This window comes from Vibrio amylolyticus (assembly GCF_023145695.1).
Taxonomy (GTDB): Bacteria; Pseudomonadota; Gammaproteobacteria; order Enterobacterales; family Vibrionaceae; genus Vibrio; species Vibrio amylolyticus.
Genome location: NZ_JAJHVV010000012.1, coordinates 57,672 through 115,342, shown reverse-complemented (window position 1 = coordinate 115,342; position 57,671 = coordinate 57,672). Strand labels below are relative to the sequence as shown.

General features: G+C 41.7%; 46 protein-coding genes (1 of these 46 only partly in view). 27 read left to right on the top strand and 19 right to left on the bottom strand.

The genetic code is table 11. The features are described 5' to 3' along the window. From tssF to KP803_RS17860, 16 genes are all read left to right on the top strand, one after another. Window positions 1–262, top strand: partial view of a type VI secretion system baseplate subunit TssF gene (tssF, locus tag KP803_RS17935; protein ID WP_248010236.1) — the end only. 1,490 nt of this gene lie to the left of the window's left edge; 262 of the gene's 1,752 nt are visible here — the last part of the coding sequence; its start codon lies off the left edge, out of view; it ends in the stop codon at window positions 260–262. After that, on the top strand, window positions 253–1,185 hold the full coding sequence (locus tag KP803_RS17930) for a type VI secretion system baseplate subunit TssG (protein ID WP_248010235.1): 933 nt from the start codon (window positions 253–255) through the stop codon (window positions 1,183–1,185). Before tssF ends, KP803_RS17930 begins: the two co-directional genes overlap by 10 nt. Window positions 1,186–1,219: 34 nt before the next feature. Then, window positions 1,220–3,835 (top strand): type VI secretion system ATPase TssH, encoded by a 2,616-nt coding sequence (gene tssH / locus KP803_RS17925; RefSeq protein WP_248010234.1) that lies wholly within the window; start codon window positions 1,220–1,222, stop codon window positions 3,833–3,835. 30 nt (window positions 3,836–3,865) lie between these two features. Beyond that, window positions 3,866–6,484, top strand: a complete 2,619-nt coding sequence (locus KP803_RS17920; RefSeq protein WP_427916967.1) for an MFS transporter — start codon at window positions 3,866–3,868, stop codon at window positions 6,482–6,484. After that, window positions 6,481–7,500 (top strand): ABC transporter substrate binding protein, encoded by a 1,020-nt coding sequence (locus KP803_RS17915; RefSeq protein ID WP_248010232.1) that lies wholly within the window; start codon window positions 6,481–6,483, stop codon window positions 7,498–7,500. The genes KP803_RS17920 and KP803_RS17915 overlap by 4 nt, the downstream gene beginning before the upstream one ends. After that, complete coding sequence (locus KP803_RS17910; protein WP_248010231.1) at window positions 7,490–8,236, top strand: type 2 periplasmic-binding domain-containing protein; 747 nt, start codon at window positions 7,490–7,492, stop codon at window positions 8,234–8,236. The genes KP803_RS17915 and KP803_RS17910 overlap by 11 nt, the downstream gene beginning before the upstream one ends. A gap of 134 nt (window positions 8,237–8,370) precedes the next feature. Continuing rightward, a complete protein-coding gene (locus KP803_RS17905) occupies window positions 8,371–9,336 on the top strand; it encodes an FHA domain-containing protein (RefSeq protein ID WP_248010230.1) in 966 nt (321 codons plus the stop codon). Further along, window positions 9,333–9,809 (top strand): type VI secretion system lipoprotein TssJ, encoded by a 477-nt coding sequence (tssJ, locus tag KP803_RS17900; protein ID WP_427916966.1) that lies wholly within the window; start codon window positions 9,333–9,335, stop codon window positions 9,807–9,809. Before KP803_RS17905 ends, tssJ begins: the two co-directional genes overlap by 4 nt. 114 nt (window positions 9,810–9,923) lie before the next feature. Beyond that, entirely contained in the window at window positions 9,924–11,255 is a 1,332-nt protein-coding gene (tssK, locus tag KP803_RS17895) for a type VI secretion system baseplate subunit TssK (protein WP_248010229.1), read from the top strand. Window positions 11,256–11,259: 4 nt separating this feature from the next. Then, complete coding sequence (gene icmH / locus KP803_RS17890; RefSeq protein ID WP_248010228.1) at window positions 11,260–12,471, top strand: type IVB secretion system protein IcmH/DotU; 1,212 nt, start codon at window positions 11,260–11,262, stop codon at window positions 12,469–12,471. Between the two features lie 25 nt (window positions 12,472–12,496). Then, a complete protein-coding gene (tssM, locus tag KP803_RS17885) occupies window positions 12,497–15,880 on the top strand; it encodes a type VI secretion system membrane subunit TssM (protein WP_248010227.1) in 3,384 nt (1,127 codons plus the stop codon). An 82-nt stretch (window positions 15,881–15,962) separates the two neighbouring features. Further along, window positions 15,963–16,676 (top strand): protein kinase domain-containing protein, encoded by a 714-nt coding sequence (locus KP803_RS17880; RefSeq protein WP_248010226.1) that lies wholly within the window; start codon window positions 15,963–15,965, stop codon window positions 16,674–16,676. Window positions 16,677–16,967: 291 nt separating this feature from the next. Beyond that, window positions 16,968–17,939, top strand: coding sequence for a tripartite tricarboxylate transporter substrate binding protein (locus KP803_RS17875; RefSeq protein ID WP_248010225.1), 972 nt, complete (start codon window positions 16,968–16,970; stop codon window positions 17,937–17,939). Between the two features lie 267 nt (window positions 17,940–18,206). Next, complete coding sequence (locus KP803_RS17870; RefSeq protein ID WP_248010224.1) at window positions 18,207–18,704, top strand: tripartite tricarboxylate transporter TctB family protein; 498 nt, start codon at window positions 18,207–18,209, stop codon at window positions 18,702–18,704. A 14-nt stretch (window positions 18,705–18,718) separates the two neighbouring features. Further along, entirely contained in the window at window positions 18,719–20,245 is a 1,527-nt protein-coding gene (locus tag KP803_RS17865) for a tripartite tricarboxylate transporter permease (RefSeq protein WP_248010223.1), read from the top strand. Window positions 20,246–20,511: 266 nt separating this feature from the next. Continuing rightward, complete coding sequence (locus KP803_RS17860) at window positions 20,512–22,029, top strand: EAL domain-containing protein (RefSeq protein ID WP_248010222.1); 1,518 nt, start codon at window positions 20,512–20,514, stop codon at window positions 22,027–22,029. A gap of 27 nt (window positions 22,030–22,056) precedes the next feature. Here the strand turns inward: KP803_RS17860 and KP803_RS17855 are convergent, their stop codons facing one another. Together KP803_RS17855 and KP803_RS17850 are read right to left on the bottom strand one after the other, a co-directional pair. Further along, on the bottom strand, window positions 22,057–22,479 hold the full coding sequence (locus KP803_RS17855; protein ID WP_248010221.1) for a DUF3859 domain-containing protein: 423 nt from the start codon (window positions 22,477–22,479) through the stop codon (window positions 22,057–22,059). Then, complete coding sequence (locus KP803_RS17850; RefSeq protein WP_248010220.1) at window positions 22,458–22,850, bottom strand: ATP-binding protein; 393 nt, start codon at window positions 22,848–22,850, stop codon at window positions 22,458–22,460. Before KP803_RS17850 ends, KP803_RS17855 begins: the two co-directional genes overlap by 22 nt. Window positions 22,851–22,980: 130 nt before the next feature. Between KP803_RS17850 and metA the strand changes: the two genes are divergently transcribed. Beyond that, on the top strand, window positions 22,981–23,922 hold the full coding sequence (gene metA / locus KP803_RS17845) for a homoserine O-acetyltransferase MetA (RefSeq protein WP_248010219.1): 942 nt from the start codon (window positions 22,981–22,983) through the stop codon (window positions 23,920–23,922). Between the two features lie 198 nt (window positions 23,923–24,120). Beyond that, complete coding sequence (gene pilW / locus KP803_RS17840) at window positions 24,121–24,834, top strand: type IV pilus biogenesis/stability protein PilW (RefSeq protein WP_248010265.1); 714 nt, start codon at window positions 24,121–24,123, stop codon at window positions 24,832–24,834. Between the two features lie 239 nt (window positions 24,835–25,073). On the opposite strand, the gene rlmF is transcribed toward pilW, so the two are convergent. Both rlmF and KP803_RS17830 read right to left on the bottom strand, forming a co-directional pair. Beyond that, window positions 25,074–26,186 carry a 23S rRNA (adenine(1618)-N(6))-methyltransferase RlmF gene (rlmF, locus tag KP803_RS17835; RefSeq protein ID WP_248010264.1) on the bottom strand — a complete coding sequence of 371 codons (1,113 nt, stop codon included), beginning with the start codon at window positions 26,184–26,186 and terminating at the stop codon, window positions 25,074–25,076. Between the two features lie 6 nt (window positions 26,187–26,192). Further along, window positions 26,193–26,693, bottom strand: a complete 501-nt coding sequence (locus tag KP803_RS17830) for a YgjP-like metallopeptidase domain-containing protein (protein ID WP_248010218.1) — start codon at window positions 26,691–26,693, stop codon at window positions 26,193–26,195. 181 nt (window positions 26,694–26,874) lie between these two features. Between KP803_RS17830 and KP803_RS17825 the strand changes: the two genes are divergently transcribed. Then, window positions 26,875–27,102 (top strand): glutaredoxin family protein, encoded by a 228-nt coding sequence (locus KP803_RS17825; protein ID WP_248010217.1) that lies wholly within the window; start codon window positions 26,875–26,877, stop codon window positions 27,100–27,102. 18 nt (window positions 27,103–27,120) lie between these two features. Here KP803_RS17825 and KP803_RS17820 read toward each other — a convergent pair whose 3' ends face one another. After that, window positions 27,121–27,990 (bottom strand): LysR family transcriptional regulator, encoded by an 870-nt coding sequence (locus KP803_RS17820; protein WP_248010216.1) that lies wholly within the window; start codon window positions 27,988–27,990, stop codon window positions 27,121–27,123. A 129-nt stretch (window positions 27,991–28,119) separates the two neighbouring features. Here KP803_RS17820 and KP803_RS17815 point away from each other — a divergent pair, with 129 nt between their 5' ends. Both KP803_RS17815 and KP803_RS17810 read left to right on the top strand, forming a co-directional pair. Further along, on the top strand, window positions 28,120–29,319 hold the full coding sequence (locus KP803_RS17815; RefSeq protein ID WP_248010215.1) for an MFS transporter: 1,200 nt from the start codon (window positions 28,120–28,122) through the stop codon (window positions 29,317–29,319). Between the two features lie 87 nt (window positions 29,320–29,406). After that, the gene (locus KP803_RS17810; protein WP_248010214.1) at window positions 29,407–29,958 is read left to right on the top strand and encodes a DUF1415 domain-containing protein; all 552 of its coding nucleotides are present in this window, start codon (window positions 29,407–29,409) and stop codon (window positions 29,956–29,958) included. 94 nt (window positions 29,959–30,052) lie between these two features. Here the strand turns inward: KP803_RS17810 and KP803_RS17805 are convergent, their stop codons facing one another. The 5 genes from KP803_RS17805 to KP803_RS17785 all read right to left on the bottom strand — a co-directional run bounded on the left by KP803_RS17805 (window position 30,053) and on the right by KP803_RS17785 (window position 34,945). Further along, a complete protein-coding gene (locus KP803_RS17805; RefSeq protein ID WP_248010213.1) occupies window positions 30,053–30,859 on the bottom strand; it encodes an MBL fold metallo-hydrolase in 807 nt (268 codons plus the stop codon). Window positions 30,860–31,037: 178 nt separating this feature from the next. Then, window positions 31,038–32,360, bottom strand: coding sequence for a CoA-disulfide reductase (locus tag KP803_RS17800; RefSeq protein ID WP_248010212.1), 1,323 nt, complete (start codon window positions 32,358–32,360; stop codon window positions 31,038–31,040). Window positions 32,361–32,427: 67 nt separating this feature from the next. Next, window positions 32,428–33,837: a cation:dicarboxylate symporter family transporter gene (locus KP803_RS17795; protein WP_248010211.1), complete on the bottom strand. Its 1,410-nt coding sequence runs from the start codon at window positions 33,835–33,837 to the stop codon at window positions 32,428–32,430. Window positions 33,838–33,861: 24 nt separating this feature from the next. After that, complete coding sequence (locus KP803_RS17790) at window positions 33,862–34,245, bottom strand: RidA family protein (RefSeq protein ID WP_248010210.1); 384 nt, start codon at window positions 34,243–34,245, stop codon at window positions 33,862–33,864. Between the two features lie 25 nt (window positions 34,246–34,270). Beyond that, window positions 34,271–34,945 carry a helix-turn-helix transcriptional regulator gene (locus tag KP803_RS17785; protein ID WP_248010209.1) on the bottom strand — a complete coding sequence of 225 codons (675 nt, stop codon included), beginning with the start codon at window positions 34,943–34,945 and terminating at the stop codon, window positions 34,271–34,273. 799 nt (window positions 34,946–35,744) lie between these two features. Between KP803_RS17785 and KP803_RS17780 the strand changes: the two genes are divergently transcribed. Together KP803_RS17780 and KP803_RS17775 are read left to right on the top strand one after the other, a co-directional pair. Then, the gene (locus KP803_RS17780; RefSeq protein WP_248010208.1) at window positions 35,745–37,364 is read left to right on the top strand and encodes an MFS transporter; all 1,620 of its coding nucleotides are present in this window, start codon (window positions 35,745–35,747) and stop codon (window positions 37,362–37,364) included. An 886-nt stretch (window positions 37,365–38,250) separates the two neighbouring features. Then, entirely contained in the window at window positions 38,251–39,840 is a 1,590-nt protein-coding gene (locus KP803_RS17775; RefSeq protein WP_248010207.1) for an amidohydrolase, read from the top strand. Between the two features lie 375 nt (window positions 39,841–40,215). Here KP803_RS17775 and KP803_RS17770 read toward each other — a convergent pair whose 3' ends face one another. Together KP803_RS17770 and KP803_RS17765 are read right to left on the bottom strand one after the other, a co-directional pair. Further along, on the bottom strand, window positions 40,216–40,710 hold the full coding sequence (locus KP803_RS17770; protein WP_248010206.1) for a hypothetical protein: 495 nt from the start codon (window positions 40,708–40,710) through the stop codon (window positions 40,216–40,218). Beyond that, the gene (locus KP803_RS17765; RefSeq protein ID WP_248010205.1) at window positions 40,701–41,441 is read right to left on the bottom strand and encodes a winged helix-turn-helix domain-containing protein; all 741 of its coding nucleotides are present in this window, start codon (window positions 41,439–41,441) and stop codon (window positions 40,701–40,703) included. Before KP803_RS17765 ends, KP803_RS17770 begins: the two co-directional genes overlap by 10 nt. 355 nt (window positions 41,442–41,796) lie before the next feature. On the opposite strand from KP803_RS17765, the gene KP803_RS17760 reads away from it, so the two are divergent. The 3 genes from KP803_RS17760 (at window position 41,797) to KP803_RS17750 (ending at window position 46,654) form a co-directional block, all read left to right on the top strand. Next, window positions 41,797–43,464 (top strand): M28 family metallopeptidase, encoded by a 1,668-nt coding sequence (locus tag KP803_RS17760; protein ID WP_248010204.1) that lies wholly within the window; start codon window positions 41,797–41,799, stop codon window positions 43,462–43,464. 640 nt (window positions 43,465–44,104) lie between these two features. Further along, window positions 44,105–44,899, top strand: a complete 795-nt coding sequence (locus tag KP803_RS17755; protein ID WP_427916969.1) for a hypothetical protein — start codon at window positions 44,105–44,107, stop codon at window positions 44,897–44,899. A 132-nt stretch (window positions 44,900–45,031) separates the two neighbouring features. Further along, window positions 45,032–46,654, top strand: a complete 1,623-nt coding sequence (locus tag KP803_RS17750) for an MFS transporter (protein WP_248010202.1) — start codon at window positions 45,032–45,034, stop codon at window positions 46,652–46,654. 138 nt (window positions 46,655–46,792) lie between these two features. On the opposite strand, the gene ihfA is transcribed toward KP803_RS17750, so the two are convergent. From ihfA to pheS, 3 genes are all read right to left on the bottom strand, one after another. Beyond that, window positions 46,793–47,089, bottom strand: a complete 297-nt coding sequence (gene ihfA / locus KP803_RS17745; RefSeq protein ID WP_102405695.1) for an integration host factor subunit alpha — start codon at window positions 47,087–47,089, stop codon at window positions 46,793–46,795. A 445-nt stretch (window positions 47,090–47,534) separates the two neighbouring features. Beyond that, window positions 47,535–49,940, bottom strand: a complete 2,406-nt coding sequence (gene pheT / locus KP803_RS17740) for a phenylalanine--tRNA ligase subunit beta (protein WP_248010201.1) — start codon at window positions 49,938–49,940, stop codon at window positions 47,535–47,537. Window positions 49,941–49,958: 18 nt separating this feature from the next. Then, window positions 49,959–50,942, bottom strand: a complete 984-nt coding sequence (pheS, locus tag KP803_RS17735; protein WP_248010200.1) for a phenylalanine--tRNA ligase subunit alpha — start codon at window positions 50,940–50,942, stop codon at window positions 49,959–49,961. A gap of 245 nt (window positions 50,943–51,187) precedes the next feature. Here pheS and KP803_RS17730 point away from each other — a divergent pair, with 245 nt between their 5' ends. Next, window positions 51,188–51,667: a GNAT family N-acetyltransferase gene (locus KP803_RS17730; protein ID WP_248010199.1), complete on the top strand. Its 480-nt coding sequence runs from the start codon at window positions 51,188–51,190 to the stop codon at window positions 51,665–51,667. A gap of 148 nt (window positions 51,668–51,815) precedes the next feature. On the opposite strand, the gene KP803_RS17725 is transcribed toward KP803_RS17730, so the two are convergent. From KP803_RS17725 to KP803_RS17710, 4 genes are all read right to left on the bottom strand, one after another. Next, a complete protein-coding gene (locus KP803_RS17725; RefSeq protein WP_248010198.1) occupies window positions 51,816–53,042 on the bottom strand; it encodes a hypothetical protein in 1,227 nt (408 codons plus the stop codon). A 6-nt stretch (window positions 53,043–53,048) separates the two neighbouring features. Further along, window positions 53,049–53,801: an outer membrane lipoprotein-sorting protein gene (locus KP803_RS17720; RefSeq protein ID WP_427916968.1), complete on the bottom strand. Its 753-nt coding sequence runs from the start codon at window positions 53,799–53,801 to the stop codon at window positions 53,049–53,051. 173 nt (window positions 53,802–53,974) lie between these two features. Beyond that, window positions 53,975–56,353, bottom strand: a complete 2,379-nt coding sequence (locus KP803_RS17715) for an efflux RND transporter permease subunit (protein ID WP_248010197.1) — start codon at window positions 56,351–56,353, stop codon at window positions 53,975–53,977. A 182-nt stretch (window positions 56,354–56,535) separates the two neighbouring features. Beyond that, window positions 56,536–57,324, bottom strand: a complete 789-nt coding sequence (locus tag KP803_RS17710; RefSeq protein ID WP_248010196.1) for a TetR/AcrR family transcriptional regulator — start codon at window positions 57,322–57,324, stop codon at window positions 56,536–56,538. Window positions 57,325–57,671 lie beyond the last annotated feature (347 nt).

The following is a 57,671-nucleotide window of genomic DNA, read 5'->3' as shown; positions in this document are numbered from 1 at the left end:
TCAAACCATCAGGAGTGTCACGTTCAACTCACAAGTTTCTGCTATTCGTATACTCGGTAAGAACACGTTTTCACCAGGGACAGAGATCGATATTGAACTCGACACTAACGCTCCTTTTCATGCATTCAGTGATGTTCTTAATCGATTTTTTCAACAGTTTTGTAGCTTTGACCGTTACATTCAGCTCAATATTCGTATTTTTGGTAGAGATGGAATAATCAAACGGTATGCCAAGGTTCATGGGAGTCAGTTATGTCTCTAATTCGTGATCTTAGCCAGCAGCCCCAAGAATGGGAATTTGCACAAGCAATGCGTCAATTATCGCAATTTGTGTTAAATCAACCCAACAAAATTCGATTAGAACTCAAAGCAGAAGTAATGCCAGCAGGCGATTCCAGTGATATTCAATACTTTTCGCTAAAAAACAACGTAGCCAAGCTTAGGTTAACCAAATCTGCGCTAGCGGGTGTTCAAGGTGTCATACCTAACTATCTGTACGAAGAGTTGTTAGCCGCGCTTCATAGAGAAGATCATGCACTAAAAGACTTTTTGGATGTTATGAATCAGCGTCACTACGAAATTCTCTACCGAGTGACGATGAAACAATCACTACTACTTGATCAAGAGATATCAGTTAAACGTTCTGAACTTTTATATCAACTCGCGAATCTTAGTAAAAAGCATCATCACTATTTCCAGTACTGTACACTATTGAACCAAAACAGCCGTCATTTACCAACATTGGCTAAAATGCTCACTGATTTTTTCCCCTATCGATTTCAAGTAAAAACGAGGCCAAGTGTTAGGCAAAAGCTACCTATTGATTCTTTAACTCGATTGGGTACTGAACAGCATTTCAATAGTCGACTTGGACAAGGATTTTTATTGGGTAAGACTTGCCATGCCCAATTTAGTCGAATCGATATTTTTATATTAATGGATAATGAAAATGAATATCGCCAAACCGTCAATGATTCGAATTTGGCACTAAAAGTGCGAGAACTGTCTCAGCACTACCTTCGTGACAGCACACCAATTTCAATTTATTTAAGTGTACAACGGGCGTTTTTAGCTCAACCAATGTTAACAAGCAATTTTGCAAATTCAGCTCGACTTGGAGAAGCAACTTGCCTTGCTCCAGAACGCTACCCTGCTGAGACCGTGAATATTTTACTGAATAGTTAATCGGACAAACTGCATTCGATACAAGGAATAAAGTATGACACAAGTGACCTTAACCAATCTTGTTGGAAAGCTATCAACACCGCTTAAACAGGCATTAGAAACGTCTGCCGGTGCTGCAATGAATCAGGGGGTGCCAGCTATTGAAGTCGAACACTGGTTACTTCAATTATTATCTCAAAAAGATAGTAACTTGAATAATCTGTTTGATTCACAAAAATTGCCTCAAGAAGAGCTGGTCAAAGAGCTCACGATGAAGATTACGCTACTAACTAAAGGAAGTGAGGGGCAGCCAACACTAAGTCATGCCCTTACGGAACTGGTTAAAGACGCATGGATGATCGCATCGGTAAACTATGGGCACGGTGAAATCATCAGCTTGCACTTAATACAAGCGCTTCTTCAACAGAATGTTATGGGCGTTAAAACCCTCGAGCTTAAATCTTTAGACGCACTTTCCATTGAATCGCTTCAAGGGCTCATCAGTAAAACGGCGATTGCAAGATCCTCTTCTTCAGCTTCGGCTGCGTCAGGTGGCGTTGACACTACCCCGTCAGGCAATGATGCGCTCAGCAAATACACCATCAACCTTACTCAACAAGCGATTGACGGAAAAATCGACCCTATTTCTGGGCGTAATTCAGAAGTTCGAAAAGCGATCGATATCCTTTGTCGAAAACGCCAAAACAACCCGATAATGGTCGGAGAGCCAGGTGTAGGTAAAACAGCGGTGGTTGAAGGTCTCGCGTTAAGAATTGCCGCAGATGAAGTACCAATGGCTCTTCAAGGTGTGCAGATTCACTCCCTTGATCTAGGGCTACTTCAAGCAGGGGCAAGCGTTAAAGGTGAGTTCGAAAACCGCCTTAAAGATGTGATCAATGAGGTGAAGAACTCTGATGTTCCAATTATTGTTTTCATCGATGAAGCGCATACGCTCATAGGCGCTGGTGGCGCTGCCGGTCAAAATGATGCCGCTAACCTATTAAAACCAGCACTTGCTCGTGGTGAATTTAAAACCATCGCCGCCACGACATGGGCTGAATATAAAAAGTATTTCGAGAAAGATCCTGCATTAACTCGACGTTTCCAAGTGGTTACTATTGAAGAGCCTAACGCTGAAGATGCCATGCAGATGTTACGTGGTGTAGCTGCATCCTTACAAAGTCACCATGGGGCATTTATCGCTGAGTCTGCGATCGAAGCTTCGGTTCATTTATCTATACGCTACCTACCAAGTCGCCAACTTCCAGATAAAGCAATCAGCCTTCTTGATACCGCAAGTGCGCGTATTGCATTGACGCAAGGTGCTAAACCAGAGGTAATTGAAAGCCTCGAACAGACAATTAAATATCAGTCGAATGAAAAAGCCGCCTTAGAGAAAGAGCAAGCGCTGTTTGGTAACAGTGCAGAAGAGATTATTGAAATTGAGAAGCTGATTGAAGAGAACAAGACTCACTTAGCCGCATATCAAGAGCGCTGGGAGAAAGAAGTTGTTCTCGTTGATCAAGTTAAACTGGTTCAGCAAGAGATCACGGAACAACAGATTGAGGATAATGTTGACCCAGATAAACAAGTTGAGCTAACAAAACTACTTGATGAGCTTCATGAGTTACAAGGTGAAGAGCCTCTAGTTAATGCCATGGTTGATGATAATACGATTGCTCAGATTATCGCTAACTGGACTGGTATCCCTGTTGGCAACATGATGAGTGATGAAATCGCCAAACTACTGACCCTCGAAAGCGAACTTGATAAGCGTGTTATTGGGCAAAATGTGGCGAAACAGGAGTTGGCAAAAGCAATTCGTATTTCACGCGCAGGACTGACAGACAACAGAAAACCCATAGGCGTTTTCTTAATGTGTGGTCCAAGTGGTGTCGGTAAAACTGAAACCGCAATGGCATTAGCTGAGCAACTTTATGGTGGTAGCAACGATCTTACCGTTATCAATATGACCGAGTTTAAAGAGGAGCATAAAATTTCTATGCTGCTTGGGTCACCAGCTGGTTATGTTGGTTTTGGTGAAGGTGGCGTACTAACGGAGGCGATTCGACGAAACCCATACTCTGTTCTTCTTTTGGATGAGATGGAGAAGGCGCACCCTGGCGTTCATGACATGTTCTACCAAATCTTTGACAAAGGAAGCATCAAAGACAGTGAAGGTCGTTCAATAGACTTTAAGAACACAATTATCATCATGACCTCAAACGCTGCAGATCAGGCAATATGCGATGTTGTTGCAGAGTCAGAAGAGCGCATCGATAACACAGAGTTACTTGAATCGATACGACCTGATCTTCAGCAATACTTCAAGCCAGCTTTCCTTGGCCGTACAACCATCGTTCCTTACTACCCACTGAACGATGACGAGCTGTCTAAAATTACAGAAATCTCCTTAAATCGAATTAAGAAGAAACTAGCCGAACAGTATCAAGCAACCTTCAATTGGGACGAAAGCTTCATTGAATTTGTCGTGAATCGAAACAGCGATCCAACGACGGGCGGTCGTGCTGTAGAGCAGATCATTAACCGTTCACTGATGCCGAAGTTAGCCGAAGAGTGTATTTCTCGTTTAAGTAAAAATGAGCCAATTTCTGCGGTCGCCGTCGTAGGCAGCACCTCTAGTGATGGTTTTACACTCACTATTAACTAAAACCCAAACTAAGTGAATATCTGGTAATCAATGACGATGGAAAAGAGCGACTCTCAAACGGTTAAAGTAACACTCAAAGTGAAGCTATTATTTGCGATCACTTCTGTGTTGCTCTTTTCTATTGCCTTGAACACCACGTTAAACTATTTGAACTTTGAAAAACGTTTAAACGAAACGTCAGATTCAACCTATCAGATTGTTCTTGAAGAAACACATAATGATATCAATCAAGCAATTAGCCTAGGTCTCCCTCTCGCTTCTATCACCAATATACAAAGCCTTTTGGAGCGAAGAGAGCTACTTGTCGATGGCATTACCCATATATCAGTTCTCTCTGATTCAGGTAAAACGCTTTTTACCTCTGGAGATGTGGAAATTGCAACGGCCAACTCTAATTCAGGAGAAAGAGCATTAAGTGTTGATATCTTAAACACGTTCAACGTAAAAGAGGGTGAACTGACACTCCACTACTCAACTACACCGCTCAATAAGTTAAAGAAAGCCCTCCTAAGTAAGCAGGTATACATTGCTGTATTTTGGCTAGTGATCACGGCTGGCCTAGGTTTTATCGCCGTTAAAAACTTACTAGATGGCTTTTTATTAAAGATCAGCAAAGCTCATCAGGCACTCACACCAACACCTATTGAGAAATTAGGTGAAAAACAGCCGAATGAAAAACTGATCAGTAAAGAAGAATCAAAAAGCACTTTGAGCCAAATTACTAAAGCTCATCAAATAGTGAATGCAAGCTCATCTCGTTCCAAATGGGAAAAATGGACCAATAAACACTTTCCCATTGTAATAATAAGTATCACGGTGGGACTCACAGTAATTGCCAATGCTGGGCTTTCATATCAATCGATGAGCTCATTTTCGACAGTCTATGAAGCCAAGCTTGAACAAAAATCAAATCTCATTGGAGAGACTCTTTCAACGGTCATTGACCGTTTAGTCAGCAGTGGTATTCCGATCAATAAGCTTAATGGACTTGAAGATGAGTTCTCTATCTATACTCATAAACACAATGAAATTCTTTCGATCTCACTTATTCGTGGTACAGAGGCTATTTATCAATATCCTAACGAATTTGATGAAGAAGGCAGTGAGCACCTTTCATCCTTAGTAAGCGATGAAGATACGTTTATTAAAGTCGTTACCGACGACAATTTAATTATCAATTTACTAAAAGAGAGCTTCATGGATATGATGACGGTATTGATTGCGTCATGTCTGGTTGTCATTGAAATCATTCTCTTTACTTGCCACTTTTTAATTCTGGCTCCTTGGCAACAACTGAAACAAGTCTTTATGGCCGTAAATAGAGACATAGTGAATCATTTAGCGACCATCATTTCAAAAGATGAAATTGGTCAGTTATTGAAAAAATTGAATAACAGTGTCGTCAAACTCAACCCAACTCAACCCAATAAGCAGTTATTTGCTTTAGATTATCGTTTCATCAGGCTGCCACTGTTCCTATTGGTGTTTGCAGAGGCATCGTCACTCGCGTTTTTTCCAAACTTTGTTTCAAGCTTACCTAATAACCAAGCTTGGATACCTGAAAGCCTTCAAACTAGCATCCCAATATCACTCTTCATGCTTTGTTGGGCGCTTTCTTTACCTTTTGCAGGATACTGGTCAGATAAAGTGGGTAGACGCTACTCTCTGATCGCCGGGGCGTCATTGACCGCTATCGGGCTCGCCCTGACCGCTTTTGTACCTAACATGTTAACCCTACTCATCGCTCGCTCTATTACCGCGGTAGGTTATGGCATAGTCTTTATTTCCGCTCAAGGATACGTCACAGATACCACACACGATGGTAACCGAACTAAAGGTATGGCAACCTTTTTATCCGCGTTCTTTTCTGGATCACTCTGTGGCGCCGCAATCGGTGGGATTCTTGCTGACAAGCTAGGCTACTCGACGACATTTTTATGCGCCGCATTATTAGCATTATTGAGTGCCCTACTTGTGATGCTTTTCTTCACCAAAAGCGACTCTCAAAATACAAGTAAACCTGTTCGTTTGTCTGATTTTAAGGTGTTGCTGAGTAACAAATATTTCGCCTTAATATGCCTATTTAGTGCCATCCCTGCAAAAATAGTGCTGACTGGATTTCTCTACTATATTTGCCCTGTTTACCTTCAATACTTAGGAGAAAGCAGTTCTGTATCAGGCAGAATAATGATGACCTATGGTCTTTCGCTTATTGTAATATCTCCAATAAGTGCGGCTTTGGTTGATAAGTACCGCAATAAAATGGTGTTTATTGTGTGTGGCGGGCTACTTTCTGCCATCGCCTTAATTAACATACTCGTGCTACCAGGAACATATGGGCTATTAATGATCGTAATCTTCATTGGTGTTGCTCATGGCATCTGTGTGTCACCACAAATCCCTCTAGTCATTGAGCTCCTTCGTGAACAAGGAATCGATAAAGGAAAAACCATTGGTATATTCCGGCTTCTTGAACGTATTGGTAATGTAGCAGGGCCAATACTAGCAGGCTTTATATTAAGCCTCTTTGGTTTTGAAACCACCATACTTATTTTTGGTTTGACCTTATTGGCTAGCTCTATTGTTTTGTTGAGTCTCTTTACGCTATTTACTAAAACAGACAAACAGCAGCTGGGAGCCACGCGATGAAAATAAATGTATTGATTGTTGCGCTCACGTCACTTTTGATTTTCATTTCAATTGGGTCACCAGTGTTTGCGTCCACAGAGAAGAATCATGTCGTCATGCTTTTATGGCGAGGTGTTACCGACGCTGAAAAAGGGTTTATGGAGTATTTGTCCAGTAAGGTGGATGTCCACTTCACTATTTTGGATGCTAACCGAGACAAAAACGCGCTATCTCGCCACATAAAGTCTCTTGAACATCGTAAGATCGATCTTGTATACACGTTCGGTACCACGGTGACATTGGCCTTACTTGGCAGTGCCGATAACCCTACTCCATTTCGTTCTGGTAATGTACCTGCTGTATTTAGTATTGTTAGCGATCCTATCGGTTCAAACATTATTTCTCGTGATAGTACGTCGCGTAACTTTACTGGTGTCAGCCATATCGTCCCCCATGACGTTCAGTTTAAATCCATTAGCATGCTTGAAGGTGTCGACTCTATTGGGATTGTGTATAACCCACTAGAGAACAATTCCGTCGTCACTGCGGAAAAAATGCAGGCGTTATCTGAACAATATAATATACAGGTGACGCTATACCCATTATCTATTATAGAAAATAAACCTAGCCTTAAATCCGTAGAAAGTATTACCAAAAAGATGGCTAACGACGGTATCGATCTCGCTTACCTTCCCCCTGATTCATTCGTTATTTCATCAGCAAAAACTATCGTAAAGAGCATGCACAATCAGAATATTATGACTTTTTCCTCTACCGAAACGCCGATACGAAAGTCACAAGCGCTCATCGGTATTGTTAGTCGGTATTATAATGTTGGTCAATTTGCCGCCTACAAAGCCGAACAAGTTCTCAATTCACACATTAATATTAGTAATATCAGTGATATTCCTATTGAGCCATTAAGCCAGTACTCATATATTGTTAACATAGATGCAGCAAAACACTTAGACTATTACCCTCCGGTATCGGTGTTAAAAATATCTGAACTCATAGGGAATAACAGTGATGATAAATAAGTTTCATTGGCTAGTGCAGTTTATATGGGCAATATCCTTGTTTATTTTAGGGGCAAATAGCGCTGTAGCGAATACAACGACCAATAACACGATTCAGAACAAATACGGCCCAACCCGCCTATTATTGACAACTCAAGATTGGGCACCCTATCAAGAGTATAAAAATGGTGAGATGGAAGGGGTAGCTCTGGATAAAGTCAAATGTGCGTTAAGCAAGATGAGTCAGCCATACAAAATTACCATGACTTCGTGGTCAGAGGCTCAGTTAAAAGTTCATAGTGGCACTCAGCATGGTTTTTTTGTCGCGACGAACACGCAGGAGCGTAATGAATACGCGACACTCTCTGACCCCATTGCACAGCAACAACTGTATTGGTATTTCGGGCCTGGCGTAACTGCGAAAATAGATGAGCTATCAAAAGTTAATTTGAAGTTTTCCGCTAAATTTGGCTCAAATAAATGGTTTTGGTTAAAACGTAACGGATATAACGTCGTGAAGAAGCCGCGTGATGCTAAAGTATTATTAAGGCTACTAAAAGATCGTGAAATAGACATTGCTCTAGAAGATCAACTGGTATTCAAGTCTGAGATTGAGAGAGCACTGCTTCCTTCTGATTATTTTCAATCTGAGCTTTTGGAAACTAAACCTATGGGCGTCTATTTCTCAAATCGTTTTCTGAGTAAATACAGTGGTTTTCTCGATAACTTTAACCGTGCCATCACCGTTTGTAATTAACAGTATTGATGCACAATTTTCAACGCTTTAGCTAAATGAAAGTAACAAGTAATTATTGGCGGACTGTAAAAGCCATTCAAATCAGTAAGAGATATTTGTATATGAAGAGCAGTGATTAATGAGAGACAGTACTAATGACTATTAGTGTTCACTTAATTTCAATACCAGACGAAGAAGTCGTCACATCTCGCGTTATCTACTTACCTGAAAGTGGAGGCGAATTTGGACGCTCTCCTTCTTGTGATATTGCGTTACCGGATCAAAGCAAACGCATATCTCGTGTTCATGGTCGTATTACCCTTAGCAACAAAGGCTATATCGTCTCTAATCAAGGAAAGAACCAAGCCTCGCTCAATGATAAACCGCTTATTTCCGGTAAAGATTACCTCCTAAACGATGGAGATATCCTTGTCGTTGAAAAATATACGATGCTCGTTAGTACCTTAATGAGCAGTAATAGCACCTCTTCAATTGATGATAAGGACGATACGTTTAACGAGCCTGCATTTTCACTCAACCTAAAAGATGATGATGTGGATTTTCTCGACCAAGTTAGTGAACCACCCGCAGCTAAAAATAACGCGAGCTTTTCACAAACTAACGTCCTAGTGGATGACCCATTCTCTTCCGATCCATTTGAAGATTTTTCTCCAGAGGAAATTGAGCCTCATATTGACGTTGCGTCTCAAGTCGAAATTGATGAAGTGAGCCATGATGAGATCGACGCTTCAACATCAGATCTTGAGTACTTGCCGATTGCTAACAATTCTGGGTCCCCTCAATTAGAAGAAACCCTGAATAAACTGGTATCACTGACAGAGAAAAACCAACAATATTTACGCAACCCTCCTCTTCAACATGACGCTCTGTTCGAAGCGCTAGAAAAGACAGTCGATCAGTTTCTTAATGAGTTTTGCCCTGAGCAATTAGAGCATCAATTTAGTAGCTACCTATCTAACGGTCTGTTCACTAGCAAAGAGAAGAAGTACTGGCGAATCTATACTAAACACTTTGAACATAGAAAAGATAACGGGGAATTTCGTCGTCAATTCAAAGCGTTGTTTATGGAAAACATGCAAAAACAAGGAGAGGAAAATTGAAGGCGTGGTGGTTAGGACTTATCGCGATGTTTATGCTCGGTTGCTCTTCTGATCCCGTGCCCACGTATACAACGCATAATTTTGCTGTCAAGGCTGACGATACCATTAATCCATCAGCAACAAGTAAAGCCAACCCTGTCGTGGTTAGACTTTATCAATTGAATGAGAAACAAGTATTTTTGCAAGCTCCCTTTATTGAGCTTTATACCCAAGACGAGCAAGTTCTTTCAAGCAGTCTTATCTCAAAACAAGTGCTATCGATTGTCATGCCGAACAGCAGCAACATCATCGATATCGACATTAATAAAAACACACTCTTTTTGGCCGTACTTGTCGAGTATGCCAATTATCAGCAAAGCGAACCTAAAGTTGTGAGTGTATTACCCAGTGAAGAAGAACAATATTTACAACTTAACTTAACCGGAAATAAAGCAGAATTTGAAGTCATCACCCCGGATACTGGCTGGTGGTAATCAGAAAATAAATCATGAGAATTCGTGTTTTCAACGTGGCTCTTAAATTAAAAACTTCTGCGAAAATAAGAACAAAAACTAGAGCGTTAGGACATTCGAACATAGGGAAATATCGTGGACGCATTTAAAAAAGTAGTATGGCAAGAAGGTATGTTTATTGCTCCTCAGCACTTTCAACAGCAGGATCGATACGTACAAAATTATATTCGCCAAAATGTTGAAACCCTAGCAGGCATCGCACCATTTTACGGTGTCACCGAGTTAGTTATTAATCATGACTTATTAAAAATAGGTAAGCTATCCGTCGCGCACTGCTGCGGACTGTTCCCAGACGGAACCCATTTTGATCTTCTACATGAAGTTGTCATCGATATCCCTCAGGGGAGTATTGAAACAGTTGTCTATTTGGCTTTGCCAATATCTCTTCAAGGCAACAATGATTATGGCCAAAAAAATAGCGATCAAAGCCGTTATCTGACTCATGCGATTAATGTGTTTGATACATCAACGTCTGAAAATGCCAACGTAGAAATCGATGTTGCTTCACTCAATATAAGCTTGAAGCTCAATACCGATGATGTATCAGGGTTTACGCTAATCCCTGTAGCAAAGGTATTGGAATGCAGTGAGGCTGGTGATGTCATTCTTGACCGTTCGTTTATTCCAGCAAGCCTTCATTATGGCGCTTCTCAACTGCTTATCGAACGAATTAAAGAGATCCACGCGTTAATCAATAATCGTGCAACCAATTTGATTAAGCGTATACAGGCAGGACAAGGTCAAAAAAGTACTCAGTCAATGATGCAAGATTACCTTTGGCTTCAGGTACTCAATACCTGGCTGCCGTGGTTTGATCTCACTATCGCTAATCCAAAGCTTCAAACACATGAACTATATAGCCAATTAAAACAGTTTGAAGCTCAAATATTGGCACTGACGCCTGCATTACCAGACAGCTGTAAACCGTTAAGCCAGCACGACCTTTATGAATGCTTTAATCCATTATTTTCAAATCTAAGGAATATGCTCACACTGGTACAACAAGACTCTGTTTTAGAATACCACTGGGATATGTCGCTATTTGAGAAACGTCGATTACTAAGAACCATCATTAAAGATACCTCTGCGGTGGCAAACAGACGCTTAGTGCTTAGCGTTAAATCCAATATTAATAGCAGTGATCTTAATGAGCTATTCCCCGTTTCAGCAAAACTCAGCAGCAATACTCGCATTGTTGATATCGTTAGAAATTCCCTATCAGGTATCACGATCAAACCTCTCCCGATTGCACCGAGTGAACTTAAGCCTATTCAAGGGGTTTCCTATTTTGAGATTGATACACTCGATAAGAGTTGGACTGAGATGTTGGATAATCGTGATGCGTTGGCGATGCATGTTGACGCTCGCATCACCGAGCTTGAAGCTGTGCTATACGCGTTAAGGTAACGATATGGAATTTGTTGACGAAGATACGCTTGTTTGGGACAAATCGAATCAGACTTTTTCAAAGCCTGAGGATGTTGATACTCCAGTAAAGCACATCCCTATTCACTCCGACTCAAATCAAGCTGCCTTTTTGCAACATTTCGATAAGGCGGAAAACCAGCTATTGAACATCAGTAGCCCTCTTTTGGCGACCGTCCTTAAAATATCAACCATGCCTGAACCTTACGATCTCACCTCATTAAGAGAAGAGATCATTCAAGAGATTAATAACGTCAAAGAGAGCGCCAATCAACTCACCTACCCTGTTGCTGTTATCGATAAACTTTGCTTTCTCTATGCGGTCGTTATTGATGAATTGATTATCTATACCGATTGGGGAGAAAAGAAAGGTTGGGAAAACAAAACACTACTCAGTGAGCTATTTGGGATGAGAAATGGTGGTGAGCTGTTTTTCAATGTGACTGAAAAAGCTATCCGTCAACCACACAAAATGATCGATCTTATTGAGATTATTTATATCTTTGTAAGCATCGGGTTTAAAGGTCAATATCGTGAGCATGGAAGCGATCAGCTTAAAGCGTCTATCCACCAACTGGAGCAGCTGATCAGTCAATATCGACAATCTAGTCATATCTATTGTCACACCAAAGTATCATTGCCAAAAGTACGGAAGCCGGCCCGAAAAAGCCGTTACGTCATATCTACTCTTTTCTACCTCATACTCATTATCACTAGCGTTGGGCTAACACAGTATTGGTATAATGAAACTCACCCCCAACGGGCTAGAGATTTTGCCTATTTAGACGACTTTAGTCAGCGATACATACTCTCAAGTCAAGCTAGCGATATTATTTACATCAGCACTGACGATGATCTGGAACAACCAACGGGGGGGTTAATACCCGCTAAGGTAGAGCAACGTCCAGTTAACGCTAGCACAGCAAACCTTAACAATTCTTCGAGCACTGTTTTGGATCAAAGCACGAGCAGTGAAATCCCTTGGTTAGTCCAACTGGCTACGTTTTCATCTAAAGAGAACGCGGCGGCTTTTATTAAACAGTTATCGCCCTCGAGCTTTGAGCCGCTTATTGATGAATATAAAAGCTATTTTCGAGTAATTGTCCGTACCACATCGTCCACACAAGCGAAATCAATTAAGCAGTGGTATCAAAGTAATGACAGTATCAACGCCATCATTGTCAAAAATGAACAATAACTTTTAAGGATGAAGTATTTCTATTATGCCTGATACGAAATCATCACCAAAATACAGTAAATCTCAGCGTATCGTTATCTCGCTCTGCTTTTCATTGCTCATATTCTGTCTCTGTGGAGCAACAGCCTGGGGGCTGGATTTGATGGCACATATGGTTGCCGTCATTTCTATCAGCATGCTGCTGTCTCTTATTACTGGCTTAATTAGCTATTGGTTACTCTCTCGCTCGAAAAAGAAAGCCCCAACTAACAACCAAGATAAGATCTTGTTGAAGAAGCGCCAAAAGCTGTTGGTTACTCACTTTTATCGCATGATGAAATTGCAAAACCGCAAAAAGATGCGCTTAAGTCGTTATGATCTTCCAATATATTTCTTTCTTAGCCAAGACCCTAAAGAAGATAAACGAATCATCAGTCAGATGGGTTACGAAGCTTATAAGCTCGATGACTTTGGTAATGATATAGAATTCCCAATTCTATTTTGGCAAAGTGAGCATTCAATACTCATGTCGATCAGTTTGGGGGAAGATCAGCACCCTGAATATATCAAGACACTGTGTAAATGTTTAAATAAGTGGCGTCCCCGTCAAGCGATTAATGGCCTGCTACTTGCAACTGATATTTCAACGGTCTTAACCAATGAAGAACAAGTAACGCAAAAAGCCGATGAACTAAAGTCAACGTTACAGACCTTCAACTACACTTTTGGCTTGAATCTACCCATTTATAATGTCATTACGAACATGGGGAGTATCAGTGATTTTTGTCAGTTTTTCTCGTCGTTTGATGAGTCTAAGCGTAATGATGTTCTTGGTGCTACCTCGCCATATCAACAACATGGTGGCATCGATGCACAGTGGTTTTACGATGAGTTTGATCACCTAACAAGCCAACTCATTAGCAACGTAAATACGGCATTGGGAAATCAACTCAACCAAGAATTTAGAAATTCGATTGTCTCAGCACCTTTTCAATTTGGCTTGTTAAAACAGCATTTATGGCTGTTTCTGCAGCGATTATATCGGGGTGAGCAGCTAAGTGATGGACTTCAATTTCGAGGCTTCTATTTTACCCATAACGGTACTGAGCAGAACCAAAAAGACATTTTGGCCAGTGTTGTTAACCATTCACTAGGAAATGATGAGTACTTTTATCATCCTCAAATCCCAGTGAATCAAACCCTTTTCTCGCAACACTTAATGACGCATGTCGTACTTAACGAGCAAGAACTTGTTGGGGTTAACAAGCGCCGTGAAAATACCCTATTGCTCGCTCAAACATTTTATAGCCTTTTTTGGGCCGGTATATTAGTCGCGACTCTCACACTCATTAAGTTCAATTTCGATGACCAAAGCCAACGTGAACTAAGAGCTGACCAACTTTTAGAACGTTATAAAGAGGCAATATCCGCCTCTCCTTATGATATTGAAAACATGGCAGATAACGTGCCTAATTTGTATTCCCTATATCGTATTTACGCTCTATATACTGAACCAAAGCCATGGTATAGCTTACCTTTTTTACCTAACCCCTCAATAAAAGAAGAGGTAGAAAGCGCGTATTTTAATGAGTTGAAACAGGTTCTTATTCCTTCTATGGAGAATACCCTAGAAAAAGACTTATTTGTTTACGTCAACCTAGAAGACCAATCAAAAACACTCACATTACTCAATAATTATCGCCTTTTATTCAATCCAAATCGAACCAACGTTGATGAGCTAAAAAGCTATTTCATTCATACCCTCCAAGAGCAAGGAGAGGCCGACAATGTAAATACAGCCCAATTATCTCGATTACTTAACGACGTTTTTGATCAGAATTTGATTCCAGTAAAACCTAATGTTGGTCTGGAATCACTGGCAAAAAAGGTCATTAACCAAACTGGGGTCGAAATGCTCCTTTATGAGCATATTGTCAACCTTGATAAGTTCTCAAAAAGAGTCGATATTAGTAGCGAACTCGGCAGTAATTTCGATCAAGTTTTCAGCTTCTCCCCTCAATTCGTTGGTTATTTGGTACCGTACATTTACACACCTTCTGGTTTTAATGAAATTGATCTTTCTGTTGAGTCAGCACTAGTAAAAGAAGCTATTGATGCCTATCAAGGCATTGCTGGCTCTGCGCCAAGTGCCCTAGAGATGTATCGTATCAGCCGCGACTTAAAACAGATGTATCAACAAGATTACATCAACTACTGGCGCTCAGTAGTGCAAAATATACAAGCTAACTCAATTACTGAGCCTAGTGAATTGCATCGAGTAGTGACTTTATTGGCAACCCCTAGTGAAAACCCACTCTCTCAGCTCTACACAACACTTGCCAAATACACATCAGTTGAAATTGAGTCTCCTCCTGTGACTGATGATCAAGACGTTATTCCTGAACAAGACTCAGATAAAACAGAGTCTGCGCGTCAGATATCACTCGCCTTTGCGTCAATTCACACGTTAGTGACACCTGACAAAGCAAATAATAAACCGATTGATTCTGTACTCACTGCAATCGAAAATAGCTATGCTTGGCTTGATAAATTCTATAAAAGCAATGAGCCTCAAACGCTTGCTTTTCAGACTTTGTCTGCGTCATTGAAGGCCGACAACCCAATATCTACCATGGCCAATATTGCTTCTGAGCAACCAGATTTAATGAAAAAGGTGCTAAATGAGATAAGCAATCAAAGTAATGAAATGTTGCTATCACTGACCCATGAGTACCTAAACAGTTCATGGACTTCTGAGGTCTATCAGCCATACCAAAATACCCTGGCTGCGTTCTATCCGTTTAACAAAAAGTCGACAAATGATGCGAGTGTTGCCGACGTATTCGCCTTCTTCTCAAATAACGGTATCTTCGATACCTTTTATGCAACCAAATTAAAAATGTTCACTACTTCGGACAACGCAAGTCCATTCTTAGCGGGGTTATTACCAAGCTCAGGTTTAGCGCTAGATCCTGATTTATGGCAAATGGTCAGTAAGGCAAAAGACATTCAACAAGCTCTATTTTTGGCAGACCCTAGCAAAATTTCAGTTCAGTTCCAGATAAAAGCAGTAGATATGACCCCTGATCTTACAGAATTTGCCATTACGAACCAGAAAACAATTTTCACCTATCGACACGGACCTACGTTCTGGAGCCAGCACACCTGGGCTGGTGCCGAACAACTTGAAGATGCTCTGGGCGTTAAATTGAGCGCTCAGGCCCAATCGGTCGCTCAAGAAGAGTTCTCGGGTAACTGGAATTGGTTTAGGTTAATCGAACCAAGAGTGAAATCTGCAACCTCTCAGAAAACTCAAATTCAGTTTAATTATGATGATAGTAAAGTCACCATTGCAATCCGAACACAAGGGCAAGTTAATCCATTTGTCCCCGGTTTTTTTGCCGGATTTTCTCTACCGAGTGCAATATAGATTTAAGACGCAAGCTTCAACTTTAGTTTTAGCCTTGGGCTGATGATTATTGATCATCACTTACGATACTCAGGAGACCCCTTTGGCGAGTTTAGTTAACGAGCGATATAGAAAAACAGCAGAGCGGCTTATTTCGTCAGGTTATCGATTTAAACGTGCTTATCGCGAGCACGTATACCTCGCCTCCTCTCTTGAGCATGGCGACGTTATCATCAAATTTGGTGCTTCGCTTCCTAGTCGATATGGGCTGAAGCAAAGCGCTGAATTCCTCACTCGAGTTGCTTCTGACTTTTGGTCTCCTGTCATTGAATATGGCAGCGACAAGCAAATAGATTGGTTAATACTGCCTTATATCTGTGGTCAAACAGTCTCAGAATATATCATCAATGTAGGCCACGATTTACGTGGAAATCTAGTGGCAAACAAGTGGCTAGAATCACTTGAACTTGCCATTAGCACCCTTCATAAATTTGGTTTTGTTCATGGCGATATTAAGCCGAGTAATATTTTAATTACTTCATCCCAAAAGGTCCTACTCCTTGATTTTTCGACCATTACACCAATTGGAACTGAAATGCATTCATTACCGTTTCAGTTCCTTAGTCAGCGTTATGCTAAAACCAACGAAAGCCTAGCTACACCTAATATCGGTCAGGTTAGCTCAATCGACAATGATTGGTATTCTATTGCTCAGACGCTCTTAGTACTATCTGAGGCACTCCAACGTTCACATCCTCCGCAAGGCATCCCCTCCTTTCTTGTACCGAGTCGTTATCAAGTCATGATTACTAATTAGATTCATCCGCGATCTGCTAATAGCTCGCTTTTAACTTAATACCTAATACCTAATACCTAAATACTTATGCAAAGACGCCTCCTGAAGCAGAGCCTTCCAACGCGTGAACTTTATGAACAAAACCCTCTAAATGACCAATATTCTTTTTATCCCCACATTACAGACAAAAAATTAACATACACGTAACCTCAATGACATCTTCATTGTTATTCCTCCTAACGATGTAGAAGAAAACATAACGATAAGCACTTATCTATTTCGATTTGTGCGCCTACATAAGGAACGTGAAACATGTTTAAAGTATTAAAACCAACACTAGCAGCATCGATCATTGCAGCTTCATTCTCTTTTGGCGCGATGGCCGCTGATCTGGAAAAAATTCACTTCATCATCCCTGGTGGTGCTGGTGGAGGCTGGGATATGACGGCTCGTGGTACTGGTGATGTACTGGTTAAATCCGACATTGTTGAAAATGTATCATTCCAAAACCTGTCTGGTGGCGGCGGTGGTAAAGCAATTGCACACCTTATTGAAACAGCCGAGCGTCAAGAAGACACGTTGATGGTGAACTCTACCCCTATCGTTGTTCGTTCTTTAACGGGTATTTTCCCACAATCTTTCCGAGACCTAACACCTGTTGCTGCCACTATCGCTGACTACGGTGCTATCGTTGCTTCAGTAGATTCTCCATACAACACGTGGGAAGACGTGGTTAAAGAGTTCGAGTCTAACCCTCGTAAAGTTAAGATCGCTGGTGGCTCTGCTCGCGGTAGTATGGATCACCTCGTTGTCGCTGCCGCATTTAAAGGCGAAGGTTTTGACGCTAAGAAAGTTCGTTACATTGCCTATGATGCAGGCGGAAAAGCGATGGCGGCACTGCTTTCTGGTGAAACACAGCTTCTATCAACCGGTTTAGGCGAAGTACTAGAAATGTCTAAAACGGGCCAAGTTAAGATCATTGCAGTCACCGCACCTGAACGTCTTTCTGCAGCGCCAGATATCCCAACGTTAGTCGAGTATGGTAATGAAACTGTCTTCGCTAACTGGCGTGGTTTCTTCGCTGCACCTGGCGCTAGCCAAGAGAAAATCGACGAATGGAACAAAGCGCTAACTAAGATGTATAAAACAGAGCAATGGGAAGTGGTTCGTGACCGAAATGGTTGGATTGACAACTATAAAGCGGACAAAGACTTCTACACATTCCTAGAAGATCAAGAAAAGCAAATGGGCGACCTAATGCGCGAGCTTGGTTTCCTTAAGTAAGACACTTAGCAACACTCTAATAAGGGCTACACACGCTTCAGCAATAGCAGTAGCCCTTCGTAATACCCAGTTTTGCCGTATACGAGTTTAACCCCAAAACTCCTTTGTTTAATGCATTTTTGTTTATGTAGCTAAACATGTAAGCCAATTGACTAGCAGCAAGCAGCTTACTTTTTGGTTAATGCTTAGGTTCTCAGTTTCGCTGACAGCAACTCATTAACTCGCTCGTATACGGCCTTTTATTTCCTCACGCAAATGGAGTTGGATATGTCGGATTCGCCAACTAATTTTTTCAGTAAAGAAAACCTATTATGTCGCGATAGAGTCGGGGCGATTATTTTCCTTTTGGTCTGTCTTGTTTACGGCTACCAAAGTACGCTCATCCCCCTTTTCCCCGGGGACGAATACGAACCTTTCACGGCTAGAACATTACCTACTCTACTCACATTTGCTGGTATTGGACTTTCGTTACTCCTCCTAGTTACAGGACAAACAGACAAAGACAGTGGTGCTGTTTCTGATTTTGATTGGAAGCTGCTCATCGGATTTTTGTGCCTAATGGCTCTATACGGTGTTGGACTTACCTACTTAGGGTTTGTTCTGGCAACCAGTTTCTTTTTACTTGCCGGGTTTTACTTGCTCGGAGAACGTCGGAAGTCCGTGTTATTTGGCGCCTCTTTCCCTTTTGTTATCGCCTTTTATCTACTTCTTACACAAGCTCTTGATGTTTATCTTGAGCCCGGTCTTCTCTTCATCATCTGGTAATTAGGATACGCATTATGTTAGACGGAATTTTACAAGGACTCTCTACCGCGGTTATGCCAATGAACATCATGATGGTGGTTGTTGGTTGTTTCGTAGGTACATTTATAGGAATGCTACCAGGTCTTGGACCAATTTCAGCCATTGCTCTGATGATCCCAATTACCTACGGTTTAGACCCTTCTTCAGGCCTTATTCTAATGGCGGGTGTTTACTACGGCGCTGTTTTTGGTGGCTCTACATCATCAATATTAATCAATGCACCTGGCTGTTCATCAACAGTTGTTACAGCGTTTGATGGCTACCCGATGGCACAAAAAGGTCAAGCAGGTAAAGCGTTAGCATTAGCTGCATACTCTTCGTTTACTGGCGGAACATTGTCTGCAATTATGCTGTTGATCGCAGCGCCTGCCCTTGCCAGTGTGTCACTGAGCTTCCAATCATCTGATTACTTTGCACTCATGATTCTTGGTTTGTCAGCTGTGGCTGCATTCGCAGGGCCGGGTCAAGTCGTTAAAGCATGGATGATGACTATCCTAGGTTTAATGCTATCAACAGTAGGTATTGATAAAGGGGTTGGTGTTGAGCGATTTACTTTTGGCCTAACTGATCTAATGGATGGCTTCAGCTTCCTACTTCTTGCAATGGCGACCTTCGCTCTTGGTGAAACTTTAATGGGTATCTTGAAACCCCAGAAAGACACCAGTAAGGAAGAAAACCAAGTCATGGCCGATATCGGTAGCATGAAGATTACAAAAGAAGAAGTTAAGGAAGTCGCTCCTGTTTCAATTCGATCTTCTATTCTAGGCTTCTTCACCGGTGTTCTACCTGGTGCAGGTGCAACAATTGCAGCCTTCCTAAGCTACGGTATGGAGCGCAGCTTAGCACCTAAAGACAAGAAAGAAGAGTTTGGTAAAGGAAGCATTCGAGGCTTAGTAGCCCCTGAATCAGCGAACAATGCGGCATCAAGCGGTTCATTTGTTCCACTTCTAACGTTAGGTATTCCAGGCTCTGGTACAACGGCGATTATGCTAGGCGCACTGATTTCTTACGGTATTCAACCAGGTCCACGCTTGTTTGTTGATCACCCAGATGTCTTTTGGTCGGTCATTATTTCCATGTACTTTGGTAACATCGTATTGGTGATTCTAAACCTTCCACTGATTCCTTATATTTCAAAGTTATTGGCAGTACCAAGGACGGTTCTTCTTCCAATGATTTTGTTCTTCTCAATCACAGGGGTGTATTTGGTTTCGTTTAATACGATGGATGTGTTCATTATGCTTATCATCGCAATGGCGGCAATTGCGTTACGATTGGCTAACTTCCCCTTAGCACCGTTATTACTTGGTTTCATATTAGGTGGATTAATGGAAGAGAACTTACGCCGAGCATTAATGATCAGTGATGGTGAGTTGAGCTTCCTATGGGAACGACCAATTACTCTTAGTTTTTCTGTACTGGCCGCTCTTGTTTTACTTAGCCCACTTTTATTAAAAATGGTCAAAAAATTAAGAGTTCAGCCAAAGAAAGCCGAACAATAATTTACTAGCAAAGCCAAAGAGTATTTAACCTCTTTGGCTTCTTTCTTTAATATAATCAATTGGTTTTATATTGATTACTTTCAAGGGCGATAATTAAACGACCAAAAATGCCTCATATTTAATACACCCATCAAATAGTGTGATCCTAGTTCAGAGTGAAGGTTAGAATCATGTCAGGATAATTCGCAATTACTATTATTTTCTGTCAATTTTCTTACTATACTCTAACCCAAGCTATTCCCTCTTATATCGAGACAGTCGGCGCTATGACCCAACATCACTCTTCACTCGCCATACCGAATCCCTTTAAGTCTCTACCACTCATAATTTTATTACCATTTGTTCTTATTTCATCGACCTTTACCATAGTAACGATGAATTCAATTCAAAATGAGATGCACGAAAACGCGGCAGCTTATCTCGAGCTAATAGAACAGACCGTTAGTAACCTTGAGGCAGATAATCTCGCCGCGATAACGACCCCAATTGATTGCGTCAAAATGCAAGAGAATTTGATGTTTGAGAATACATCAAGGGAGTTAATTGTCGTAAAAGATGACATCGCTATTTGTTCATCTAAGCGGGGGATTATTAAGATTGACCTTAGCTCTTTTATTCCTCCTGAAGGAAGTAATGATGGTGCCTATCTCTTCGATATAAATAACGACCCTTCTCAGCGCACTCTATTTGTTGTAAATAGCGTAACTGGAGACAAACACTCTGGTATTTTTTCTATAACGAATACAGCACACTTGCTGGAACAATATACAACTGTTGCAAACAGCCAATCGAGCACAGTTACTCTAAAATTTGGAAATAAAATATACCCATATGACAGTGATTTTATTTCAAATAGAACACACGCCTTCAGTCATTCAAATAACTATAACTTTAGCGTTTTAGTTGAAACTCAACCGGCTTATGTGACAAACAACATTATCGTTTCGTTTTTGCGCTCCTTAGCAATATCGATCTTGAGTTCCTACATTATATTTTTGTCCGTTAGACGCTTCCAAAGGCGCTCTACCCTCGTAGACGACCTAAGAAGGGGACTTACCCGACAGGAGTTTTTTCTTTGTTATCAACCATTAATAAATTCAGAAGACGAAACAATAGGTGGTATTGAAGCGCTTATTCGGTGGAACCATCCAAAACTTGGACTTATTCGCCCAGATCTCTTTATTCCATTGGCTGAACAGCAAAACTTAATCAACCAACTCACGGATTATGTTATTAACGCGGCACTCAATGATCTGTCGCAAATACCAAGCAGCACTCATATTCATTTGGGTATTAATGTTCCCCCGAACTACCTGCATCAACAAAACTGTATAGATGTGCTCGATACGTACCGTGAAGGCTTTCTTGCGGTCGGGTATATCTTAACGATAGAAGTGACGGAGAGGCAGATGCTTGATGAAACTGGAAGAGAAACAATTAAGCGTTTAAGAACAAAGGGTGTCAAAATCTCCATCGATGATTTTGGAACCGGCCATACCTCGCTATCGGTTCTACAAACGATCAATTTTGATTATTTAAAAATAGATAAGTGCTTTATTGATAATATTGGTGTGGAGTCGGTTAGCGCGCCAGTTCTTAATACAATCATCGATTTAGGTCATCGTTTAGGCGTCACCATCGTCGCTGAAGGTGTAGAAACAGAGCATCAGGTCAATTATTTGGTCGACAAAAATGTCTCTGTTTTACAAGGATATTACTACTATAAGCCTCTGCCACTCGCTAAACTAAAGCGCTTAATGCTGAGTAATCAAAACCTAGTATAAATTGGCACTAGGTTTAGACTCATTACGCTAGAAACCTCGATGCTTCCAAAATTGCTGCTCATCTTTAGCGACTAAATTGAACGTTTTATCAGCAATAACTCGGCCATTTAGTTCGATAGTCATACGCCACTTACCCAGTTTATCTTCAATTGGGTCCCAGATGGTATCACCTAAATAAAAGTCATAGTCATTGCTGCTGATGTACTCTTCTCCAGTAAATGGTTCGAGAGGCTCACCTTTTTTACTCAGAATCCCAGGGTGATCAATACAGAATGTAAACTTCTCTCCCTTGGCTTTCTTGATATTAACGATAAAGCCAAACTCCACATCAATCTCTGCCGACACATTGGTTGTAAAGTCTTGTATCTTGGGAAGGTGTTTAGAACGCGAGTCCCATTGGGTATAGATACCGTATGAAGACATTTCAATTACTGGCGATCGTTTTGCCATTGTTGCCACCGTTTTTTCATAATATTAATGGTTTTATTGTCAACACCATGGATGTTTTGGAATGTCCCACAACACTCTTTAACATCAAAAGTAATGTGATACTTTTTTGCTAACTGACTATAAGGCTTAATTTCCCAGCGACGTACAAACGTATTGGATACGACAACATCTTCGCCTCTCAAAATCGCATTTTCAACTTCGCTAAAGCACCACTCGTGCGCTTTTGAGATTAAAGCAGCGTCATATCGATAGTCACCGTTTTCATTAATAAAGAACATATCGGCTTCAAAATGAGTCGCTTCCATGGAGCGAGCGAGCGTTGACTTCCCCGAGCCAGGGAGCCCTCGGATGAGCGTAAGTGTTTGTGTCATAGTTAGGGCCTAATACTATTGAGGATGAATAGTAACGCAATTAAGATTCATTTTGCTATCGACATCTCATTCCGATTGCGCTAAGTTTGGATGTATAGACGTCTAAAATAATAGCTAAGGGAGAAAAGCTGTGCCAATTAAGATCCCCGATCAACTACCAGCATCTGATGTATTGCGTGAAGAGAATATTTTCATCATGCCGGAATCTCGCGCCTCAACCCAAGAGATCCGTCCCCTCAAGGTATTGATCCTAAATCTTATGCCTAAAAAAATTGAGACGGAAACTCAGTTTTTACGTTTGCTATCAAATAGCCCCCTTCAAGTGGATGTAGAGCTACTGCGTATTGATGATCGCCCTAGCAAGAATACACCTACTGAGCACCTCGATAACTTTTACCGCCAATTTGAGATGGTAAAGAACCGCAACTTCGATGGCCTCATCATCACAGGTGCGCCTTTAGGTCTGGTTCAATTTGAAGATGTCATCTATTGGGATCATCTAAAAACTATCATGAACTGGGCAAAGAGCCACGTTACATCAACACTCTATGTGTGCTGGGCCGCTCAAGCAGGTTTAAAACTGCTTTATGATTTACCAAAGAGAACGCGTAAAGAAAAGCTGTCGGGTGTTTATCATCATGAGATTCATCATCCATTCCACCCTATTCTTCGTGGCTTTGATGATACATTCTTAGCGCCCCACTCTCGCTTTGCTGACTTCTCTTCCGAGTTTTTAGAAGAGCATACTGATCTCGATATTCTCGCAACATCAGACATCGCGGGCGTGTATTTAGCCTCAACCAAAGATAAGCGAAATGTCTTCGTAACGGGTCACCCTGAATACGATGCTCATACTCTTCACAATGAGTACATTCGAGATCTCGGAGAAGGCATGGAGCCAGCGATACCAATTAATTACTACCCAAATAACAATGCAGATAATAAGCCTTGTGCCAGCTGGCGTAGTCATGGGCACCTTCTCTTTTCAAACTGGCTAAACTACTGCGTTTACCAACAAACTCCGTATGATCTTGACCACTTTAGTGAAGATCATTTCACTAAAGATGATTAGTAAGCCTGTCATATACCTTAGTTAATAACAGCTAGTTATTAATAACTTAGTTAGTAATACATACAAAAAACGGTCACCTCTTGTGGCCGTTATTTTATGATTGTTAGGTAGGTCGCATTGTTTTTTAAATTCAACTAATTACATATGCAATCAGAATATCATGAGCTTGCTGATTAAGGAGCACTCATGAATTTGATAATGAAAACCATACTTCCTAGTATTTCACTTCTGTCTCTTATTGGTTGTATAACAGTGACCGAGGGAGGACCACCAGCCGCTACTGCAACATCTGTCGAAATGGCAGAAACAAGAGTGACATTAGGTCTTGGCTACCTTGAACAAGGTAATATGATGAAAGCGCGTGAAAACTTTGAAAAGGCACTAAAGCATGCGCCCAATTACTACCGTTCTCAGCTTAGCATGGCGCATTACTATGATACCGTTGGGGAAGTAAAGTCAGCAGATAACCTCTACAAGAAAGCACTCCGCCAGCAACCCAACAATGGAAATGTTCTTAATAACTATGGGACTTTCCTATGCAAACAAGGAGAGTTCAAACATGCTGATGAACTCTTCAACCGCGCTATCAAACAACCCTACTATTACCTTATTTCCGGAAGTTATGAAAATGCCGCTCTGTGTGCACTCAAGTCTGGTGATACGGTCAAAGCTAAAGGCTACTTTAAGAGAACACTTGATCATGATCCTAATCGTGTTCGCTCAACACTTCAGCTAGCGAAAATTGAAATTGAGGATCATGAGTTTACCGAAGCGAGAATTCGATTGATGAGATTTCATCAAAGCTATGGGCTACAGCAAGCTTCTCTTTCACTACTTGTCGAACTCGAAACTAAGGCTGGAAATCCAGCTATAAGAGACAAATACCAACATCAGCTGGAGAAATTGTTGTAGCTAAGTCTCATTACAACAATCAAATTGATTCGCTTGCTAAAGCTACTCTTTTTTGTTCCGTCTATTTCGTTTATTGGGCGCATTCATCTTCTGATGCTCCCGATACAAAACGCCCACAAAAATGAGTAAACCTAGTACGGCGACGACGCCAAACGAAGCCATCAAACCGTCACAAAACCAATCGGGGTTACACGGCATATAAATTTCAATATCCATAACTCCTCTCATTTACATTGTGATTAGCTTTTTAATTTCAGCCACTGTTTACGTTGAGCTTCACTCTTGAATGTCCAAGCAACAAAGCGGCTGATCTTTTGCCCCTGGCTCATCTCAACGGTTTTCATCTCAAGAGCGCCAATCTTTTCTAACGTCTTTTGTATCCACTGTACGTTCTCTTTCTTAGAAATTAACGTCGTAAACCATAAGACCTGCTCAGCGTACTGTTTACTTTCAATCGCCATGTTTTTAATAAATTCAGCTTCACCACCAGGGCACCAAAGTTCCGCTTTTTGACCACCAAAATTCAGTGTCGACTTCGTCGGTTTACTACTGAGATCTTCTGACTTAAATGTCCCTTTCTTTACCTTATTCGCATTCAAGTTCTTGATTTTTCTTTGTGTGCCTTGCTCTGCTTCTTGTTGTGACTTGTGAAAAGGCGGGTTACACGTTGTGAGATCGTAGAACTCTCCTGGCTGAATGATATTGTCAAAGAAGGAGTGACTATTCGTCTGTAGTCGGCACTCAACTTTAAGGCTCAAGTGGCGATTCTTTCTCGCAATATTATTGGCATTATCAACCGATACTGAGTCAACATCACTACCCACGTACTGCCAGCCATAATCCGTTGCGCCAATAATTGGGTAAATACAGTTCGCGCCAACGCCAATATCTAGCGTGCGGACCAGTGAGTGCTTAACTGTTTTACTCTCGTTGCTCAACAATTCTGCAGCTCGGTGGATATAATCTGCACGTCCCGGAATGGGTGGACAAAGGTAGCCTTCAGGGATATCCCACTCAATCACGTTGTAGTGGTGCGCCAATAACGCTTTATTGAGCCTTTTAACGGAAATTGGATTTGAAAAATCAATGCTCTTCTCACCACGTGGGTTCAAGATTACGCTTGGCTCAAGTGAAGGTAATGCAGAGATTAGAGAATCAAAATCATAACGGCCATGATGCTTATTACGTTTATGTAGACCCGATGTTGTCGCGATAGCGTGTACTTTTATGTCAGATGAAGCGTCACTCTTCAACGATTTGTTAGTTTTTGAAGGCTTACTACTTTTAGTTGGTTTCGCTTTAAATTTACTGGCCTTTTTACTGGCTTTCTTATTAGGATCAGTTGGTTTCATATTCAATTAGTTATCTTTTAGTTCTTGATAAATCATAAACATCCGCGCATCCAACTCCAGTTGGTGATAATCAGGCTCCATATGGCAGCAGAGCTGATAAAACGCTTTATCATGATTCTTTTCTTTTATATGCGCGAGTTCATGTACCACCAACATTCTAAGAAGGGGCTCCGGTGCATTTTTAAAAAGACTGGCGATACGTATTTCATTTTTCGATTTAATTTTACTGCCATGAACCTTACGTACGTACGTATGTAAACCAAGCGCATTATTAATGATGTGGATTTTATTATCGTAGACGACTTTACTTAATGGCGCGGTCTTTTTCATATAACGATTTTTTATTGCCATCGTATAATCAAATAACGCTTTTTCACTTTTGATGACATGATTCTCACGGTAACGAGATTCAAACCAAGGGATCAGCTTATTTGATGAGACCAGTTGTTCAATCTGAGAGACTATATGCTCTGGGTAGCCCTGAACATAACGAAGTGAAGAGTTCATAAGTAAAATAACGATGATGTTTAATGGCGCTCAGTTTAACGGAATTGCCTTTGTGGATCATTGATTTTGTCAGTGTGCTTTTCTCTGTCGGCAATTTCCGCTAAAATCCGCGCTCAAAGTGAACGCTGCAAGAAAATTACTTGTATCAGAAACCTAATTACCAAGATAAGTGAAGTCTATTATGAAACGTTTAGTTCTTTATGTTGCCGACAAATGCCCTCATTGCAAAGACGCACAACGCTATCTTGACTCTAAGGGGTTAAAGTACCGCTTAACCAACGCCAAAATGCAGCGTGGCAGAAAAGAATTACAAGCGATGGGTGCACGTTCAATCCCTGTACTTAAAATCGGCGATCAAATAATGGTAGGTTGGAATCAAAAGAACTTCGATAAGATGTACAACGCCTAAATCGACTTTTCATTTCCTCTAGACATACTGCTTAACAAAGTCGATAAACGTCTTATCGGCTTTCGATTGATACCCCTCTTTTCTCCATGCCAATACCAGATCCATTTTTACTGGCTCTTCAAATGGTATGCCGACAACGCCTGGCTCATGATTTGTCACCAAATTTAGCAAGGCAGAAATAGCAAACTCTCGTTTAACGATATTGAGTATCATAGGTATTAAGTTCGTTTCAAAGGAGAACTTAAGGTCATAGTCTCCATCTCGTGACACCTTATCAATAAAGTCTCGATGAAAGTATCCGGGCTTGAACATCACCAGCTCATGTTCAAAAAATTCAGGGTAAGATATAGATTGATTTTGGGCTAATGAATGATCTTCAGAAACAACCGCCACCATCTCCCCCATCATCAAATGGTCTACATCCAATTCACTTGGAATGTCTTTGTTTACGATCACACCAATATCAAGCTCTCCAGCTAGCAACATATCTCTAATCGATTGAGTTCCAGCATCGACTAGCGTGAGCTTTAATTTGGGGTAACGTGATTTAAATGCCATTAAGATCTCAGGGAAAAAGTAAGATCCCATCATACTCGGCGCCCCCAATCGTACTTCTCCCTTATCCAGCCCAATCAATTCATCCATAGCGAGCTTGGCATCATCAAGCTGCTGTAAAATACGCTTTGCATGCTCGAGTAATACCTTCCCTTCGTGGGTGAGCTCTACTTTTCGGTCTTGACGCTTAAATAGCACCACCCCTAGTTGCTGCTCAAATTTTTTGATAGAAATGCTCAGAGCGGGTTGAGCGATATTTAACGCCTTTGCCGCCATGGTAAAGTGCCCGTGTTGGGCAACCATTGCGAAATGCCTAAGTTGTCTCGAGTCCAATTTCGATATCTTTTATATATTAACTAGATATTTTTAATATATTTTATTAATCACAAGTTCACTGCTAATTTGATCACATAGTCATCAACTCATCTCTATTACCAAGATGTTTAGTCTGTAGGAACTCTCATGGTTGAATTTGGCAGCGTAAAGTACCGAAAAATCACACTCAGCTTGGCGCTAGGTTCATTCTTAGTCTTTTGTAACTTATATATTTTTCAGCCAATTCTTCCATTATTGGCGGAGCACTTTTCAGTTTCCGAGACTCAGGTTAACGGGGTGTTTGCTGCCTCCACTTTCGCTTTGTCTGTGTTTCTTGTGCCTTGGGCAATATGTTCTGAGTCTTTAGGCAGGCGAAAAGTGATGCTAATCGGGCTTTATTCCATGCCTATTATTGGCGTACTCATGCTCATCAGCGACAGCTACTGGTTACTTCTAATGGCAAGGGGCTTAATGGGCGTCGCACTCGCCGCATTTGCATCAGTAGCCGTTGCCTATATGGTCGAAGAACTTGACCCTGCCGCCTTCGGGCGAGCAATAGGTGGCTACATTGCAGCTAATTCATTAGGCGGGATATTTGGTCGTGTTCTTGGGGGCACATTAACCGATTTTTTCAGCTGGCAATACGCCGTTGCTATTTTAGCTATTCTGACCTTAATTGGCGCGATGATTGTCAGTGCAATTTTACCCAAGCAAGAGAATTTCACCCCACAACGGGGGCTCTTTTTCCATCACAACCGCGCTCTTATTAAACATATAAAGAACCGAACTATCTGGTTTGCCATGCTTATCGGTGGTGTTAATTTCGCATTATTTGTTAACTTATATTCGGTAATGGGGTTTCGTTTGGTCAGCGAGCCGCACAATCTGCCCGTTGGCTTGTCTTCGCTTATTTTTCTCTGCTATTTAGCAGGAACATTAAGCTCGAAACTAACCGGAAAGTGGACGCAAACGAAACAGCCTATCTCAGGAATGGTTACTGGTTCTATCATTAGTATGATTGGGATGTGGATTGCGTTAATAGACACCGTCCCTATGATGTTAGTCGGGCTGATTTTGATCAGTTTCGGCGCTTTCTTTACTCATACTCTGGCCTACTCCTGGGTTAGCCAAAAAGCGCTTCATGCCAAAGCAACGGCAACAGCGTTATATCTTGTTCATTACTATATTGGAGGAAGCCTCGGCGGGTTTTTCCTCATTTACTGCTGGCAACATGGTGGATGGGCAAGTGTTGTCACAGGTGGAATGTCACTCTATCTATTACTCTTTGCGCTCTGTTTTGTTCTATTTCAACGAACACAAAAACAACTTGCCGCTCAACCAGCATAGACGGCATACATCTAGAGTAGTCTTCGTTTCATTTTCTGCTATTCTGTTGCGAAAATGAAGCAAGAAGCAATTAAGAAAGTAATGCCCATGAACAAATATGAATTAGCTGAAAAGCAAACTCAGCAATGGTTAGAAGATGCCATTATTGGCCTAAACCTTTGCCCTTTTGCACATAAACCCAATAAAAATAAGCAGATCAAAATTGCAGTGACGCCAGCAACAACGGAAGAACAACTCCTAGAGTTTATTCTTGAAGAGTTTCAAATCCTCGACAGCAAAGATCCTAAAGAGCTTGAAACAACCTTGGTCGTTTTCCCTGATGTCCTTCAAGACTTCATGGATTACAACTTCTTCCTAGACTGGGTTGATGGACTAATAAAGCAGCAAGACTATGAAGGCATTTATCAAGTCGCGACTTTCCACCCAGAATATTATTTCCATGGTACACAGCCAGAAGACGCCGAGAACTTAACTAATCGCTCTCCATATCCAACGATTCACTTAATTCGTGAAGAGAGCATGGAGAAGGTGCTGAAACACTACCCTAACCCTGAAGCGATCCCTGACACTAATATCGCAAGAGTTGAATCATTAACTCAGGAAGAAAAAAACAAACTGTTCCCTTATTTATTTAGCTAATTACTTAATAGTATAAGCATCGAAATCGCGCTAATTAGATAAATCAACCCGAACGTTTCGTGCGTTCGGGTTTTTTATAAGTCCTTGGCAAACGCTACTGCATCTGTTGTGGTTGAGGTAACTGGCAGGTTAAGTTGTACACCAACGCTGGGTTAATTAATTTCGGTTCCGCCAGTTGTTCATCTCTCTCTTCTCGATGACAAACAAACTCCTCTTCCGTCGTCTCTTCCGTTATAAAACTGTTCTCATGTTTCTCTTCACCAATCGTTGTCATATGAATCAATTCATCGGCCGTTTTAGGGTAGTTATGACATAGATAGACCTTGGTATCATCATCCATGTCATAGAGCTTAGTGAGCGAGTGAAACATTTGTTTTGCGCTGCCTCCTGGGAAGTCGGCTCGACCTGTACCGTGATGAAACAAAGAATCACCGACAAACACGGCATCCCCTACTTTATAGGTCAAATCGGCAGGCGTATGCCCCGGTGTATTAATGACTTCTAAGTCGGATTCTCCAAAGCCAAGGTGCTCGTGATCTAATAAATAATTTTCAAACTCATACATCTCACTCAGTGCCAAATCGTCTTTCCACGTGGCGTACACTTCTTTCACAGCATCTGACACATGAATAGGTGCGTTAAGCTTTTCATGTAAGAAGAAGGAACCTGTAAGATGATCCGCATGAATGTGTGTTTCTAAAATTGCCGTAACGTGTAATTGATGCTTTTCGACGTAATGGAGAATCATCTGAGAAGACTCAAACGTCACCTCTCCCGTGGCTTCATTATAGTCTGCGACAGGATCAATGATGATCGCTTCATTGGTTGCAATGTCGGATACTACGTAGCTGATTGTGCCTGAAATGGGATGAAAGAAATGCTGTACTTTCTGCTTGGCCATGTCGCCCCCTAACGCTAATCGTTAACACTTATAATGGATTAAACTGATACAGAGATCGTATTAATCAGTGTAGTTTGCAAAGCGAAAATCGTCAGTAATTGATAAAGCTATCAATCAAAAAAGCCAGTCATTGTTGATGACTGGCATGTTTAATTTCATATCTAAGGTGATAACGTCTTTATTTCGCTACGTTACCTGCAACATTCAGTGCGTCCCACGTTCGAGCAAAAGGAGGCGCGTAAGCAAAATCTAAGTAACCTAGTTGTTGAGTCGTCATCTTAGCGGTAATCGCAACGGCTAGTGCATTAATACGACTAACAGCGCCTTTCTTACCGATAATTTCACCACCTAAAAGTACTTTTGTTTCAGGGTGATAGAGCACTTTAATCTTTATGTCTTCTTGACCAGGGCAGTAATCGGTTTGGTTCTTATCTTTGATGATTGACGTCTTATATGCGATCCCATGCTCTTTCGCAACCACTTCAGAAATACCCGTACACGCCAACTCCAGATCCAGTACTTTCAGACACGACGAACCTAAGAAACCATCAAGGTACGTGTCTTTCCCTGCAAGGTGATCCGCCATCATACGGGCTTGCTTATTGGCTGTTGTCGCGAGTGGTAAATACACCATTTTATCCATGGCGATGTGATAGCTTGTTGCACAATCACCAACCGCATAAATGTATTCGTCTTCAGTTTGACCAAATTCATTTGTTAATAGCGCGCCATTGTCATATTTCGGCAAATCAAACGCTTCTGTATTTGGCTTGAAACCAAGTGACATGATAACAACGTCAGCTTTTACAACGCCATCATCCGTTTGAATCTCATAGCCACCGTCTTTAGCATCAGAGATGCTTTTTACACTACAGCCTAATTTCAGGTCAGCGCCACTTTCGCGGATATCCGCTTCAACCGTATCAATCATTTCTGGGCTAAATTGACGGCTCATTACCGTTGCTTCACGCTCAATGATCGTTACGTTTTTATTTAGGTGTTCTGCTGCATCAAACACTTCTAGGCCGATAAAGCCTGCACCAATAATACAAACATTATTCAGTTCTTTATTTTTGAATGCTTCTTTAACGGCAAGGCCATCTTCCATGCTTGTCAGTGTATAAACGTGCTCAGAGTTGTATTCACCAAAGTTAGGTAAGATAGGACGAGCACCAGTACATACGATCAGTTTGTCGTACGCGAGTTGATATTCTTCTTGGCTGGTTTTAATCGAAACAGACTTGTTGGCTTTATCTAAACCGATAACTTGAGAGTCCAAACGCAAATCCAAACCCGACGCAATAGCCTGCTCTGGAGTACGTGAAATAAGGCGCTCTGTATCATCAAACATGCCTGCTGTGAAATAAGGCAAACCACAGCCACCAAACGAAACGTAGTCACGTTTTTCGATAACGATGATCTCTTCACTTGGTTGATTCCGTTTGTATTTTGCTGCGAAACTCATACCAGCGGCATTGCCACCTACGATTACTGTTGTCATCTTTTCTTACCTATAAATAGTAAACAAAAATAGCTCCCGAAGGAGCTAGATTAAATAGTTCGAGTGATTAAGCCACGACTTCGCTGTCTGAAGATGGGTTTGCATGTTCAGCATTGTATGCTTCTTCATCCATAGTGCCATTCTTCTTAGCCGTTAGAACACCCGATAGCATAGAGCCAGAGATGTTAAGCGCTGTACGAGCCATGTCAATCAGTGCTTCAATCGATACTAGGATTGCAACAACGGTAATATCCAAGCCCATGATAGTCAGTACTGCAACTGCTGCGAACGTAGCACCGCCACCAACACCTGCGATACCGAAAGAGGCGATAGCGATAACCGCAACCAGTTGAGCGATGAAAGCGAAGTCTACCGGAATACCCATAACTTGAGCAGACATGATAGCAAGCATTGCTGGGTAGATACCCGCACAACCGTTTTGGCCGATACTTGTACCAAACGTCGCCGACATGTTAGCTGTTTCTTCATCGATACCCATACGTTGAGTTTGAGTTTCAACGTTTAGCGGGATAGCCGCCATGCTTGAACGAGAACCGAAACCGAACACCAGTACAGGCCATGTCTTCTTAACAAACTGCATTGGAGAAAGACCAGTGAATGCAACCATACCGATGTGGATAGCGTACATCACAAAGATTGCAGCGTAGCTTGCAACAAGGAAGCGGCCCATTTCAGCAAGAGCAAACAGGTCATTTGTCATCATGAACGTCGTCATCAGAGCGAATACACCGTATGGAGTAAGCTTCAAGATTTCACGAACCATAGACAGTACAACTTCTTTTGCCGCATTGATGAAATCAACAAAGCTTTGTACTTTTTCAGGGCGACGAGTTCTGACTTGCAGGATACAGTAGCCAAGGAACATACCGAACAGAACAGTAGATAGCGTAGACGTTCTTTCAGAACCCGTCAGCATGTCAAAGATGTTCGATGGAATGATTGATAGCGCTAAGCTAGCAAGGCCATTGTTCGCCATCGACTCTTGTGTAGAAGCAAGGTTTGCACCACGAGCGTCCATAGCAGCGCTTGAACCAACCGTGCTAACCAATGCGTTTGCATCGATGCCGAAGATGTAGATTGCCGCAACACCAATTAATGCAGAAATACCACACGTTACGATTAGAACGCCGATAACTTTAGGCGCGATACGAGACAGTGCACCACCGCCTTCTACGTTCATGATTGAAGATATCATCGCCACAAAGACCAGCGGGATAACAATCATTTGTAGAAGTTTGATGTAGCCTTTACCGAATACTGAGATGAGCTCAGCAAACCCATTTACAGCTTCATTGCCAAAACCGAGTGTAATCTGAATAACACCACCGAATAATAAGCCTCCAACTAATGCAGATAACACTCGGAAGTTAAACGTTTTTTTCTGTTTCTTGAACTTAGATAGCACGGCATAAAAGCCAAAGAACATAATACTAAGTGCAATAAATGTAATACTCATAAGATACTCCAACCAACCCTGTGATTACTTACGATAAGCAATGGCTTCAACTTCAACCAACGCGTCTTTTGGTAAACGAGCAGCTTCTACACATGAGCGAGCTGGTGCGTTTTCCGTTCCAAATACATCTGAATACACTGCGTTAAATGCAGCGAAGTTTTCCATGTCTGATAAGAAGCAAGTAGTCTTGATGACAGTATCAATGCCTGCACCACCCTCTTCTAATACTGCTTTTAAATTTTCTAACGACTGACGAGACTGTTCAGTGATTCCACCTTCAACAAATTCCATCGTTTCTGGAACCAGTGGCAGTTGACCAGAGCTAAATACCAAGTCAGCAAATGTCGCGCCTTGTGAGTACGGCCCGATAGCTGCTGGCGCTTCGTTGGTATTAATGATTTTCTTCATTATTGATACACCTATATTTTGATTATTAATTTACTAAAAATTCTGATTTAAATTCACGAAGATATTTGTAGACCGCTTGGCGTGTAATACCCAAACGTTCTGAAACCTGAGTTGTGGTTTCCTTTAACTCAAAAACACCGTTATCAAATAGACGCTTGGTGATCGCTTTATTGCGGCCCTTACTAGAAACTGAGTCATCATTGTCAACTTCTTCAATCACACTGCTTAACGCTTGGTCAATGACATCTGTTGCATTGGTGCTGAAGTTTTCATTAACCATTGTCGTTGCAACAGAAACATCAGGCATTAACGTCTTAATGATTTCAGGGAATGGAAAAGAGAGGTTCATGTTGATACACAACATACCGATGGCTTTATTATCTGCACCGGCCAATATACAAGTTGTCGACTTTAGCAATGAGCCATCACAGCTATTTGTAAAATAGCTTTTTGGAGATACGACGCCTGAGTTTTCATAGTCACGCCACATCTTCAAACCAAGATCGGTAATTGGTGCACCCATTGCGCGTCCAGTGTGGTGTCCATTGACGATTTTAACAACCGACTCTTCAAAGCTTTCAAACGAGTGAATGACCACTTCACAGTGCGGGCCAATAAGATCAGCAATCGTATCTGCAAGACGAAAGTAATTCGATAATGACTCACTGTCTTGTTGAGAAAACTTCACTTGTTTAAGCATTTAAATCACTCGTTTACATTAATTTACCTTATGGGGCTAGATTAACCATAAAGTAGTAATTACACAAATTTGAGTAAACTATTTTTAACCTTAACAATAGTTATCTCAGCGAAAAATTGAGCCAAATCAAACTTTCACCCTCTTGTTTTAAAACGTAATTTGATAGCGATCTCACTAATGGCGTTTTACCAGTTCAATTTTGTTAACTTCACCAAAGTTTACATTATTAAACCATATAGTTTATATGGGCATCACTTTGGTTATTATTTTGGTCGTTATTTAAACGAAATGATTGATACTGTCACATCATTTACATGCATAAGGGTGGGTAACTTTAAATGAGGAATAATGGTATTCAAAAAGAGATGGTTAGAATAACAATCATATTTTTACATGGCCTTTAGCTTAATGGGGCTTAAGTGGTTTATCCCGTCCCTGCGGGCTGCTGTTTACGTTCTTCAACAGACTCATCCAGCGCAGTCATCATAAGTAAACACTTAGAGGAGCAGATCTAATAAGTGACATTATCTCCCAATATAGACAGGACGGTTAGTCACCACATTTACAACCAAAGTTTGTTAGATTCCACGCATAGACTTAGGAAGGTTAACTCTTAAAACAAGCAACATATTCCAACACAAAAAGTGACACGCAAAATATAAAAACTTTAAATTCAACACTTTAGGGTCACGATATTAGTTCACTTTTTGTCGCTAGCCCACCTCGCCGTTCAGCTCAATAATACCCTCGAAAAATCAATAACTAAATTTATTACTTATACACCTCTGAGGTAAAACCCATGAGCACGACTCTTGATTTTGAAAACAAAGAAACAGCAGGCAAAGCCAAATGGCTTAGCTTAGGAATTCTTATTCTAGCTCAACTAGGAACGATGCTAGATAACAGCGGATTCGCTGTTGCTACGGAAGCACTTATTTCACAACTTGGCGCTACCATGCCAGAAATTCAATTTGCTAACGCGATGTACCCACTGATTGCCGGTGCTGGTATGGTTGTCGGCGGTCTTACTGGTCTGTTTTTAGGCTGGGGTCGTCAACTTCGTTTAGGCGCGCTTCTACTAGCAGCTTCTGCATTAATCGCAGCGCTGGCTCCAAATATGGATGTTCTTATTTTCGGTGGTCGTGTCGCTGCAGGTTTAGGTGCTGTATTCCTTGTACCTTCTATCCTTGCTCACGTAGCTGGCCTTTACCAAGGTAAAGACCAAGCGATTGCATTCGCTGGTATCGCTGGTGCCGTTGGTGTTGCTACCGCTGTAGTACCACTAGCAATGGGCGCTGCGCTTGACGCATTTGGTTTCACGCCATCATTTATGGGTGTAACGGCTTACTTCATCATTGTTTTCCTAGCGACATTTAAGCTAGCTCCAATGCCGAAAGCGAAATTCGAAGGTAAGTTTGACCTTGTTGGTGTTATTCTTTCTTCTACTGGTCTACTAGCAACGATTGTTGGTCTACTAAAGATTTCAGAGTGGGGCTTAATCGCACCAATCTCAGAAACAACCTTCATGGGTATTTCACCAGCTCTACCACTAGTGGCATTTGGTGCAATCACTCTGTTTATTCTTATGAAGTGGGAAAAGAGCTTCGAAGCGAAACACGGTACTGCTCTAATTCCTTCTACTTTCGTTAAGAACAAGCAAGTACTTATCGGACTTTACCTATGTGCTATCGTATTCCTAATGTTTGGTTCGCTATTCATTAACATCGCATACGTACAAGTTGTTGGTGGCGCATCAGCAATGGCTGCTGGTCTTCTAATGACTATGTTTGCCGTTGGTATGATCATCGGTACTATCGTTGCTCCTGCTAAGATGTCTGGTATGACAGTTCGTTCTGTTTGTCTACTAGGTTTCGCTATCTCTTTTGTTGGTCTTGTCATCGCGACCTTTGGCTTCACTGAAGTTGGCGTTAATGCCCTACAACACACAGGCCTTGCTATCTTTGGTTTCGGTGTTGGTCTACTTATGACTCAAGCTTCAATCACGGTTACAACTGCTCTAGAACAGCGTGATGCTGAGCAATCTGGTGGTATCCAAGCAACGTCTCGTAACGTTGGTCAAGCATTTGGTGTTGCGGTACTTGGTTCAGTTCTTATGTTCTCGCTTACTGGTGAGATCAAAGAGAACGTAACAAACCACGCTGCACTTTCTGCTGAAACGAAAGAAGCCGTTTTAGCGATGCCTGCACTGCCGTTTACTAGCACGACTGATTTCGAACTACTACTTGCTGACGTAACAGAGAGCAAAGAAGAAACACAGATCATCCTAGCGATTAACTCAGAAGCTCGTCACAGCTCTGCAGTGAAAACCATGTTTGCTCTAATGCTTATCGTAGCGTCTGGTTTAGTCATCTGTCGTGGTCTACCACGCAGGTCTCTAATGGAAAACAAAAAAGCTTAATCACAGCTTTTAGCTAAACAGTACTTAAATCCCTATCACTCTGTGATGGGGATTTTTTATTATCAATCTAGAATGAAGCAAATAATCAACACGCCAAACACTTCCTGATAAGACCAACCTCCACTTCTGATAAATCACTATATCTACTCTCCCAAAATTTGCCAAAAAGAGAGCGCTTAAATCAGTCGCTGCATCAGTGTATGAAAACTCAATAGAACGGCGAATCATCTAATTTTGACACATTTATTGAGTAGATTTACAGGTCCAAATAGAAGAAGTAAAAGACAATTAGAGCATTCGCTAAACATTCTATTTCTCTGGCGACAGTTGGAACTCAAGAGAAAGTTCATCTTCAGTTATAAACGACCAAGCGATCATATCTTCCGCTCTTTGGTAACGACCTACCTTGTGTCAGACACTAATTCCATCAGAAGCAAACCATTCAGCCGTAGTTGTTAAGCGAATACTGGAAAGCACTTACTTTCCCCCTTTCTAATAACGTTGATTCAATTGAAATACTTCCTTATAAAAATCCATCAACACCCTATTTCTGCTCAATGAACCATCAAAATAACAACAGCAATTACTCTGAAATCGAAAAAAGGAAAGTCACACAAACAGTCCAACCTATTGTTTTAAAATGATTAATTAATGATAAAAAGTGACTTAGATTTTGTCCTATTAGGTTGGTTTCGCACCTTGCTTCATATCGTTAATATTCACCCATACTTTGAAATCCAATACATAAACGGGTGACCAAAACAGGTCGCCAATTTAGTGACTAGCATAGGCGAGATAGACAATGCCGATTAAATTTTTCAAGAAACTATTCGCATCAAATAATGAGCAAAGCTCAGCACCTTCTCATCACGTGGAGACTTCTACAATGAATAATCAATCCCTATTTTTTGGCGGTTCAATCATTACAATGAACGACAATCAACCGACGGTTGAAGCGCTATTAGTTGAAGATGGAATAATCAAAGCTACTGGTAACAAAACAACACTGGCAGAACAGTATCCAAACGCTGTAATGGTTGACCTTGAAGGTCAAACGCTAATGCCAAGTTTCATCGAAAATCACTCTCACATTCTTCTATGTGCAAACATGGAACAAATGACAGACCTAAGCTTCTTCAAATACCAAGTCGACGAAGAGATGATGGCAGCATTCCGTTCGATGACACCAAACAAAGACGGTTGGTTGATGGGCATCGGTTGGGATGTGAAAAAGCAATCTATCCCGACATTAGCTGAAATTGATGAAGCTCACCCAGACTTACCAATGTTCATCACTATGCAAGGTCACGGCGGCTGGTTAAACAGCAAAGCATTTGAAGAACTAGGCATTACTAAAGAGAGCGAGCCACCACAAAACTCTCAATACGTTAAAGACGAAAACGGTGAGCTTACAGGCATGATCCTAGGTCAAGCTGCTGTAATGCAAGCATACAAAGGCACATTCCCAGCACCTCTTGCTGAAGATGTTGTTGCAGTTTCTGCTAAATATGCAGAAGAAGGTATCACGACGGCTTCTGATCTGATGATCATGGCACCTAAAAACCTAGCAACTATGGTTGAAGCGTCAAAAGACGAGCAGTTCAAAGTTCGTATCGTTGGCGGTATCGTGAATAACTTCCCTGAGTTCCCTCAAGTCATCAGCCAAAAAGACGAGTACAAAACAGACAAGTTCCGGATCGGCTTCTTAAAAGCCTTTACAGACGGTTCTGTTCAAGGCGGCAATGCATCCACGGCCATTGAGTACCAAAACGAAGAATTTAAGAATATGCCTCGTCCTCTTTGGGGTACACAAGACATGTTCAACCAAACTGCACAAGCCGCAACTCAACTAGGCGTAGACTTCATCTTCCACGCAAATGGTGAGTTAGCACTTGAAGCAGCACTTGACGCAGTAGAACATGCTCGTAACTCTGCTAAAGAGAATGGTATCGACGTATCAAACTTTATGTCATGTGCTCACCACTTATCATTAACAACGGCTAGTCAGTTTGACCGCATGGTTGAACTGAATACACGTCCAAGCTTCATCATGGGCCACCTATACTGGACTGGCGGTCAAATCATCCACGATTACTTTAAAGCCGATGATCTGCACCACACATTCAAAGTGAAAACAGCAATCGAGAAAGGCCTACGCCCTACTCTTCACAATGATGCACCAGTGACGCCAACGAAACCTTGGCAATCAATCAAAGCAGCTGTAACTCGCGAAACATACTCTGGTGACATTCTAAATGCAGAAGAAGCGATTACAGTAGAGCAAGCGCTTAAAGGCTACACAATTTGGGCTGCTGAGCAGTTTAAAATGGAAGCGGAATATGGCTCTTTAGAAGCAGGTAAAGTTGCTGATATGATCATTATTGATAAGAACCCACTGAACCTTGAAGCTAAAGACCTAGATACCGTTAAAGTTCAAACGACTTATATGCAAGGTGAAGTGACATACAAAGCGTAATGTCTTCTCACTCACAGAGATTTACTCCTCTCTGATTAAATTATTAAGCCCAGCACTGATGCTGGGCTTTTTGTTCACCATCACTTTTATATAACCACCAACCCTATTGTCCTTTCATTCATTGGTTTGCTTTGTCAATTACCTAGTACTCTTTGTGCCGCTTTTGTGATTAACACTACCAAACAAGGTTAGAGGTGGATTAACGATACGCTTAATCAGTAAGGAGAACTTACCTTCTAGAGAGGTTAAGGGCGATACCTATAAATAGGGTGGAACATAAACACGTGCCTATCTGCAAACGCGCTAGGTGAGCAGAAACAAAAAAGCACCCTACCTAGAGAGTGCTTTCAATAAACGATTAGGGGAAACGGTGTCTTAACGTTCGCGCGTCAATACAGCACCAAATTTCTCACCAAAACCCAATGTTAGATACAAGAACACTTCATTCGTATCAATAGCCCACGCTTGTCCACTGATCAACGTACCCTGTTCAGGTAAATCGCGTCCTATATACTCTTCTAATTGCGTCTTATTAGAGTAACTCGGATTTAAAAGAGAAAAGGTCAGTTTGTCTTCACCCCTTTTGATAACCGTAACGTCGACCGTAACATTACTTTGTAGAATTTCTTCAGAAGCTTCATTAGAGCTAAAGCTAGAAATCAGCCTTGCACTTTCGTTTTTAGCGTCATCAACGATAAGTTGTAGATCCATAATAACTTCGCGGTGTGGGTACTGAACCACAGTACTTCCTGTCCAGATGCCAATAAAAGGTTTCGTCGGAGTATTCGTTGTTTTGTAAACCAACATACCAATTAAAGCGCAGAGCAACCACAACCCAATAACAAGAAACGGTTTTGACTTTACTTGCATTCGGTTAACTCCTCATTTTTGTTGCACACAACCATAGTGTTGTCATCTGCGATATAAATAGAAAGATGGTCGGTATCAGCGTCACGTACATAGACAGGGGCCTGTAGGTCTGTCACTTTTAACGCAAAGGCTTCCAATGATGATATCTCTTGTAAGTGTGGTGTTCTGTGTCCGTTTAACGTAGAGAATGCATATCCGATAACAAAAGCGATAACACAACCCGTCGTCACCGCTGCGCCTAAAAAGCGTTGCTTGCTTTTAGTCGTATCGAGCAGTTCCTTTACAGCCACAGGATCTTCAAATCGTTTCAATTGCTGCTGAGCTTCTAACGATATCCCCTCAAAATTATGCTCTGTTTGATAACGGCTAATCGTTGTATCTAGCTGTTCTTGCTTCTCTAATTCAACGACATCTGGTGGTGATGATAATAAGTAACCCTGCTTAGAAATAGTACGAATCAGCGAGCGATTATTATCCTCCAACGACTTTCTCAGGCGCTTAACCAGCTGGTTTATTGTCGCATCCGTTGCGTATGTATTTTGGTAAAGCTCTTCAACTATTTTCTCTCTTGATGTCACTTCTGGAAATGTTTCGATAAAAACATTAAGTAGTGCAGACTCCTTCGAGCGCAGTTGAGACAAAGAGTCATTTTTTGATATAACTCCCGAAGTCATAGAGTACAAATAATCACCGACCTGATACACCGGAGCTTCAAGTTTTAGTTTGGTCATAAAATAAATCTGTCGAATGCGATATCACTAATTATTTCATTTAATTCTAACTTTCGCTTAGGTAATTATAGAACGTTTGATATTCGTCATACTTATCTTTCTCATTTTTTATCAATCGACTTTAGCTATCATTTGATAACTTTACGTTTTTATGACACCCAAAATCCCAACCTATCAATAACCCTAATTTAATAAAGGCTAATTCATAAAAAAAACCTTAACTCACTGATTGTTAGAGATTAAAAAATGACAAAACCTGACTTAGATTTTGTCTGATTAGTTTCCTTTAACACTATCACCCTCAGTAATATGATGGCGCCGTGATTCATACAACTGTCCAAATAAAGGGTAACCTATGACCGACTCTACAAAGAAAGCAAAGCAAAACATGGCGAGCACGCCAGAAGAAATGGTAAAAATTCTAGCGAACTTTTCATTCTTTAAGCCTGAAGAGCTTTCACAACGCATTCAAACTCTTCATGAAGGCCACTTCCCGACTCTTGCTATGGATGAAACTCCACGCCCATACATCGACGCAAGCGAAGATCCTCGTGGCGATATCAGCGCTGACTATATCGAAGAGTTCGCTATGAAGTTAGTGGATATCTCTAAAAAATCTCGTGAAGATGGCAATATTCTTTGGGGTCGTATCCAAGGTACTAAGTATGAAGCAGAAGCCCAAACCTTAGTGGCTGACACGCTACGTTCATTTGGTGTTGAAGACGTACGTGAAGACTTCTTCCCTATCCGTAACGCTCAATGGGAACCAACAAAGAACGAGCTTACTGTTATCTCTTCAAATGCACTCGAAGAAGGCGAAACCGAACACAACTTCAAATACGCTGTTACACCATTCCCTTCAGGCCTAACATCTGAAGATGGTGTTGAAGCGGAAGTGATTTATGTTGGTCAAGGTACAGCTTCTGAGCTAAATGGCCGTAATCTTGAAGGCAAGATTGTTCTTCTTCAGTGTGATTTCTCAGCGGGCGGTCCAATGTACTCGACTGGTCGTACTGCATACTCGCGTATCGCAGCGGGCACTTACGGTAAAGCAGCAGGCATCATCGCATGGTGGACACTGCCTGGTTCTAAGCAAACTGCTACTCGTATCGGCGCGATGGGCGGCGGTGACAGTGTTGGTGAAGCACTACCATGGATCTCAATTGGTTACGACGACGGCCTTTACCTTCGTAAATTGATCGACCGTGCAACACCTGAAGAGCCAGTTATCACTCGCTTATGTGTTCAAGGTAAAATGGAAGATGGAACTCAGCGTCAATCTTCAAATGTTTATGGTTTCATCCCTGGTACAACAGGCAAGTCGGTTGTAATGACTTTCCACACTGACAGCTACTTCTATGGTCTACACGACAACGCAGGTACTGCAGCAATGGTAATGGCAGCGGCTAAGCACTATGCTGCACGTCCTCTAGAGCAACGTGGCCACGGTTTAGTTGTTCTTTCTGTTGGTGATCACGAACACCCAGGTGTTGGTGCTACTGACAAATTCGTTGAGCAAAATCACGCGTTTGTTCGCGATGAAATGCTGATGGTATTACGTCCTGAAAAATTAGGCTTGATGGCGCTAACAAAAGAAGGTCCAATCCAGAGTAAGAGTAACCAAGCAATCCCTGCAATGCAGATGATTACGAACAAATCTCCTCTACTGTTGGACGTATTCGAGCAAGCGGTTAACAACTACGCGCTACCAACAGCTGATTTCTACTATCAAGACCCTGCAGCTGACGAGACACACTTCCATCCACCGTTCGCTAAATTCGATGATCTAGATGCGGTATCAACAGGTTGGGCTATTTCAAGCTACTCTTACCACTCAACGATCGATTATGATATGGGTATCATTAGCTTTAAACTGCTAGAAAAGTATGCTCGTGCACACATCTTCATCATCGATGCGCTAGCGGGTGCAACAAAAGAAGACATTAAGAAAGACGGTCACGAACTACCTACTAAGTCTATCTACTCTTCTGACCTATTCAAATACTACTACGGTAACTTCTAAGCCCGCAGGTTAGTATTTTGGGGGCTGCCAATTCCAATTGGTGGCCCTTTTTATTTCCCAAAGCTATTCAATAGTTAACTATCCTCGGTTATAGGCTTAAAACACTCGCTTTCGTTTCCAGTATGAACCATCGCTACCTAGCTTATCTAAACGGTACAATTCATAACGAAATCTTTCACCATGGGCTAGATTTTACTCTCTCGACTTCATTAAGGAATCAACAAACTCGTTTCAGTATCTTCATTGTTCCAATGTCTAGCACAGCAGAGTATTGAACCTTCAACGATAGTAATTAATCGGAAAGCTCTTAGCTCTTAGAAACACTTAAATCTATCTGCATTATAAATAGGCAACCAGTCGCATTTGATTACACTTTATTAAAATCAAATACAATTGTTCATTGCTTTCTCCTCAAGTTAAAGAGCAAACCCACCAACAATCGAGCATGTCATAAGTGTGCTAATTCATTGATTTGTATTGACATAAAAACAACATAAAGTGACTTATCTTTTGTTGCTTTAGGTTTGTTTCACAGGTATGACAGCAGCGGTACTATCACCTCGTTTCCAATCAGCATCTGACTTTTCGAACACATATGGTTGTCTTCTCTGTCAGGTAAGTATAAAAAACTAAGGTGTTAATAATGAAAAAGATATATCTAGCCGCAGCCCTACCCCTTACTCTATGTATGAACCAAGCGATTGCAGAAGAAGAAGTTCAAGATATGTCAGACCCTCTTGCGGTATACACGCAGGGCGGTATCGGTTTTACCAATAAAGGCGTGAACCTAAAAGTCGGTGCTACTTACACAACAGGTGTTGCTACAGAAATGGGCATGAACATCCTAGAAGTTAAAGGATTTGCCGGTGACATCTTAGGTTGGGATGGTTCAAGTAGCCGTAACGACTCAGTAGACTCTATCCGTTACCGTGATTTCGTCGTTGACCTAACAAACGGTCGTGGTACTCAATTAGATATCGCTTACGCAACATCATCAGATGCAAATGGTGCAGCGGGTGAAACAGGCACTGTTTCATATTCAATGATTCAAGCTCTTCCTGCTCTTGGCCCAATAAACTTTTTTCCACTTGCGGGTGCTGGTTTAATGTTTGGCAACAACCTCAACGAAAAAGGGTTAACTAACAGTAGCGGTTATTCTGTTCCTGGTACTTTTGGTGTTGTTGGTATGTATACAAAAATCACAGTAACTGACAAAATTTGGCTGAACTTTAACCCTATGTACATGCAAACATTCTCAGGTTCAGATACGTTTAAAGATTACGCGTTCGGCGGCGATGACAGCATACTAACTCACGAGTTTACCGCCTCTTACCAAATTCAACCACGTTTCAATGTTCGTTACTTTGCAAACTGGAATGAAGATGTAGATTTTTCAGATGGCGATCACCGCATCGAGTTTAACTACCAATTCTAATTAATACTTCTAATAAGCTGGCCCAAAGGGTCAGCTTTTTTCAATTTGGGATTCTATGACATGAATAAATACATTGTATCTGACAAAAACAGATTCCTTGTTCAGTTTTAACATTGAAGCGGACCACTCTCTATGACTCTTCCCATATATAAAAACAAAACTCTACTTCTATTCTCTCTCTGTTTAGCTCAATTCGCTATCTCTGCCGATATCGCAAGTTTTTCAATTGCGACAAGCTCCCTCATGTCACACTTCCAAGCTGATGGAAATGACTTAAAAATCGCAGGGGCAATTAACCCCTTAATTGGCGCCTCCTTTATGCTGATCTGTAGCATGGTCGGGCTCTTTATTGGGTGGCGACGACTACTCATCTTTGGTTTTTTCACTAGTACTTTATCCGTCGTCACGATTCTCCTCGCGCCCTCTATAAACTTTATCATCTATCTTGCTAGACCTCTTTCTGGCCTTGGTTCTGCTTCTATTTTACCTGCTGCACTAGCATTAGTTATTGGCCATTACCCAAAAGAGAAGAGAGCCGTTGTATTTGGTGCTATGGCTGCAGCAACGGGGATAGCTGCTGCAATTAGTCCACTAGTATCAGGTTGGCTGTTTGATTCCTACGGTTGGAGAAGTGGCTTCTTTTTACAACTTTCTTTTTTCGTTGTCGGGCTATTTTGTGCCATTTTTTGGATCTCACCTCTGCACAACGTAAAACCTAAAAAGTTTGATACTTTAGGCTCAATCCTATGCGCGACGAGTTTAGTACTGATAGTCTGTGCTCTGTTGTTAACCCCTAACTGGGGGCTAATAACAAATTCTTCTAATCTAGATCTTCCACCATTCTTCGGTTCCATTAGCCCTGCGCTATTTATGCTTATCTTTGGGCTAATAATCTTTGCTTTGTTTTTACTCCACGAACAAAAATTTGAACGAAAATATGGTGTTGCGTTGCTGCCTGTTTCCTGGCTTAGAGAGCGAGAGTTACAGAAAGGGCTCGCAATACTGCTGGTCATGTATTGTATCTTTGGAGGCTTTAATTTTTCGATTATTGCCTATTTACAAATTGCTGCGGATTTGTCAGCCATTAAAACTGGCGCAATCATTTTAGTCTTTGCTATCGCAATGATCATCTCATCGGCTCTAACGCCTATATTGTTGAAAGAGCAGCAACCCAAAAAGCTCTGTGCTCTGGGTTTTGCTCTGTTCTTTTTTGGAGGCTGTTTTCTTGGCATATCAACTAGCGAGGAAGGTATCTCTGCACTCATTTATCTAGCAATGGCGATCTGTGGTATTGGAATTGGAATTTTATCATCTCAAACTCCCGTTATTATAACTCTCGCCGTTGGTGAGAAAGGTGCAGCTCAATCTGGTGGCATACAAGCAACAACTCGAAAAATTGGCCTAGCGCTTGGTATCGCTGTTGTTGCTGGCTCAGGTCAATCAACGTTAGAGAACCATGTTAGAGAGCGTATCATCGACAATGAGCATGTATCTCAGCCAATTCAAACCTTAGTCAGTGAAGCAAAAGCAATTCCCTATATCAATGATTTCATGGTCATCGACTTTCTTAATGAGTTAGGTGTTGATGAAAGTGAAATTAATCATATTCTTGAAATTAACAATGATTCAAGAAATCTAAATTTCACCACATCGAATCGAGCGATGCTTATCTTTGCGGTGCTTGGAGTGCTCATTTCTTTGAGGCTATCTCGCTCAAAAGGAAAAGAGCCAACCGAAGCTCAGCCAGCTCATTAAGTTGAGATAGCAAATACTAAAAAGGAGTGCGTATGCACTCCTTTCTTATTTTCGATTGCGACCAATTTATCTAAACTCACGATAACTCAAAGATAAGCTCAAATAAAAAGACCACGCTTGGCGTGGTCAATTGATCAGCTACTTCTCAACTTTTATGTTCTCAACTCGGGCCTTTAATTTTTGTCCCGGTCGGAATGTAACAACACGTCGAGCAGTAATAGGAATGTCTTCGCCAGTTTTAGGGTTTCGACCTGGACGTTCACTTTTGTCGCGTAGATCAAAATTACCAAAACCAGACAGCTTTACCTGCTCGCCACTTTCGAGCGCTTTTCGAACTTCTTCAAAAAACACTTCAACCGTTTCCTTGGCATCCCGTTTACTGTATCCAAGTTTTTCAAACAGGTTCTCAGCCAAATCGGCCTTTGTGAGCGCCATAAAACTCCCCTTAAAGCTATGTTTAACATTGCTGCTATACGCAGCGCCAAAGCATTTTGCCTAGCCAATCAACAACATATCGGCTTTACCTTGGAAAGTGTATGCCAAGCTTCTGATTTTCGCCAACTTTTTTCTAAAGCTATCAATAAGCGAAGTAGCAAACAAAACAAGAAGAAAGCAATCAAGCAAAACATTATCTCAAATTAAAATTAAAAAGATGACAACAATAGAACATAAAACCACGAAGCAGACACAATGCAGATGATAAAGCCATAATGAGAAAATTAAGTTTTTTTGCAATTTTTTGAACAAAAAACTTTATATCGTTAAAAATTAGCACCTTAGTATTACTTACGATAACGCTTTAAGCCATTAATAATCAACAAGTTTCAGATAAAAAAAGAGCCCACTAAAAAGCAGGCTCTTTACCATTGTTTGTGAAAACCTAGTCGCGAAGTGCCGCGCCAAATTGCTCAGAAACTTTTGCAACGATAGCTTCAACACTACCTGCAATATCCGCTTCTGCAAGCGTGCGCTCTACAGACTGAAGTGATAGTGCGATTGCAAGGCTCTTCTTGCCTTCCTCTACGCCTTTACCAACATAAACGTCAAACAGTTTAGCGTCAGTTAAGAACTCACCACCAGCTTCTAGACAAGCGTTAACGATGTCACCAGAAGCCACAGCTTCATCAACAACAACAGCGATGTCACGACGGTTTGATGGGAACTTAGATACTGCTACCGCTTCTGGGATAACGCGAGTATCAATAGCAGTCCATTCGATTTCAAACACAACCGTGCGACCATTCAAGCCAAACTTACGCTCAAGTTCTGGATGAACCGTACCAATCACACCAACAGATTTGCCATCGACAACGATCGCTGCTGATTGACCAGGGTGTAGTGCAGGGTTTGCTGCTTTCTGCTCGTCTGAAAGCGCTGCGAATGAGAATGCTTTTTCATTTGCAGATAACTCTAGAACCGCTTCTAAGTCACCCTTAAGATCAAAGAAATCAACCGTGTTAGTTTCAATGTCCCAGTGCTCTTCACCGCGAGTACCAGCGATTACACCAGCAAGCATAGGCTCTTGACGCATGCCGTTCTCAGCTGATTCACATGGAATGAAACGTAGACCGTATTCGAATAAACGAACACGTGGCTGTTGACGCTTCTGGTTGTGCACAACCGTGTTTAGCAGACCTTGAACTAAACCAAGACGCATTGCCGCCATATCCGCAGAGATTGGGAATGGAAGAATCAGTGGTTCTACATTTGGAACAACCAATTTTTGTTGCTCTGGTTCTACAAAGCTGTATGTGATTGCTTCATGATAACCACGGTCAACAAGAAGGTTACGTACACGCTTAAGCGGTAGGTTTGCTTCTTTGTGATCGTTCATTTTAAGTGCTGCAGCAGGCGCTTGATTTGGAATGTTATCGTAACCGTAGATACGACCCACTTCTTCTACCAAATCTTGCTCGATAGCGATATCAAAACGCCATGTTGGTGCAGTTGCAGTCCAACCTTCAGCCGTTACTTCAACAGTTAGACCAAGACGTTCTAGGATCTCAGCAACGTCTGCATCTTCAATGTGATGACCTAGTAGGCTATCAAGCTTAGTACGACGTAGTGTTACTGTGTTTGGCTTCGGAAGATCAACTTCAGACTCAACAGCAACAACAGGAGCAACTTCACCGCCACAGATTTCTACAAGAAGTTCAGTTGCACGTTCCATTGCATTTGTTTGTAGTGCGTAATCAACACCACGCTCAAAACGCATTGAAGAGTCAGTGTGCAAGCCGTATGCACGAGCGCGACCACGAATATGGTCAGGAGCAAAGAATGCACACTCTAATAATACGTCTTTAGTTTCAGTCGTCACACCTGAGCTTTCACCACCAAAGATACCAGCAATAGCTAGTGCTTGGTTATGGTCAGCAACAACCAGTGTATCTGCGTTTAGCTCTGCTTCGTTACCGTCTAGAAGAGTCAGCTTTTCGCCCTGCTCTGCCATACGTACTACGATTCCGCCTTCAACCTTAGCTAGGTCAAACGCGTGCATTGGCTGACCTTGTTCTAGAAGAACATAGTTCGTGATATCAACAACTGGGTCGATTGAGCGAATACCACAACGACGCAGTTTCTCTTGCATCCATAGTGGCGTTTCAGCTTGTACGTTTACGTTTTTAACCACACGGCCAAGGTAACGTGGACACGCTTCCGTTGCTTTTACTTCAATAGAAACAACGTCATCGATCGCTGGTGCGACAGCAGTTACAGAAGGCTCTGTTACGTCTGCACGGTTTAATACGCCAACTTCACGAGCCATACCGCGAATGCTGAAACAGTCAGCACGGTTAGCGGTAAGATCAACATCAACCGTTACATCGTTAAGCTCTAAAAGCTCACGAACGTCCATACCTAGAGTAGTACCTTCAGGTAGCTCAAGGATACCGTCAGATTCAACATCGATACCTAGCTCAGAGAAAGAACAAAGCATGCCGTGCGATGGAACGCCACGAAGCTTCGCTTTCTTGATTTTGAAGTTACCAGGAAGAACCGCGCCTACTGTTGCTACTGCTACAGTAAGACCAAGACGACAGTTAGATGCACCACATACGATGTCTAACAGCTCTTCTTCGCCGATATCAATTTTAGTTACTTGCAGTTTGTCTGCGTCAGGGTGCTGACCGCACTCAACCACTTTACCAACTTTAACGCCAGTAAATTCGCCAGCGACAGGAAGAACATCGTCAACCTCTAGACCAGCCATTGTAATTTGATGTGTTAGCTCGTCAGTCGTTACTGAAGGGCTAACCCACTCACGAAGCCATGATTCGTTGAATTTCATAGTGTCTCTACCCTTGAATTACTTGAACTGTTTAAGGAAACGTAAGTCGTTCTCGAAGAACGCACGTAGGTCGTTTACGCCGTAACGAAGCATCGTTAGACGTTCAACACCCATTCCGAATGCAAAACCAGAGTATTTCTCAGGGTCGATACCAACACTGCGAAGAACATTAGGGTGAACCATGCCACAACCTAGAACTTCAAGCCATTTACCGTTCTTACCCATTACGTCAACTTCAGCTGAGGGCTCAGTAAACGGGAAGTAAGAAGGACGGAAACGCACTTCAACTTCTTCTTCAAAGAAGTTACATAGGAAATCATTTAAGATGCCTTTAAGCTGTGCAAAGTTAACATTTTCGTCAACTAACATACCTTCCACTTGGTGGAACATTGGCGTGTGAGTTTGATCGTAATCGTTACGGTAAACACGGCCTGGTGCAATGAAGCGGAATGGCGGTTTGCCATTTTCCATCGTACGGATTTGAACACCAGAAGTGTGCGTACGTAACATCAAGTCAGGGTTAAAGAAGAAAGTATCGTGATCAGTACGTGCCGGGTGATCTTCAGCAATGTTCAGAGCATCAAAGTTGTGGAATGCATCTTCAATTTCAGGGCCTGATTCAGTGCTAAAGCCAAGTTCACCGAAAAACTGTTCAATACGCTCTACAGTACGAGTAACTGGGTGTAAACCACCGTTCTCGATACGACGACCTGGTAGGGTCACATCGATAGTTTCAGCAGCCAATTTTGCTTCTAGCTCAGCGCGTTGTAGTGCGTCTTTGCGAGCAACGATTGCTTGTTGAACTGCGCCTTTCGCTTTGTTGATCTCTTGACCAGCAGTACGACGCTCTTCAGGTGGTAGTTTACCAAGGCTTTGAAGCTGAGCCGTAAGCTCGCCTTTCTTACCTAAGTACTGAACTCGCACTTCATCAAGTGCAACCAATGACTCTGCCGCGTTAATCGCAGTAGTAGCATTAGCAATAATCTCTTCTAGATGTTGCATCGTTTCCTCATCTACCTATGACTTCCTACATTGGAAAGGCATAAGTGGTAGTGTCCATAAGGGTCCCAGCACGGGATTCTTGGGCATTTTCAAATAGCTGTACATAGTAGCGAAACCCACATCTAAAGCCAAATTGAATTGCCCATATCTCACCCTATTGATGAAAAAAACAACCCCGACGATTGAATTTAACCTCAAGTACTCCCATTAATCTTATACAACATCATTTTTCATTAGAGTTCGTTATGTTAACCATCGATAAAATTCAGCCCAAACACGATGAAACCATACAAAAAATCATCAAAAAAGTTGGTGAGGAGTTTGGTGCCGTTGGAGAAGGTTTTGGGCCTAGCGATGCAGAAGTTGCACAAATGAGTGCGTATTACACAGAAGATAAACGTAGCCGATACCTAATCGCCTTAATTAACAATGAAATCGTAGGCGGAAGCGGAGTCGCACCTTTTGGTGATTCTCAAACCATCTGTGAACTTAAAAAACTCTTTCTATTACCCACTGGTCGAGGCTTTGGTGTAGGAAAAGAGTTAACACTAGAGTGTTTAAGTTATGCGAAATCACAAGGATTCACTCACTGCTATCTAGATACGTTATCAAGTATGAAGTCAGCTATTTCTTTATATGAAAAGCTCGGTTTCGAACATTTGAAGAAACCTTTAGAAGGCACAATTCATGGTAATTGTGATGTATGGATGATAAAAGAGCTTTAAGTCGAAGCTTTACCAGTCAGTTAGTTGCACACTCCAAATCGTACAGGCCAATGGTAGGCTCTAGTAACGATATTAACAACGAACGAATAAGGCGTCTCACAACGCCTTATTCTTACTGTTAACAACACTCATCCAAATATAATCAACACTAAAAATAGTACTCTAAAGACACCTCAACAAAATCATCTTTGCGAGCAAAATAGAGTAAATCGGTCGGAGTTTCATTTTCAAATAACCAAGCGTCTACTTGCCACTTGAGTTGATTGGTAATACGACTTGAAGCTTCCAACTTTGCGCTATATACATCGCTATTATCTAAATCTTGAGTAATACCTGTAAGTACCTCAGTCCCGTCTTCATCATTTAACGCCAAACGAACACCTGCAAAAATATCATTCTGATTTGGCGTTTGAGCGTTATTGCCTCGACTGTCGTAAAGATACTCAGCAATTAATCCCACATCCCAATATGATTCAAAAGGGCCAACGATGGTGTACTCAAACCCAGTTGCAAGACCAGTATGATTGTCAAAACTATCGCGATAGATCGTTTCCAGTTTTAACAACCAATCGCCAACAATACCTTGTACATCCAAACCAACTTGGCTCATCTGTGCGTAATAAGGTTGTAGTGTTGCTTCAGTCCCGCCCGTGTTTAACTGGTAATACGGATCGCGGTTCGTCCCGTAGAAGTAACTAAGTCCTACATCCCAATCCCCTAGCATTTGGCTGTAACGCAAAGCAGCATCTATGTGCTTCTCTTCTCTCGAGGATTCGTACAAAGCATCGTTAGATACCGGAAGTATTGGCCTAATTCGCCCATCTACTCCGGCAAAAGTCCGCTCTCGAAAATAAGGGAGCACGAGTGCATCCACCGTTCCCCACTCTTTGATTGGAGTAAAGTGCACCATCGGCTGACCTAGCTTGTCTTCCCCTTCAAGTGATTCAATAGCGTCAGATTGGTTAACAACGTCCACCAAGTGGCTCGATTCAGTGACGCCCCAAAAGACTTTTCCAACACCAACACGCAGCTCGTAATCATCCCAATAAGTCAGATACAGCGCTTCGCGAATATCGCCATGAGTTCGCTCATCGTCCATACTGTCCAAACGATAAAATGGGGTAAAAGTGAAACTTCCATTTCCTGCGGTCGATTGCCAATAGAACTCAGGAGCAGCGACGATAGAAGATTGGCCTTTTCCTTGCCCTTGCTCACCGGGCGAGAAAAACTGGCGATGCTCTACATTCACTTGTCCAGCCAGTTCTATTTGCTCAGACAACGAATCATCAGCGTGACATTGTAACGCCAATAAGGTGCCGGATACGACGGTTAACGTCGCACCCAATTGTTTTAACGACTTCCGACTCCTTTTCATTGCGCGCTACCTTACACGTTTCAGCGTGTTTTTCTGAAAGTCACTGTCATTAAGACCGGTTTTGAATGCGAGATCACTGGTCGTCAATATTGTACTTTTACCGGTTTGGTGGTTTTGCATCGCCATCGTGTGTGCACGCCAGTATTGATCCAAATATTGCTTATAGTCAGTGAACGTTAAGGTCTTCAGTAACGCACCTTTACGGTCATAAAACTCTACCTTCAATGGGCGGTATTCTTGTTTCTCAAGCCAAACGACTTGTTTGGTATAGCCTGAGTTCTTGTCAGTTGGTATCTGCTCTAGAACAAACGTCTCTGTACCGTCAATGACATCGTCATTAAGAAAATTAAAGGAGTATTTTTCCAGTTCAAATGAGCTTAAGTCTTCATAAGCAAACTCGCTGCCCATAAATGGACCTGACTTGTTTCTAGACGAGATGCGTTTCACACGCTTCAAAGCTGGTAAGTATAACCATTGGTCGTCAGCCTCAACGGTATGAGAGTGATTCAAAAAAGCCGTACCTTTCACGTCTCTAGGCTCTTCAAATATCGTTAACCCTTTGTCACCATCGTTTTTAACTTCTAATGATTTTAAGCGCATCAAGCGAGTGCTGCTTTCACCTTGTGCATTTTTCAACAGCATCTGCATTGTTGCTACTGAGTCGCCCCACCCTTCATCTCGATTTTTTCGTTCAGTAGCAATCTCCAAACCTTTTTCAATATTTGCAGAAACAGGCAGTGAAACGCCGAGAGAGACCATGACAACCAAAGCAGCTTTAGTCATCCAAGATGGTATGTGTTTATTATTTAGTTGAGTGTCTAATACGTTCATCATTCATTCCTTGTATCGTCTAGATTCAATCGCTTGATGTCCATGTAGGCTAATTCAATTCCTATAATCAAATACTTACATGGACACTGATTCAGTGTTTGCTAAGCATTGGTGATCGGTTTATTAGGGATCAAAATCTCTTTAGTTTCTGGCGTTTCTGGCTCACGGACGTACTCTTTGTTATCGAACAACATCAACAACGTTGGTAGGAACAGGAAGTCCACCACTAGCGCAATAAAGACGACAATGGCACTTAACTGTCCCATATCAGCGTTGAGCCTGAATGAAGACATAGCCAAGACCGAGAACCCTGCTACGAGAACAATTGTGGTAATCCAAAGTGCTCGACCTACAGTCTGAAATGCGTAACGTACCGCTTGTTCTGCATTTTGGCCCTGTTTACGAGCACGCTGATACTTCGATAAGAAGTGAACCGCGTCATCGACGACAATACCAAGCGTTAGTGTCACAACAACGGATAGTCCAAGGTTTATCTCTCCAGAGACCAGTGCCCAAATACCAAAACCAATCAAGGCAGGGGCTATGTTAGGCACGATGCTGATGATGCCTAATCTCAAAGAGCGCAGTGCAAAGATCATGAGTGCAGAGATCAAAATGAGCGTAATTGGCAGCGTAGAAAGCATACTCGTCATGTTGGTTTCACCAATGTGGGCAAACATGAGCGACGGGCTTGATGCGACAACATCATATTGTGGCGCATTGGATTTGAACCACGCGTACATACGCTCTTCCAGTTCAACCAACTCTACGCTACCGAGGTTATCTATTGTTAACACCATTTTGATAGATGATTTATCAACGTTGATCTGATTGTTCAGGTCCAAACCATAAGGCAAAGACATTTCATAAAGCAGTAAGTATTGCGCGGCTAATTCTCTATCCAAAGGCAATTGGTAGTAACGGCTATCATCACCATGCATGTTTTTATTCAGACGTTTATAGACGTCCGATAACGTCGCGACATGATCCGTTTCCGGTTGAGAGCGTAACCATTCACTAAAGTCGCCGATGGTCTGTAAAAATACCGGATCGGCGATCCCTTGCGATTCATTTGTCTTAATCGCAATGCTGATGTTGGTCATGCCACTAATGCGCTTTTCCATAAAATCAGCGGCGCGACGGAACTCGCTTCGTTGATCAAAATATTTAACCGAGTCATCGTTTACTTTATTAAGTGGAATCAACGCCGCAGAAACTACAATGGCAACGACAGATAGCGGCAACAGAGCTTTGCGATTATTTACCACAAAGTTTCCTAGGCCATCCATGAATCGGTTTGACGCCGTGTTCTGATTCTCTTTTACTCGCATCGGCAGCCACTTCAACATGGCAGGAAGCAATGATACAGATAGGAAACACGCGATCATTACACCCAGCGCAGCCAAATTACCAAAGTCTCTTAAAACTGGAGAGTCCGACATGTTCATCATTAAAAAGCCAATGGCAGTGGTCACTGACGTAATAAGGATCGGCATAAAGTTAACTGCGATACTCTGATCAATCGCAAACCTCTTTTCATACCCGTTCTGCATATTTTGTCGCATTGTGGCGATGACATGTACACAGTCCGCAACCGCCAGTGTCATAACGAGTGTTGGAATGTTAACGGTCGCGGTACTAAGAAACATGCCCGCCCAACCTGATAGCCCCATCGTTGCAGCCACAGAGCCTATGATGACGATTAACGTTGCAATCACGCTAAAAATAGAACGAAGCATCACGGTGAGAAAGACTAAAATCACTATCAACATAGCTGGAACTAGCGTCGACGTATCAGACTGAGCCGACTGCATAAACGCATTGTTCATCGCTATGATGCCAGCCTTATGAAACTCAACATCCGGATATTCAGCTTGGTAGTGGTCAACGATTTGATTAACGCTCGCGATGACCTCTTGAACTTCCGCTGTTTTATCGACTTCTGGAAGCTGAACCGTCACATTGACAACAGTGACATCACCTTTGCTAGAGATTGCAGAATTAACTAAAGCAGGCTCAGTCAGCGTAATACGTCTGATTTTTTGAATGCGTTCATTGGTTAATGAGTATCCCTCATAAATCAAATCCTCAACAATCAAGTCGTCTTCGGATGCTTCTGTATGTTGGAAATTAGAAAGTGAATCAATACGACTAGAATAAGGGACTTGCCATGCATCTTTGGTGATATCTTTGACCAATGTTAGGATTTCAGGCGTGAAAATATCACCTTGCTTAGGCGCAATGACGATGGATAAATTATCAGATTTTGCGAATGTCGTTTGAATTTCATCAAACGCCACAAGCTGTTTGTTCGAACCTTCGAAGAAGATATTGTAATCCCCTCGAAAGTACAGATTTTTTGCGCCTAATGTGGCGACAACAACCAGTGATATTGTGGTTAACATCACCCAAAAAGTGAGCCTTGTTGGTAGTGTAAACCAACCATTAAGTTGCTTTAGTGGTGGATTAGATGGGTTCATCACAGTCTCCGTTTGTGACGTTTCGTCAACTATCGCAATAAAAAAACCAGCCGGTGTGCTGATTTAAGAGCGATGCACATGTATCAATAAAGACCATTAGATAAACACGGGCTTTTTGACGAATCGTCACAAACAGTGATTTAAAAACCCATTTCTAATGGGCTTTTTTAACAAGAAGCTATTTAACGACCAACTGACTCTAAATACGCCACTTCTTCACTGAATAACTCTCTTTCTACTCGACGCCAGGTTTTTCGGTAATCCCACTCAGTAGAAAGCGGTTTCCAACCTAAGCCATCAAGTAACATATTTGCATTATGCAGTACTGAAAACGGGTCCTGTAAGCGACTGATACAATGGCTATTTGACGCATTCTGCGTTAATGCATTGGAACCAAAAGCAATTGACCAATTTGCAAATACTATCGCATCGGAGCCTACTCCAGAAGAGAATTTCAAGTCACCGTTTTCAGCAGCTAAATTGGTTAATTCGTCTGCTTGTCCGATCACCTTTTCTTCCAACTGATTAAGCTCAACAAGCCGTTCTGGAGAGGCCTTTTCAAGAACCCAAGGGCTTTTCGCCATGATCGCACACGTTGATAACACTGGCTCCATACGTGCATAAACACGAAGCGCAACATGCATAGCAATGACTAATTCTCTTGTGCTCCCTTCAAAGCCCCCAATACGTGCGAATAGCAAAGCTTCGGTCTTTAACGAATGGATACATAACGCCAAAATAACATCTTCTTTACTACAAAAGTGGTTATAGATTGTCCCTTTAGAATACGGGCTAGCTGCCGTAAGCTTATCCATTGTTAAGTTACCAAAGCCCTGTTCCTGAACAAGATTTTTGGCTAACAAGGTTAGCTCTACTTCTCGGTCTGCGATCGCTTGTTGTTTTTTGGACAAGCCAAATGGACAACCTTGCGATTTCTTTTCATCACTTTTATTACAGCTAAAGCCAAACATGCTATTTCAATCCGCCTTCGTTAAAACTCCTCTACTCTACAATTGTAACACGAATGCAAAATCTGTGTACTTCACCTTTTGTGACACTTCGTCATTTTTGACACATCGTCATAATAGATCATTCATTGAGCATATCAAGAGTTAATTTCAATTACATTCACCAAGCTAATCCACTGTCTTGTTATTGCGATAAATTAAGGCTAAAAAATGGAGACCAAGCCCTCTCTATCTAAAATCGTGCTGATCAATCTTCGTTATTGAAAGCGTATCTCATCGACATCAAACCCTTTGCCAACGTCTAACGATAAGGCTTGCTCTGGGTTGAACAACTTAGAACAGTTATTCAA

What these genes read in the sequence shown, in the direction of transcription:
- KP803_RS17930 (WP_248010235.1), top strand. Translation starts at nt 253, where the DNA reads ATGTCTCTAATTCGTGATCTTAGCCAGCAGCCCCAAGAATGGGAATTT.
- tssH (WP_248010234.1), top strand. Translation starts at nt 1,220, where the DNA reads ATGACACAAGTGACCTTAACCAATCTTGTTGGAAAGCTATCAACACCG.
- KP803_RS17920 (WP_427916967.1), top strand. Translation starts at nt 3,866, where the DNA reads ATGACGATGGAAAAGAGCGACTCTCAAACGGTTAAAGTAACACTCAAA.
- KP803_RS17915 (WP_248010232.1), top strand. Translation starts at nt 6,481, where the DNA reads ATGAAAATAAATGTATTGATTGTTGCGCTCACGTCACTTTTGATTTTC.
- KP803_RS17910 (WP_248010231.1), top strand. Translation starts at nt 7,490, where the DNA reads ATGATAAATAAGTTTCATTGGCTAGTGCAGTTTATATGGGCAATATCC.
- KP803_RS17905 (WP_248010230.1), top strand. Translation starts at nt 8,371, where the DNA reads ATGACTATTAGTGTTCACTTAATTTCAATACCAGACGAAGAAGTCGTC.
- icmH (WP_248010228.1), top strand. Translation starts at nt 11,260, where the DNA reads ATGGAATTTGTTGACGAAGATACGCTTGTTTGGGACAAATCGAATCAG.
- tssM (WP_248010227.1), top strand. Translation starts at nt 12,497, where the DNA reads ATGCCTGATACGAAATCATCACCAAAATACAGTAAATCTCAGCGTATC.
- KP803_RS17875 (WP_248010225.1), top strand. Translation starts at nt 16,968, where the DNA reads ATGTTTAAAGTATTAAAACCAACACTAGCAGCATCGATCATTGCAGCT.
- KP803_RS17870 (WP_248010224.1), top strand. Translation starts at nt 18,207, where the DNA reads ATGTCGGATTCGCCAACTAATTTTTTCAGTAAAGAAAACCTATTATGT.
- KP803_RS17865 (WP_248010223.1), top strand. Translation starts at nt 18,719, where the DNA reads ATGTTAGACGGAATTTTACAAGGACTCTCTACCGCGGTTATGCCAATG.
- KP803_RS17860 (WP_248010222.1), top strand. Translation starts at nt 20,512, where the DNA reads ATGACCCAACATCACTCTTCACTCGCCATACCGAATCCCTTTAAGTCT.
- KP803_RS17855 (WP_248010221.1), bottom strand. Translation starts at nt 22,479, where the DNA reads ATGGCAAAACGATCGCCAGTAATTGAAATGTCTTCATACGGTATCTAT.
- KP803_RS17850 (WP_248010220.1), bottom strand. Translation starts at nt 22,850, where the DNA reads ATGACACAAACACTTACGCTCATCCGAGGGCTCCCTGGCTCGGGGAAG.
- pilW (WP_248010265.1), top strand. Translation starts at nt 24,121, where the DNA reads ATGAAAACCATACTTCCTAGTATTTCACTTCTGTCTCTTATTGGTTGT.
- rlmF (WP_248010264.1), bottom strand. Translation starts at nt 26,186, where the DNA reads ATGAAACCAACTGATCCTAATAAGAAAGCCAGTAAAAAGGCCAGTAAA.
- KP803_RS17830 (WP_248010218.1), bottom strand. Translation starts at nt 26,693, where the DNA reads ATGAACTCTTCACTTCGTTATGTTCAGGGCTACCCAGAGCATATAGTC.
- KP803_RS17825 (WP_248010217.1), top strand. Translation starts at nt 26,875, where the DNA reads ATGAAACGTTTAGTTCTTTATGTTGCCGACAAATGCCCTCATTGCAAA.
- KP803_RS17815 (WP_248010215.1), top strand. Translation starts at nt 28,120, where the DNA reads ATGGTTGAATTTGGCAGCGTAAAGTACCGAAAAATCACACTCAGCTTG.
- KP803_RS17810 (WP_248010214.1), top strand. Translation starts at nt 29,407, where the DNA reads ATGAACAAATATGAATTAGCTGAAAAGCAAACTCAGCAATGGTTAGAA.
- KP803_RS17805 (WP_248010213.1), bottom strand. Translation starts at nt 30,859, where the DNA reads ATGGCCAAGCAGAAAGTACAGCATTTCTTTCATCCCATTTCAGGCACA.
- KP803_RS17800 (WP_248010212.1), bottom strand. Translation starts at nt 32,360, where the DNA reads ATGACAACAGTAATCGTAGGTGGCAATGCCGCTGGTATGAGTTTCGCA.
- KP803_RS17795 (WP_248010211.1), bottom strand. Translation starts at nt 33,837, where the DNA reads ATGAGTATTACATTTATTGCACTTAGTATTATGTTCTTTGGCTTTTAT.
- KP803_RS17790 (WP_248010210.1), bottom strand. Translation starts at nt 34,245, where the DNA reads ATGAAGAAAATCATTAATACCAACGAAGCGCCAGCAGCTATCGGGCCG.
- KP803_RS17785 (WP_248010209.1), bottom strand. Translation starts at nt 34,945, where the DNA reads ATGCTTAAACAAGTGAAGTTTTCTCAACAAGACAGTGAGTCATTATCG.
- KP803_RS17780 (WP_248010208.1), top strand. Translation starts at nt 35,745, where the DNA reads ATGAGCACGACTCTTGATTTTGAAAACAAAGAAACAGCAGGCAAAGCC.
- KP803_RS17775 (WP_248010207.1), top strand. Translation starts at nt 38,251, where the DNA reads ATGAATAATCAATCCCTATTTTTTGGCGGTTCAATCATTACAATGAAC.
- KP803_RS17770 (WP_248010206.1), bottom strand. Translation starts at nt 40,710, where the DNA reads ATGCAAGTAAAGTCAAAACCGTTTCTTGTTATTGGGTTGTGGTTGCTC.
- KP803_RS17765 (WP_248010205.1), bottom strand. Translation starts at nt 41,441, where the DNA reads ATGACCAAACTAAAACTTGAAGCTCCGGTGTATCAGGTCGGTGATTAT.
- KP803_RS17760 (WP_248010204.1), top strand. Translation starts at nt 41,797, where the DNA reads ATGACCGACTCTACAAAGAAAGCAAAGCAAAACATGGCGAGCACGCCA.
- KP803_RS17750 (WP_248010202.1), top strand. Translation starts at nt 45,032, where the DNA reads ATGACTCTTCCCATATATAAAAACAAAACTCTACTTCTATTCTCTCTC.
- ihfA (WP_102405695.1), bottom strand. Translation starts at nt 47,089, where the DNA reads ATGGCGCTCACAAAGGCCGATTTGGCTGAGAACCTGTTTGAAAAACTT.
- pheT (WP_248010201.1), bottom strand. Translation starts at nt 49,940, where the DNA reads ATGAAATTCAACGAATCATGGCTTCGTGAGTGGGTTAGCCCTTCAGTA.
- pheS (WP_248010200.1), bottom strand. Translation starts at nt 50,942, where the DNA reads ATGCAACATCTAGAAGAGATTATTGCTAATGCTACTACTGCGATTAAC.
- KP803_RS17730 (WP_248010199.1), top strand. Translation starts at nt 51,188, where the DNA reads ATGTTAACCATCGATAAAATTCAGCCCAAACACGATGAAACCATACAA.
- KP803_RS17725 (WP_248010198.1), bottom strand. Translation starts at nt 53,042, where the DNA reads ATGAAAAGGAGTCGGAAGTCGTTAAAACAATTGGGTGCGACGTTAACC.
- KP803_RS17720 (WP_427916968.1), bottom strand. Translation starts at nt 53,801, where the DNA reads ATGGTCTCTCTCGGCGTTTCACTGCCTGTTTCTGCAAATATTGAAAAA.
- KP803_RS17715 (WP_248010197.1), bottom strand. Translation starts at nt 56,353, where the DNA reads ATGAACCCATCTAATCCACCACTAAAGCAACTTAATGGTTGGTTTACA.
- KP803_RS17710 (WP_248010196.1), bottom strand. Translation starts at nt 57,324, where the DNA reads ATGTTTGGCTTTAGCTGTAATAAAAGTGATGAAAAGAAATCGCAAGGT.